The organism is Micromonospora sp. NPDC049201 (assembly GCF_055586805.1).
Genome location: NZ_JBVJHM010000009.1, coordinates 112,251 through 166,764 on the forward strand (window position 1 = coordinate 112,251; position 54,514 = coordinate 166,764).

Genomic DNA, 54,514 nt, shown 5'->3' on the forward strand with positions numbered 1-54,514 from the left:
GCTCGCCGGGTTCCGGGCCGCGCCGGCCTGGCCGACCGCGCCGTGCCCGGTCGCCGCCGGCGAACTGCTGCCCGAGCGGGCGCTGGCCGGCGACACCGAGGCGCGCCGCCGGCTGCGCCACGACGTGTACGCGGCGCTGGCCCGCGCCGGCGGCGGCGAACTGCTGGAGACGCTCGACGCCTTCTTCGCCGCCGGCGGCACGCTGGAGAGCGCGGCGCGGGCGCTGTTCGTGCACCCGAACACGGTGCGTTACCGACTGAAGCGGATCGCCGAGGTGACCGGCTTCTCGCCGCTCGCCCCGCGGGACGCCTTCGCGCTCCAGGTCGCGTTGACAGTCGGTCGGCTCGACCCGGTGGTCCCGGCCGTCACGCCGGTCCCGAACCAGACAGCGAGCCCAGCCGGTCGGAAAGTGGCCCAGAGCGGCGACGACCGGCGCCGATCTTTGTAGGTTTCCTCTAAAGCTTCTAGTGCGGTTTGGTGCCGTGCGTTACAGCGCGACCCGCGAGTATCCGTCAGAGTCGTACACGTGCTCGCCGTACTCTCCCCCGGACAGGGTTCACAGAAGCCCGGTTTCCTGAACCCATGGCTCGACCTCGCCGGCGCCGAGGCGCGCCTGCGCTGGTGGTCGGCGCTGGCCGGGGTCGACCTGATCCACCTCGGCACCGAGGCGGACGCGGACGAGATCAGGGACACCGCCCGCACCCAGCCGCTGCTGGTGGCCGCCGCGCTGCTCGCCGCCGAGCACCTGCCGATGCACGACGTCCGGGTGGTCGCCGGGCACAGCGTCGGCGAGCTGGGCGCCGCCGCGCTGGCCGGCGTGCTGCCCGCCGAGGCGGCCGTGACGCTCGCCGGCTTACGCGGCCGGGAGATGGCCGCCGCCTGCGCGCTGGAGCCGACCGGGATGGCCGCCGTGCTCGGCGGCGACCCGGACGAGGTGCTCGCCGCACTGGAGACGCACGGCCTGCACCCGGCCAACCGCAACGGCGCCGGCCAGATCGTCGCCGCCGGCGCGATCGCCGGGCTGGAGAAGCTCGCCGTCGAACCGCCGACCCGGGCGCGGGTGATCCGGCTCAAGGTGGCCGGCGCGTTCCACACCCCGTACATGGCCCCGGCCGAGACCGCGCTGGCCGGCGTGGCCGGCGGCGTTACCGTGGCCGACCCGGCCCGCGTTCTGCTGTCCAACCTCGACGGCGCCCCGGTCGGGTACGGCCGGGAGGCGGTGCAGCGGCTGGTCCGGCAGGTGACCGCCCCGGTCCGCTGGGACCTGTGCATGCGCACCCTGGTCGACCTCGGCGTCACCGGCGTGGTCGAACTGCCGCCGGCCGGCACGCTGGCCGGTCTGGTCAAGCGGGAGCTCAAGGGGGACGGGGCACCGGAGATCGTCACCCTGAACACGCCCGACGACCTGCCCGCCGCGCGGAGCCTGATCGCCCGGCACGGCGGTGGCGACGTCGCCCGCCCGTCGGCGTCCGGTTTCCGGGTGGTGGTCTCCCCCGCCGCCGGTGTCTTCACGCCGGTGACCGAGCTGACCGAGGGCGCCGGTGTGCACGCCGGCCAGGTCGTCGGCCACGTCGCCGCCCGGCAGGGGCGGGTCGAGGTGACCGCGCACGACAGCGGGCTGCTCACCGAGTGGCTCGCGCACCACGACGACCCGGTCGCCCCGGGCCAGCCCCTCGTCCGCATCGGAGGATCGCACTAAATGGCCGGCAGCCGGATCGCCGCGATGGGGCACTACCAGCCCTCCCGCGTGGTCACCAACGACGAGCTCGCACAGTTCGTCGACACCAACGACGAGTGGATCCGGGACCGGGTCGGCATCGCCACCCGGCGGATCGCCGGCGAGGAGACCGTGGCCGACATGGCCACCGCCGCCGCCGGCAAGGCGCTGGCCAGCTCCGGCCTCACCGCCGCCGACATCGACCTCGTCGTGGTGGCGACCTGCACGTCGGTGGACCGCAGCCCGAACGTGGCCTGCCGGGTCGCGGCGAAGCTGGGCATCAACGCGCCGGCGGCGTACGACCTCAACACCGCCTGCTCCGGTTTCGCGTACGCGCTCGGCACGGTGGACCACGCGATCCGGGCCGGCGCGGCGCGCAACGCGCTGGTGATCGGCGCGGAGAAGCTCTCCGACGTGACCGACTGGACCGACCGGTCGACCTGCATCATCTTCGGCGACGGGGCCGGCGCGGCGGTGGTCACCGCGACCGCCGACGACGAGCCGACCGGGATCGGGCCGGTGGTGTGGGGCTCCGCGCCGGAGAAGAGCGACGCGGTGCGGATCGAGGGCTGGCGTCCGTACATCGCGCAGGAGGGGCAGTCGGTGTTCCGCTGGGCCACCACCGCGCTGGCCCCGCTGGCGCTCCAGGCCTGCGAGCGGGCCGGGGTGGCCCCGTCGGAGCTGGCCGCGTTCGTGCCGCACCAGGCCAACGCGCGGATCATCGACGGCATCGCCAAGCGGCTGAACATCCCGGACGCGATCATCGCCAAGGACATCGTCGAGTCCGGCAACACGTCGGCGGCGAGCATTCCGCTGGCCCTGTCGAAGATGGTCGAGCGACGCGAGGTGCCCGCGGGCGCCCCGGTGCTGCTGTTCGGCTTCGGCGGCGGCCTGACCTACGCCGGTCAGGTCGTGCGCTGCCCCTGATGACCCCCTCGGGCGCGAACGCGCTCCAGGTGCGGTGACCGGCGTCGCCGGCCGCCGAGAAACCCCGATGAGAGGAACCAACCGCAATGACCCGTGACGAGATCACCGCCGGCCTCGCCGAGATCCTCGAAGAGGTTGCCGGGGTGAGCCCGGACGACGTGGCCGAGGGGAAGTCCTTCACCGACGACCTCGACGTCGACTCGCTCTCCATGGTGGAGGTCGTGGTGGCGGCCGAGGAGAAGTTCGGCGTCAAGATCCCGGACAACGAGGTGCAGAACCTGAAGACCGTCGGGGACGCGGTCAGCTACATCGAGGCGCAGTCCTGATCATGAGTCGCCCCGACGTCGTCGTCACCGGGCTCGGCGCGACGACCCCGCTCGGCGGGGACGTCGCGTCGACCTGGGACGCCATGCTGACCGGCCGCTCCGGGGTGAGTGCGCTCACCCAGGAGTGGGCCGGGCAACTGCCCGTCCGGATCGCCGCCCAACTGGCGGTGGACCCGGCCGAGGTGCTGGACCGCGTGAAGCTGCGCCGGCTGGACCGCTCCCAGGCGATCGCCCTCATCGCCGCCCGGGAGGCCTGGGCGGACGCCGGGCTGGCCGATGCCGGGCCGGACCCGGAACGGCTGGCCGTCAGCGTCGGCTCGGGCATCGGCGGCGCCACCACCCTGCTCGCCCAGGACGACATCCTGGAGGCGTCCGGACCGCGACGGGTCTCCCCGCACACGGTGCCGATGCTGATGCCGAACGGCCCGGCCGCCTGGGTCGGGTTGGAACTGGGCGCCAAGGCCGGGGTGCACTCGGTGGCCAGCGCCTGCGCGACCGGCGCGGAGGCGATCTCGCTGGGGCTGGACATCATCCGCGCCGGCCGCGCCGACGTGGTGGTGGTCGGCGGCACCGAGGCGGTCATCCATCCGCTGCCGATCGCCGGCTTCGCCTCGATGCGGGCCATGTCGACCCGCAACGACGAGCCGGAGAAGGCGTCCCGACCGTGGGACAAGGCCCGGGACGGCTTCGTGCTCGGCGAGGGCGCGGGCGTGCTGGTGCTGGAGCGCGCCGACCACGCCGCCGCCCGCGGCGCCCGCGTCTACGCGCGCCTGGCCGGCGCCGGGGTCACCTCCGACGCGTACGACATGGTGCAGCCGCACCCGGAGGGCGAGGGCGCGATCCGGGCCATCACCCGGGCGCTCGCCGACGCGGACATGGCCGGACGGGACATCGTGCACGTCAACGCGCACGCCACCTCCACGCCGGTCGGCGACATGCTGGAGATCGGCGCGCTGCGCGAGGCGATCGGCGACCACCCGCTGCTCACCGCCACCAAGTCGATGACCGGGCACCTGCTCGGCGCGGCCGGCGCGTTGGAGTCGATCGCCACCATCCTGGCCATCCGGGACGGGGTCGTGCCGCCCACGGTCAACCTGGACGACCCGGACGACGGCCTCAGCCTCGAGGTGGCCGCGCACAAGGCCCGGCACCTGGAGATCCCGGCCGCGCTGAACAACGCGTTCGGCTTCGGCGGGCACAACGTGGCGCTGGTCTTCACCCGCCCCTGAACCATGGTGTGCAAGGAAGGGCCCCTTCTTAACACGTGAGTGTTAAGAAGGGGCCCTTCCTATACCGGAAGCGTTAAGCGGGGGCCCCTCCTTACGAGCAGGTGGTGGCGGGCAGGCCGGGGACCGGGACGGGGGCGCGGCCGGTGGGGCGGGCCTTGCCGGCGAGCACCGCGGCCAACGCGGTCATCGAGGCCCGGGTGGACGAGTAGGTCGCCAGCACCGTCGGCGACTTCGCCCCGGCCAGCACGTACGGGGTGTCCATCGCCACCGTCACCGCCGCGTCGGCGTTCAGGTCCTTCGTGCCGTCGCCGTACCCGACGAGGTGCACGACGGTGCCGCCGGAGGACACCACCTTGACACCGGCGGCGGTGAGCGCCTCGGTCAGCAGGGCCCGGGTGCGGTCCCGCCCACCGGAGGAGGTGACCCGGACCGGTCCGGTCACCGCACCGCCGCACGTGCCGCGCAGCACGGTCACCGCGGCGGCGGCCAGGTCGGCGGCGGCCTTGCGGTGCTCGGGGCCGTCCAGCGTCGACAGCGCCGGCTGCGGGTGCCCGGCCAGCCGGAACTTCATGGTGAGCACCCGGGTGACCGCCTCGACCAGGCGGGTGCGGGGCAGCGAGCCGTCGGTCAGCGCGGCGCGCAGCCCGTCGTACGCCTGGCCCACGTTCGGCGTCATCAGGATGAGGTCGTTGCCGGCGTTGAGCGCGCGGACCGCCGCCTCGCCGGGCGACCACTTCTTCGCCGGCGCCATGTTCATCCCGTCGGTGATCACCACCCCCTGGAAGCCGAGCTGACCGCGGAGCACGTCGGTGAGCAGCTTGCGGGAGAACGTGGCCGGGGTGCCCGGGTCGACCGCCGTGACGTTCAGGTGGGCGGACATCACCGCCATGGCGCCGGCGTCGATCCCGGCGCGGAACGGCGGGAACGCGGTGCGCTCCAGCACGGCCCGGGACTGCCCGACCACCGGAAGTTCGGTGTGTGAGTCGGCGGCGCTCAGGCCGTGCCCGGGGAAGTGCTTGACCGCCGCGCCGACGCCCTCGGCCTGGAGGCCGCGGACCGCGCCGGCCACCTGGGGTGACGCGGTGGCCGGGGTGGCGCCGAAGGACCGGGAGCCGATCACCGTGCTGCGGGTGGCCAGCACGTCGGCGACCGGCGCGAAGTCCAGGTTGATCCCCATCGCGGCCAGTTCGGCGCCGGCGGCCCGCCAGGCGGCCTCGGTCAGCGCCGGGTTGCCGGCCGCGCCGGCGGCGAGCGGGCTGGGCAGTTGGGTCACCCCGTCGGTGATCCGGGTGACCACGCCGTACTCCTGGTCGGTGCCGACCAGGAAGGGCGCGGCGCCGGCGGGCAGCTTGCCGGCGGCGTCGCGCAGCCCGTCGGTCAGCGCGCGGACCTGCTTGGGGTTGTCGACGTTGGTGGTCTCCTGGTTGCCCGAGGTCGGGTCGTCGGCGCTGAAGCCGACCAGGATCACGCCGCCGAGGCGGTACTTCGCCACCATCTCGGCGGGGGTGTCGACACCGGCCAGCGCCCGGTTGCCGGCGGCCGAGCCGGCGGAGACCTGGGTGGCCGAGCTGCCGTACGCGTACGGCATCAGCACCTGGCCGACCAGGTCCTCGTCGGAGAGCGTGGCGACGAGCGCGGCGGCCCGGGCGGCGGGATCGGCGGCGGTCGGGTCGGTGGACCCCGACGCGCTCGCGCCCGCCGACGGCGTCGCTGTCGACGGCGTCGGCCGGGGCCGGTCCGGCCCGTCCGAGCAGCCGGTGAGGACCAGCGCGGTCAGTGCGGCGAGCGCGACGGCGGAGCGTCGCGAAGGAATCGACACGGGCCCCACCGTATCGGGGCAACTCGCCCGGCGTCACCCCACCCGGGTGAGCAGCGTCACCGGCGCGCCGTCGCCGGCGTACCGGTAGGGCTCCAGCTCGGCGTCCCAGGCGGTGCCGAGCGCCTTGTCGAGGGCGTGCGCGAGCGCCTCCGGGGCGCGGGCGGCGGCCATCAGGGTACGCAGCCTGTCCTCGCCGAGCTGGATGTCGCCGGCCGCGCCGACGGTGGCCCGGAACAGGCCCCGGCCGGGGACGTACATGAAGCGCTCGCCGTCGGCGCCGGGACTGGGCTCCTCGGTCACCTCGAAACGGATCATGGGCCACTGCCGGAGGGCAGCGGCCAGCTCGGCGCCCGTCCCCGGGCTGCCGGTCCAGCCGCACTCGGCGCGCCGCGCGCCGGGGTCGACGGGCTGCCCCGTCCAGTGCAGGTTGACCGGCGCGGCGAGGACGCGCGCGATCGCCCACTCGACGTGCGAGCACACGGCGAGCGGGGTCGAGTGGACGTATACGACGCCACGCGTTGGCACGGTGACCTCCCGGTGAGCCGAGGTGCGTCTTCCCCTACGACCTCGTCACGCGAGTGGCCTCTGGCACACATGATGACCGCTGTGACAGGTGGTGCGCCAGCGAATCGGAAAATTCGCCGCGGTCGGTCGGCCGGAAATACCCGGGTGGGCGACCCGGTTGTGTCCCGGTGACGGCGCGACCACCAGCCAGGCGTCGCGTTCGTGTACAGTTCTCTGGGCGGTTCTGTGCCGCCGCACGACTTCGCGGGCCGGCGCTCAAACCCGGGCGTCACTCGCACAGCCCCCGGACGGTTCCCGTCCCCACCGTACGTCTGCAAGGAGTACCTCCGTGGCGAGCAACACCTCTAAGACCGCGCGCGCGTCAGTCCGGGCCGGCCAGGCTGGCCAGGGTGGCGCCCTCAGCGTGCTGGGCGAGTTCAAGTACCTGATCCCGCTCAACGGCGGCAAGCACGCCTACGTGCGCAACCTGACCAACGGCAAGACCGCGCACCTGCGCACCGACTCCGACGCCTTCGTCGAGGAGATCCGGACGCTGGCCGCCGCCGGCCACGCCGCCAAGATCCGCGCCGAGATCAACGGCCTGGCCGCGTCCTACCCGAACCACGGCTGGGACGCGACCGAGAAGCGTCTCGTCGAGGCCGGTGTCTTCGAGGGCTGAGCCGCCCTCACCCGCACCACCGCGACCGCCCGCCGGGATCACCCCGGCGGGCGGTTCCGTGTCTCCTTTTCCGCCGGCAGCAGCGTGACCTCACCGGTGGCCAGGTCGTAGAGCGCGCCCACCACGGCCAGTTCGCCGGTGGCGACCCGGTCGGCGAGCAGGTCGTCGGCGCGCAGCGCGGCCACCGTGCGCCGCACGTGCCGGCGGATCGCCAGCGGGTGGACGGCCGGGTCCGCCACGCCGACCTCCCGCACCGCCGGGGTGATCCGGTCCACCACGTACCCCAGCGCGCCGCCGGGCCGCCGCCCGGTGCGCACCGCGTCGACGGTCGAGCCCACCGCGCCGCAGCGCTCGTGGCCGAGCACCATCACCAGGCGTACGCCGAGCTGGCCCACCACGTACTCGATCGAGCCGCAGACCGCGCGGTCGAGCACGTGCGCGCCGGTGCGGATCACGCAGATCGAACCGAACGTCTGGTCGAAGATCGCTTCCAGCGGCACCCGCGAGTCGATGCAGCCCAGCACCACCGCGTAGGGCTGCTGGTCGCCGGAGGCCACCGCCGCGGCGGCGGTCACGTCGTGCCCGTGCAGCGGTTGGCCGCTGACGAAGCGGCGGTTGCCGGTGAGCAACTCGGCCAGGGCGGCCCGGGGGGTCCGGGCGGCGGGCGGGGACGGCATGCCTCCAGCCTGCTCACCGATCGGACCGCACGGGAGCGGACGGCGAATCTTCTCACCGGCCCGGTTGCCGTGGTGTCATGACGGGTAACGCCGGTGTCACCACCGGGTAACGCCCCGGTGGCCGGACACCGGGCGGCCCGGGGGAGGTGGACCATGTCGGAGCACCAGGAGCTGCGGCTTTCCGACGACGTACGGCTGCACGTCACGGTGACGGGGCCGGCCGACGCCGACGTCACCGTGATCATGCTGCACGGCTGGACGCTGGACGGGCGGAGCTGGCACCGGCAGCTCGCCGACCTGCGGGACCGCTTCGGCGAGCGGGTCCGGGTGGTCGCCTACGACGCGCGCGGTCACGGCCGGTCGAGCTGCCTGACGCTGCGCGACGCGACGCTGGCCCAGCTCGGGGACGACCTGGCCGCGGTGGTCGACGAGTTCGCCGCGTCCGGCCCGGTGGTGCTGGTCGGGCACTCGATGGGCGGCATGACGGTGATGGAGTACGCGCACCGCCACCCCGACCGGTTCGCCGCGCGCACCGCCGGCCTGGTCTTCGTCTCGACCACCGCCGAGGGACACACGCACACCGTCTACGGGCTCTCGCCCCGGATCGCCCGGCTGATCCGGCTGGCCGAGACCACCGGCGCCGGGGTGCTGGCCCGCTGCGGCGGCTGGCGTCCGCCGTACGCGTTGCTGCGCGCGCTGCGGCCGAGCATCCGCTGGATGCTGTTCGGCGACCGCTGCGACCCGGCGGACATCCGGCTGGTCACCTCCGCGGTGGCGCGCGCCACGCTGCGCTCGATCGGTGGGTTCCGCGCCTCGATCGGCGCCCAGCACCGGCTGGAGACGTTGGCCGCGTTGGGCGGGTTGCCGGCCGCCGCGCTGGTCGGTGACCGGGACCGGCTCACGCCGCCGCCCTGCGCCGAGTCGATCGCGGCGGCGCTGCCCACCACGGAGCTGACCGTCTGCCCCGGCGCGGGTCACATGCTGATGATGGAACGGCCCGACGTGGTGAACGCCGCCGTGGCCGGGGTGCTGCGCCGGGTGCTGGCCGGCATCGCGGTCCCGGGCCCGGCCGCGGCCTGACGGACGGTCCCGGCACCGGTCCGGGCCGGCGCGGAGGCAGGCCCCGACGTGCGGCTTGCCGGCGGCCCGTACCCTCATTCAGCCCGTCGTGCCGTCCGACCACAGGAGCACCGCGTTGACCGACCAGACCACGCTGGACCGGGAGATCGCCGCCGAGCAGCGGCATCTCGACCGGGTGTACGCCCGGCTGGCCGAACTGCGCCGGTCGGCGGCCGACGCCGAGCGGGAGGGCTACCGGCTGGCCCGGGTCGGCACGTTCGGCGCGCTGGTCGAGCGGGACGCGATGGTCTTCCACGCCGCGCAGCGCCGGCACGTGCTGGACGCCGAGCACGAAGGGCTGGTCTTCGGGCGGCTGGACCTGCGCACCGGGCAGGTGCTGCACGTGGGCCGGCTCGGGGTGCGCGCCGACGACGCGGAGACGCTGGTGGTGGACTGGCGGGCGCCCGCCGCCGCCGCGTTCTACCAGGCCACGCCCGCTGAGCCGCGCGGCGTGGTGCGCCGGCGCACGATCCAGTCCGCCGCCGAGCGGGTCACCCGGATCGAGGACGACCTGCTGGACCCGGAGGCCGCGCCGGCGGACATGGCGGTGGTCGGGGACGGCGCGCTGCTGGCCACGTTGTCCCGGGCCACCGGTCGCGGGATGCGCGACATCGTCGCCACCATCCAGCGGGAGCAGGACGAGGCGATCCGGTCCCCCGGCAGCGGCGTCACGATCGTCTCCGGCGGCCCGGGCACCGGCAAGACGGCGGTGGCGCTGCACCGGGCCGCGTACCTGCTCTACTCCGACCGGGCCCGGTACGCCGGCGGCGGCATCCTGGTGGTCGGCCCGTCCGGCGTGTTCGTCGAGTACATCGCCTCGGTGCTGCCCTCGCTCGGCGAGGAGACCGCCACGCTGCACTCGCTCGGGTCGTTGTTCCCGGGCCTGTCGGCGACCCGGACCGACCCGCCGGAGGTGGCGGCCGTGAAGGGTTCGCTGCGGATGCGCCGGGTGCTGGAGCGCGCCGCGCGGGACGCGGTGCCGGACTCCCCGGCCGAGCTGCGCCTGCTCTACCGCGGTGAGCTGCTGCGGCTCGACCGGCCGGCGCTGGACGCGGTTCGGGACCGCACGCTGACCCGGGGCGCGCGTCGCAACGAGGTGCGTCGGGCCGCGTTCGACGCCGTGCTCGCCGCGCTCTACGCGCAGGCCCGGACGCTGCGGGTGGGCCGGCTGCCGGAGCAGCCCGCGTTCGAGGACGAGATCATCGAGCGGCCCGAGTTCCGCGAGTTCCTCAAGGCCTGGTGGCCCCGGCTGCACCCGCGTCACGTGCTGGGCTGGCTGGCCCGGCCCGAGCGGCTGCGCCGGTACGCCGGCGGGGTCCTCTCCGCGACCGAGATCCGGCTGCTCACCGACGCGTACCGGACGCTGGACACCGACGGGTTGACCGTCGCCGACATCGCGCTGCTGGACGAGCTGGACGCGCTGCTCGGCAAGCCGGTGCGGCGGGCGAAGCCGAAGCGGGACCCGTACCAGTTGGCCGGCGGCGTGCGCGAGCTGAGCACGTACGCCGATCGGCAGCGCGCGGCCCGGGCCGCCGCCCGGGAGCGCCCGGTGGACTACCGCGACTTCGCCCACGTGGTGGTGGACGAGTCGCAGGACGTCTCGCCGATGCAGTGGCGGATGGTCGGGCGGCGCGGCCGGCTGGCGTCCTGGACGGTGGTCGGCGATCCGGCGCAGACCGCCTGGACCGGCGATCCGCAGGAGCTGGACCGGGCCCGTGACCAGGCGCTGGGGCGGCGGCCCCGGCGTCGCTTCGAGCTGACCACCAACTACCGCAACTCGGCGGAGATCTTCGCCGTGGCGGCGGCGGAGATCCGTCGGCGGTATCCGGATCTGGCGCTGCCCGTCGCGGTGCGTTCCACAGGCGTGCCGCCAGTGGAGCGGACGGTGGCCGCGGCCGAGCTGCCGGCGGCCACGGTCGAGGCGGTCCGGGCGCTGCTGGCCGAGGTGGAGGGCACGGTCGGCGTGATCACGCCGGTGCCGCGCCGGGACGAGGTGGCCGGTTGGCTGGGCGACCTCGACGCGGGCCGGCTCCAGGTGGTCACCAGCCTCCAGGCCAAGGGCATGGAGTACGACGGAGTGGTGTTGGTCGCGCCGAGCGAGATCCGGGCCGACCCGGGTTCGGGTGTCCGCACGCTCTACGTCGCGCTGTCCCGGGCCACCCAGCGCCTGACCACGCTCGATCCGGTGGGCTGACGCCACAGTCACTTGCACACATAGCGATGTGAGCATAGATTGGGCCCGTCCGGGATTCGGGGCGGGAGGGTGGGTGCGTGGGCGCAGGTCATGACCACAGCGCTGCGGTGGCCAACGCGGCGCACCGGCACTCCGGTCGGCTCTGGGCGGCGTTCGCGCTGCTCGCCGTGCTGATGGTGGTCGAGGCGGTGGCCGCTGTCACGACCGGCTCGCTCGCGCTGCTCTCCGACGCCGGCCACATGTTCACCGACGTGCTCGGCATCGGCATGGCGCTCGCGGCGATCACCGCCACCCGACGCGCCCGGACCGACCCGCAACGCACGTTCGGGCTCTACCGGCTGGAGGTGCTCGCCGCGCTGGCCAACGCGGTGCTGCTCGGCGCCGTCGCGGTCTACGTCCTGATCGAGGCGGTACGCCGGTTCGGTGAGCCGCCGGAGGTGCTCGCCGGACCGATGCTGGTGGTGGCCGTGCTCGGCCTGCTCGCCAACATCGCCGCGTTCGCGCTGCTGCGCTCCGGCGCCCAGGAGAGCATCAACCTGCGCGGCGCGTACCTGGAGGTGCTGGGCGACCTGCTCGGCTCGCTCGGGGTGATCGGCGCCGCGCTGGTCATCGCGGTCACCGACTGGTGGTGGGCCGACCCGCTGGTCGCGGTGGCGATCGGCCTGTTCATCCTGCCGCGCACCTGGCGGCTCGGCCGGGCCGCGGTGCGCATCCTGGTGCAGGCCGCGCCGGAACACCTCCAAGTGACCGCCGTGCACGACCGGCTGACCGCCGTGCCCGGCGTGGCGGAGGTGCACGACCTGCACGTCTGGACGCTCACCTCCGGCATGGACGTGGCCTCGGCACACCTGACCACCGATCCGGGCGCGGAGGTCGCCACCGTGCTGGCCGCCGCCCGGGCCGCGCTGCACGAGGACTTCTCGATCGATCACGCCACGTTGCAGATCGAACCCGGAGCGTCCGCCGGCGCCTGCGGCCCAACCGGCTGGTAGTTAGGACAGACTTAAATTCGAGTGGCTATTGTTGACTTATGCCGGTTTTGCCCGGTATTCGGCTCCGGGTGGCGGAGCCGGCTCCGGGCAACGCCGGTAGGCTCGGTCGCGGCCGACCCGCAGGCGTCATCCGGCGCCGACGGAGCGGCCGTCGCCTAATCGCCCGCGGGGCGAGCCGGGGAACCACGTACGTGGGGTGCATCCGCGTCAGCGGTAGGGATCTTCCGTCCCGAACCCGTCAGCTAACCCGGTCGGCGGTTGACGGAAGGACACGTGAATGCCCCCAGTGGCACCTGTACGACGAACGGCCGCCCGGATGGCGGCCCTGCTCGTCGCGATGCTGACCCTCGGCCTCGTGACGGCACCGGTCTCCCCCGCCTCGGCGGCACCCCCGACCGGCCGGCTCGCCGCCGCGCCCGGGGACGACGACGAGGGCGGCACGCCGGCGCTGCGCGCCAAGCTCGACGCCGCCAGCAAGGGCTGGCTGGAGGCCAGGGCCGCGCTGAACCGGTCGGTGACCCGGCAGAAGCAGCTCAACGAACGACTCGTGACGATCGACGCGGAACTGACCGAGCGCAACGCCAAGGTCGGTGAGATCGCCGAGGTGGCGTACCGCACCGGCCGGATGGGCACCGCCGCGGCGCTGCTCGGCAGCACCAGCCCGGAAGGCTTCATGGACCGGGCCGCCGCCCTGGAGACGGTCGCCGCGCACGAGGACCGGACGCTGCGCGAGCTGATCACCACCCGCGACGAGGCGATCCGCACCCGTACCGCGCTCGACGGCGAGGTCCGCGAGCAACGCAAGCAGGTCACGGTGATGGCCAAGCGCAAGGAGCAGGCCGAGCAGGCGCTGGAGGAGGCCAACAACCGGCCGTCCGCCAGCAGCGGCGGCGGCAGCGGCGGGATCCGGGGCACCTCCACCGCGAACGCGAAGCCGGCCAAGCGCAACTCCGACGGCTCCTGGCCGGCCGAGTCGTGCAGCGTCAACGACCCGACGCCGGCCAGCGGCTGCATCACCCCGCGTACGCTGCACGCGCTGCAACAGGCCCAGGCCGCCGGCTTCACCCGGTACGTCTCCTGCCACCGGCCCAGCGGCTCCGGCGAGCACCCGAAGGGTCGGGCCTGCGACTTCGCGGCCCAGAAGAGCGGCTTCGGCGGCGTGGCCAGCGGCGGCGACCGGACGTACGGCAACAACCTGGCCGCGTACTTCGTGCGCAACGCCGACCCGCTCGCCGTGCTCTACGTGATCTGGTTCAAGCAGATCTGGCTGCCCAGCAGCGGCTGGAAGTCGTACAGCGGGGGCAACGGCGACCCGTCCAGCGACCACACCAACCACGTGCACCTGTCGGTCTACTGAGCACTACGCCCCACGACGTACACCGGGTGTCGTCGCGCGGCCCACGACGTGGGCCGCGCGACGGGGCGACGATCGGGACATGAGACGACTCTCCCCCGCCGGCCGCAAGGCGCTGCTCACCGCGCACCTGGCCACCTCGCTGGGCTGGCTCGGCACCGACCTGACGCTGCTCGCGCTCGGCGTCGCCGGGCTGCGGGGCGCCGACCCCGACGTGGTCTACCCGGCGGCGGCGCTGCTGGTCACCTGGCTGTTCGCACCGCTGAGCGTGGCGGTCTGGCTGATCGGGACCGCCAGTGCCCTGCTCACTCCGTGGGGCCTGCTGCGCTGGCGATGGGTGCTGGTGAAGTTCGCGCTCACCACCGTCATGCTCGGCCTGGTGCTGCTCCTGCTGACCCCCCGGATCCGGCACCTCGGCGCGCTCGCCGGGGCAGCCGACGCGCACCTGCGGGTCGACCTGGTGGTGCCGCCGGCCGTCTCCACCACGCTGCTGCTGATCGCCACCGTGCTGTCCGTCTGGAAGCCGTGGGGGCGGATCAGGCGGGCCGGCCCTCCAGCGTCGCGCCGAGGCGGGCGGCGAGGCCCAGGTGAGCGGCCCGTGCCTGGCGGAACGCGTAACCGAACAGCGGCGCCGGCGCGGTGAGCGTGATCTCCACGTCGATCCGCACCACGCCGTCGGGCTCGTCGCGCAGCCGGGTGTGGTTACGCACCGTCGTCGCCGGCTGCTGCCGGGCGACGGTGACCACCTCGTCCTCGGTGGCGACCAGCACGTCCGCCTGGTAGGTGACCGGGAAGTGCAGGGGACCGAGCTCCAGCCGGTCGGTGATCGCGAAGCTGGCCAGCGCGCCCGGCCGGGGCGGCAACTGCCGGACCCGCACGATCAGCGGATGCAGCTCGCCCTGCCGGCTCAGGTCGCCGAGCAGGGCCACCGCGTCCGCCCGGCTGCACCGGGCCTGCACGGTGTAGCTGAAGCTGTCGCTGCTCTGCAACCGGTCCCCCTCGCCGTCGTGGGTCCGGACGATCGTCCCGTACCGGGGCCGGCCTGGCAACGGGTCGAAGGTCCCCCGGCCGGCGAGGGGCCGGACGCAGGATCGGTGCGCGGGCGGGTGGCGCTCAGGCGCCGGGGAGCACCTCGGGAGCCTCGTCGGCGAACCAGGGCTCCGGCGCGCCGAAGAGACCGAGCAGGCCGGTCACCCAGAGCTGCCGGTGCACGAACCGGCTCGGCTCGGTGACCACGAGCTTGACGCCGCTGACCTCGCAGGTCTGGAAGCCGGCGACCATGGCGCTGATGCCGACCGAGTCGATGAACGTGACGAGCCGCATGTTCAGCTCGATCCGGACGGGACGCGCCTTGGCCAGCACCTCGGCGATCGCTTCCCGCACCTCGTACGCGGTGTCGACGTCGATCTCCCCACGGGGCGCGATCTGGACGACACCACCCGGACGCACCGATTTCACGATCGACAGGCTCACGCGAGCACCTCCACTCGCCCCAACGGGCGCCTCATCAGTACGCGGGCCGCGACCGAGAGTATTCCTCCAACGGCCCCGGTCGCCACCCCCCGGGATGAGCAATTCGCGGACTGGGCACACCTGGGTGAGCCCAAACCGCACCTCCGGGTTCCGATTTCCCCTTCGACGCGGACCAGTGACCGGCCGAACGACCGGACCGGGTCGGCCGATCCGCCGACCCAGGGTAGCGGGCCCGCGCATCCCACCGGGACACCCGGTCCCCGGCGCGTACGGGTGATTCCGCCCACCCCGTCCGTTTCCCCGCCGCTCGACTGACCGAGCGGGCGGGGTTTGGCGCGGGAGCGGGCGGGGCACTGCCCGGGGAAGTGAACCGTGACGCGCCGGATGACCACCGGAGTCCGACGTGGCCGCCGGGCTTCGGCACCCGAGGAGGTAGAACGATGTTCGGATCCAACCTGTTGGACCGCCGTAGCAAGCCCGAGCGGGTCGCGGACCAGGCCTGGCAGCACCTGCTCGACGCGGTCGGCACCGCCGGTGACAGCGTGCGGGACGCCACCCGCGTCGCGCGCCGCAGCTCCTCCGGCCTGGCCGACGAGGCCACCGACCTGGTCGGCTCCGCCGCCGACGAGGCGCGCCGCCGGGCCGGCCTCGCCTTCGAGGCGCTCGCCGGCCGGCGGCCCGCGCTGCCGTGGACGCTGCTGATCGCGGCGGCCCTGGCCGGCGCGGCGATCGGCTGGGCCGCCGGCACCGCCGCCCGCGCCGCCGGCAGCCGGGAGCGTGCCGCCGACGAGATCGAGTTCGTCGACGTCGACCGCCCCAACTCCCCCGCCGGCCTGGACGGCTGACCGCACCCGCACACGACGACGGTGGCCGTCCCCGACGAGGGGGACGGCCACCGTCGCGTCAGCGGGCTCCGGTGATCATGAGGGTGACGGGCGGAGGAGCGCTGCCCAGTTCGTCAACCTCATGGTCATCTCGTGGTGCCGCCCGCGGAACCCGTCAGCGCGCGGCGCAGGAGACGGTCGGTGTCCGGTTGCCGTTGGGGGCGGTGCCGGTGAAGCCGACGGTGGTCGACGCGCCGACGCCGAGGTTGCCGTTCCAGCCGGCGTCGGTCACCGTGACCGCCGAGCCGGTCTGGGTGTACGTCCCGCTCCAGAGCTGGGCGATCCGCTGACCGTCCGGATAGGTCCAGGTCAGCGTCCAGCCGGCGGTCGGCGTGGTGCCGGAGTTGCGTACCGTCACCTCGCCCTGGAAGCCGCCGGGCCAGGAGTTCGTCACCGCGTAGGTGGCGGCGCAGCCGCGTCCGGTCGGCGTCGGGGTCGGTGACGTCGGCGTCGGAGACGGGCCCGTCGGCGTCGGGGTCGGACTGGTCGGCGACGGCGACGGGCTCGTCGGGGTGGGCGACGGCCCGGTCGGGGTGGGGCTCGCCGACGTCGGCGTGGGCGTGGGCGTGCCGCCGAGACGGTCCGCGACCAGGATGCCCCGGCCGTTGGTGCCCAGGTAGACCCGGCCCCAGACGCGCGGGTCGCCGGTGAGCGCCTCGCCCGCGTTGCCGTACTGGTGCTGGTCGTCGTTGATCCGGACCCAGGTCGCGCCCGCGTCGTCGGAACGGTGGACCCCGTGCGTGCCGTCCACCGTGCCGACGGTGAACAACGCCGGGTACGTCTTCCCGGGCGCCGCCTTGCCGAAGCCGACGTTCACCGCCGTGGACACGCCGGTGACCTTGGTGAAGCTCGCGCCGGAGTTGGTGGAGTGCCAGAGGCCACCCTCGCCGGCCAGCCAGACGTCGCCCTCGACGCCGGGTAGCGCCTTGAACTTGACACCGGTGGTGGGCAGGCCGGTCGCCGCGGTGGCGGTGAACGCCGCCCCGCCGTTGGTGCTGACGTAGAACTTCCCGGCGCTGACACCGTAGAACTTGTTCGGGTTGACCCGGTCGGACTCGACGACGGCGTTGGCCGGGATGCCGGTGGCGGCGGTCCACGAGTTGCCGAAGCCGACCGAACGGACCACCTGCTGGCCGGCGTCGCCGGGCGACCAGACGAACTGGCTGCCGTCGGCGGACGCGGCCACCGTGCCACCGTTGTTGATCCCGCCGGGCTCGGTGCCCTGGAACCAGTTCGCACCGCCGTCGGTGGAGAACGCCACGTGGCTGTCGTTGGGGCGGTCGGCGTCGGTGAAGTTACCGGCCCGGACCATGACCGCCGGCTTGGTCTCCGCGTAGTCGAGGCTGGTGGTGCTGGTGAAGCCCGGCTGGGTGAACATCATCGGCGGCACCGCCGCGAGGTCGGTGTGACGGAAACCGCCGATGTCGCCGAGGCCGCTGATCAGCGGCGCGCCCGACGGCGGGCTGACCAGGTCGAGCACGGCGGTCTCCTCCAGCCCCTTCACCATCGGCGTGATGGTGAACGTGCCGCCGGTGTCCCACTTCGTCAGGCCGGTGGTGCCGTAGATCGTCGCGCCGGTGCCGTACATCATCCGGTCGCTGTCGAACGGGTCGATCTCCAGCGACTCGTTCATCCAGCCCAGTTTCGGGGTCTCCTCCGGCGGCGCCGGATTGGTGCCGAACGTCAGCCACGGCACCGAGCTGACGTCCATCGTGTACTTCTTGCTCCGGTTGGGATAGCTGGTGAACTCCCAGATCCGGGTCCACGTCGCGCCGCCGTCGGTGCTGCGCCAGAAGATCGCGTCCGGCCACCAGGAGACCTGGGTGGCGACCATCAGCGTGTTCGGGTGCTGACGGTCGATGGTCAGCCCGGAGTAGCCGAAGTACGCGTCGCCGCTCGACGACGGCACCGGGCTGATCTGCGTCCACGCGCCGGTGGCCCGGTTGAACTTCCACACGTCGCCCTTGCCGCCGTCGTACGGGCCGCCGGTGTCGCTGGTGGCGAGGTAGAGGAAGCCGCCGACCGGGTCGACCACGCCCTTGTGCGCGAGGTAGCCGGTGGGCTGGCCGGGGATCCGCTCCCAGGTCGCGCCGGCGTCGGTGCTGCGGTAGACCGGGTTCTGCTTGTCCGCCACCCCGACGTAGATGGTCTTCGTGGCGGTGCCGGCCGTGCCGGTGCCCTTGTCGAAGCTGACCCAGGTGAGGCCCTGGTTCTGGCTCTGGTAGCCGCTGCTGTCGTTCGGGTCGGCCCGGTAGTTGCCCACGTTCGGGAAGTTGGCGACCTTGGCCCAGGTCGCGCCGTAGTCGGTGCTGCGCCACAGGCCGTTGCCACCCTCGGCGCCGTAGTAGAGCACGCTGTTGCGGTTCGGGTCGACCGCCAGCCGCTCCCCCATGCCCCGGCCGGGCATGTTGCCGCCGTTCTTGAACGGCAGCTCGGTGGCCTGCCAGGTGGCGCCCTTGTCGGTCGAGCGCAGGATCGCCCCGTGGTTCGGGTCCCAGTCGTTGGTGTACATGCCGACCGCCGCGTACACCCGGTTGGTCTGCACCGGGTCGGTGGCGAGGCTGACCACCCCGTTCCAGCCCCACCGGTCCGCGCCGACCCAGTCCAGCAGCGGCGTCCACGACCGGGTGGCCTGCTCCCAGCGGTACGCGCCGCCGATGTCGGTCCGCGCGTAGATCAGGTTCTTCTCGGTCGGGTTGAAGACGATGCCGGGGACGAAGCCGCCGCCGTCGATCCGGACGTTCTTCCAGGTGTACGGCTCGGTGGCCGCGGCGGCGGCCGGGGGTACGCCGGTGGCGACGAGCGGCACGACGACGGTCGCCACGGTGGCGGCCAGCGCGACGGCCGCCAGGCCGGCGAGTTTTCTGCGCATGGGGCGGATCCTCTCGGTAGCCCTTGGGGGCGGGGGAACGGGAGCAGGGGGTGGCGCTTCGAGGAGGGGAGCTGCCCGGGCTCCCCGTCGGCGTACTGGCTCCCGCAGCCGAGGGACCCTCAGCGTACGCCGATCAACCGCGCCATGGAAGCGCTCCCATGTCACCCGTTCCGGGTGGGGGCGGATCACCCGGTCGCGCGCAGGATCGCAGGGTGCGGGGACCGACCCGCGCGTCGACCACCCACCGGAAGGAGAACCGGATGACCACCGGGACGATGACGCGTACCGACCGGGAGATCCGGTCCGCGGTACGCGACGAACTGGCCCGGGCGGGCCTCGACGGCATCGGGGTGACCGTCGACGGCGGCGTGGTGACGCTGACCGGCCCGGTGGCCGACCCCGCCGCGCGGTGGGCCGCCGAACGGGCCACGCACCGGGTCGCCCGGGTCCGCGCGGTCGCCGACGACCTCGCCGTCCCGACCGTCCCCGCCGGCGCCGGCCGGGACGACGCGGGGCTCGCGCTCGCGGCCGTCCGGGCGTTGGAGTGGGACGCGTTCCTGCCGGTCGGGGCGCTGCGGGTGACCGTCGCCGACGGCTGGGTCACGCTGCACGGCGAGGTCGGGTGGGAGTACCAGCGGCGGGCCGCCGAGCGGTCGGTCGCCCGGCTCACCGGCGTACGCGGACTGAGCAACGGGATCACGGTGCGGCCGTGAACCGAACCACCCGGCCCGGGTGAGCCCGGCTCACCCGGACGCCCGGCAGGGTGGACGGTATGAGTGATCCGAACGGGCTGATCACGCCCGGGCAGACCGCGCCCGGGTTCACGCTGCCGGCGTCGCCCGACGCGCGGGAGGTGGGCCCCGGGCAGTTCCGTGGCCGGCCGGTCGTGCTGGCCTTCTACCCGGCCGACTGGACGCCGGTGTGCGGCGACCAGATGGCGCTCTACCAGGCGGCGCTGCCCGAGCTGGAACGGTACGACGCGGTGCTGCTGGGCATCTCGGTGGACAGCGTCGACTCGCACCGGGCGTTCGCGCAGAGCCGGGGTATCCGGTTCCCGCTGCTCGCCGACTTCGAACCGAAGGGCGAGGTGTCCCGCCGCTACGGCGCGTACGCCCCGCGCGGGCAGTCGGACCGGGCGCTCGTGGTGATCGGTTCGGACGGCCGGGTGGCCTGGAGCCAGCTCTCCCCGCCCGAGGTGAACCCGGGCGTGGACGGGATCCTCGACGCTCTGGAGCAGCTCGGCACCGATCGGCGGGTGAGCACACGATGACCACCCCGTTGCAGGTCACCACCGCCCGGCTGCGGGTCCCGGTCACCGACCGGGACCACGTCCGTGGTCCGGCCGACGCCCCGGTCACCGTCGTCGAGTACGGCGACTTCCAGTGCCGGTTCTGCGGCGCCGCCTACCCGAACCTGGCCGAGGTGCTGCGCCAACGGGCCGACGTGGTGCGGTTGGTGTACCGCCACTTCCCCATCACCAACGTCCACCCGTACGCGGAGAACGCGGCGGAGACCGCCGAGGCGGCCGGCGCGCGGGGCCGGTTCTGGGAGATGCACGACTGGCTCTACGAGCACCAGGACCAGCTCGACCCGGTGCACCTGTCGCTCGGCGTCGAGCAGATCGGGCTGCCGCCGGACGAACTCGGCGCGGAGGTGGCGCGGCAGACCCACGCCGACCGGGTCCGGCAGGACTTCGTGGGCGGCATCCGCAGCGGCGTCAACGGCACGCCGACGCTCTTCGTCAACGACATCCGCCACGACGGCGGCTACGACCTGGCCGAGCTGCTGGCCGTGGTGGACGCCGTCGCGCCGACCTGACCGGGCCGGGCCCGCCCGCGACCGGTCAGATCAGCCGCAGCTCGCGCGCCCGCCGGACCGCCTCCCGCCGGCGGGTCGCGTCGAGCTTGCGGTAGACGTTGCGCACGTGCGTCTTCACCGTGTTGACCGAGAGCGACAGCTCGGCGGCGATCTCCACATTGGTCAGGATGCTCTGGAGATACCGCAGGATGGTCAGCTCCCGTTCGGTGAGCGGCTCGTCCAACGCCCGTGCCGGCCCGTCCGGTGCCCCGTCGGCCCCGGACGCGTCGACGCCCCGGACCAGGTCGCTGACGGTCGCCCAGTACGCGGTGCCGGAGTCCAGGTGGGCGGCGAGCAGGTCGCGTACCCCCGGCTCGGCCCGGGTGAACACGCGCCGGCAGCCGTCCGGCTCGGCCAACGCCAGCGTCTCCTCCAGCAGCCGCCCGGCCCGCCGACCGTCGCCGGCCGCCCCGGCCAGCGCCGCGTCCAGCAGTCCCGCGCCCAGCCGGACCGGCAGCGGCCAGCCCTCCGCGCCCGGCCCGGTCCAGTCCGGCAGCGCCCGCTCGGCCGCCCGGGCGTCGCCGGCCCGCAGCCACAGCCGGGCCGAGACCAGGGCGAGCGCCGGATCGGTGAAGTTGTCGCCGACCGCGTCCAGCAGCGCGCGGGCCCCGCCCGGGTCGCCCACCGCGGCGCGGAGCTGGGCCTCGCCGGCGGTCAGCCACGCGCCCAGCTCGGGCCCCGGCGCGACCGGCCGGGCCGCGGCGAGCGTGTGCAGCCCGGCGGCCGGTTCCCCGCCGTCGGCCAGCAGCCCGGCCCGGCAGAGGGCCGCCAGCGCCGCCCCGCCCGGCTCCGCGCCGGCCGGACCGGCGAGCGCGAGCTGCGCCGCCGCCTCCGCCGGCCGGTCCCGGTGCCAGGCCACCAACGCCAACGCCAGGTACGCGTAGCCGCAGTCCAGCCGCGACGACCAGCCCTGGCAGGGTGGCATCGACAGGGCCGCCCGGGCGCGCTCCTCGGCGGTACGCAGCGCGCCCCGGGCCGCCTCCAGCAGCGCCGACCGGCTGGCGCAGAGCAGCTCGACGCGGGGCCGGCCGGCCCGACGCGCCGCGACGAGCGCCGCGGAGAACCGCCCGCCCGCCTCCCGCAGGTCCCCCTCGGCGAGCGCGACCAGCCCGTGCGCGGCCCCGGCCACCGCCCGCACGTCGTCGACATCGACGTCGACGGCCCGGGCGTCGGCGTCGGCGTCGGCGTCGGCTCCACCGAGGATGACGACCCCCGCCCCACCGTGGACCGGCTCACCGGGGTGCTGGCGCGCGGGCTGGGCGACGTCCGGGCCGGCGGGGTCGTCGTGCGGGGCGGGGGCGAGCAGGCGGTCGGCGGCGCGGCGTACCGCCGCGTGGTCCCCGGCGAGCCGGGCCAGGCTCAGCTCGACCGCGGTGGCCAGCCGGCGGAACCGGTCGCGGCGCGGCGCCGGCAGGTCCGTCGCGTGCCCGACCGCACGCCGCAGCAGCGCCTCGGCGGCGGCCGGATCCCCGGCGTACGCCCGTTCGGCCGCCGCGGCCAACGCCAGCTCCGGGTCCCGGCGTACCGCCTCGGCCGGGGGCTCGGGCGGCGCCGGCGGGACGGGCCGGGCCGGCTCGTCCGGGGCCAGTTCCGGCCAGCGGGTGACCAGCAGCTCGGTGGCGTCCGCCCACTCGCCGGCCGCCAGCGCGTGCCGCAGCGCCTCGGCCGGCCGGTCGTGCGCGGCGAACCAGCCGGCCGCCCGCCGGTGCAGTTCGCCCAGCTCGCCGACGGGCAGCCGGGCCAACTCGTCGCGGAGCAGGTCGGCCAGCAGCGGGTGCGGCCGGTACCAGGGCGGGCTGCCCCCGTCCTGCTGGACGAAGCCGCCCTCCCGGGCCGCCTCGGCCAGCAGGCGTCCGGCGTCGGCCCGCCCGGTCACCGCGGCGGCCAGGTCGGCGCGGACCGCGACCGCCACCGCGCTCCGGCGCAGGACGTCACACACCGCCGGGTCCAGCGTCGCGAGCACCTCGTCCCGCAGGTACGCGGCGATGTCCGGCTGGTCGCCGGCGACGTGCGCCACGGCCCGCGCCGGGTCGGCGCCCAACGCCAGGGTGGCCAGGCGCAGCCCGGCCGGCCAGCCGGCGGTCCGCTCGGCGAGCCGGGGCACCGCCTCGGCCGGCACCGGCACGCCGTACGCGACCAGCAGGTCGGCCACCTCGTCGGCGGTGAACGCCAGCTCGTCCGGGCCGAGCACGGTCAGCTCACCGGCCAACCGCCACCGGTGCAGGGCCAGCGGCGGTTCCCGGCGCGCGCCGGCCATCAGCCGGAGCCGCCCGTCGCCGTGCCGGAGCAGGAACTCCAGCCCGGCCAACGCCTGCGCGTCGGTCACCCGGTGCAGGTCGTCCAGCACCAGCAGCACCGGGTGCTCACGGGCGGCCAGCGCGGCGGCGAGCGCCTCCAACTGCGCCGGCCGGGGCGGGTCCACCGGGACCGGCGGGTCCGCCCCCGGGTCACCGGCGACGGCGGAGCGCAACGCCGCGGCCAGGTACGCCCACAGCCGCCCGGTGGTGTCGTCCTCCGCCACCGAGACCCAGACCGGCGCCGGACCCGCCCGTTCCGCCCGCGCCCAACCGGACAGCAGCGTCGTCTTGCCCCACCCGGCCGGGGCGAGAAGCAAGGTGACCGGTCCCGCCGCACCCCGCTCCAGCCGGTCCAGCAGCCGGGGACGCCGCAGCAGCGGCTCGGGCGGCGCGGGCGGCACCAGCCGGGACGCCAGCAACGGCGGCCCCGGCCGCCGCGGCGGACCGGCGTCGGCGGTGAGCGGTTCCGGCGTCCCGACGGCCGGCGGCGCGTCCGCGTCGGTCGGCGCGGCGAACCGGACCCGGTCGACCTGCTCCGGCATGCGTTCCTCCCCCGTCGGTGCGGGGGGCGGTTACCCGGACCGCGCGGGTTCACCCCTTCCGGGCGAACCCGCGTCACCCGGACCGCCGCCACGCTGGGGACACGCGGGCGGCCGGCCGCGCACCGCCGGCCGCCCGGGTGACCCGCGACCTCGGGGAGGGCCTGTGACCCGGACCGGACGGCTGGCCGACGGCGTACGCGCCCTGGCGGCCGGCGCACTGGCACTCGTCCACCGACGGCGGGCCGCGACCGGGGCCCGGCCCGCGCGCTGGCAGGTGGTGACCGTGACCGGTCGGCCCGAACAGGTGCTCCCGGGCGGGCGGTGGCCCGAGCCGCTGCGCCGGCTCGACGGCGCGGTGGAGGTCTGGGCCCGCCCGGCACCCGGCGGGCGCGGCACCGAGCTGGCGGTCCGCCCGCTGGGCGGGACACCGGCGCTGGCCGGGTTCGCCGCGCACCTGGTCGGCGACGACCCCGGCCGGTACCTGCGGCAGGTGCTCCGGCAGACCCGGCAGCTCCTGGAGACCGGGGAGGTGCTGCGGGCGGACCGCTCGCCGCTGGACCGCCCGGCGATGCGGCGGCCCCGCCGATCCGGATCGGAGGCGACCGGGTGAGGGCCCTGTGTTGGGAGGGCACGGATGAACTCGCGGTGCGCCAGGTCCCCGACCCGGAGCTGCGCAACGCCCAGGACATGATCGTCCGGGTGCGACGCAGCGCCACCTGCGGCGGAGACCTGCCGCTGCTGGCCGGCCGGGTGCCCGAGGCGGCCACCGGCGAGGTGCTCGGGCACGAGTTCGTCGGCGAGGTGGTCGAGGTCGGTCCGGAGGTACGCCGGCACCGGGTCGCGGACCGGGTGGTGGTCGGCGCGGCGATCGCCTGCGGGGCCTGTTGGTTCTGCCGGCAAGGGCTGCTGGCCTGCTGCGACAACGGGACCAGCGACGCGGCGACCGAGCCGGAGTGGGGGGTGCCCGCCGCCGGGTGCTACGGCCGGCCGGCCCGCCTCGGTGGTTTCGCCGGCGGCCACGCCGAGTTCGTCCGGGTGCCCTACGCCGACGTGGGCGCGTTCGCCGTACCGGACGGGGTCGACGACGACCGGGCGGTCTTCGCCGCGGACGCCGCGCCGGCCGGCTGGCACGGCGTCGAGCTGGCCGGTGTCGCCCCCGGGGACGTGGTGGCGGTCTGGGGCGCGGGCGCGGTGGGACAGCTCACCGCGGCGGCGGCCGTGGCCCGCGGCGCGGCCCGGGTGATCGTGGTGGACGAGCACGCCGACCGGCTGCGGATGGCGGCCCGGCACGCCGGCGCCGAGCCACTCGACCACCGCTCCGTCGACGTCCTCGCCGAGCTGCGGGAACGCAGCGGCGGCCGGGGGCCGGACGTGTGCGTGGACGCGGCCGGCCCGCCGACCGGTCCGACCCGCTGGCCGGCCGGCGGACCGGACGCCGGGGTGGCGCTGCGCGAGGCGGTGCACGCCTGCCGCAAGGGCGGCACGGTGGTGGTGCTCGCCGGCGGGTCGACGTTCGTGGACCGGTTCCCGCTCGGTGCCGTCACCGAGAAGGGGCTGGCGGTACGCGGCGGCGCCCGGGTCGGCCCGGACGCCATCCCGGCGCTGCTGGACCGGATGGCCCGGGACGAGCTGGTCACCGAACACCTCGCCACCCACCGGCTGCCGCTGGACCGGGCCGCCGAGGGGTACGCGTTGTTCCGGGACCGGGCGGACGGCTGCGTCCGGGCGGTCTTCACGCCGTGAGTCCGGCCGGCGGGTGGCACACTCGGCGGATGCCCGAAGACCGCGCGTACGACCTCGTCCTGTTCGGCGCCACCGGCTTCACCGGCGGCCTCACCGCCGAGTACCTGGCCCGGCACGCGCCGGACCGGCTGCGCTGGGCGCTCGCCGGCCGCAACCCGGCCAAGCTGGCGGCCGTCCGCGACCGGCTGGCCGCCATCGACAGCGGCCTGGCCGAGCTGCCCCTGCTCACCGCCGACGTCACCGACGCGGCGTCGCTGCGGGCCGTCGCGGAGAGCGCCCGGGTGGTCGCCTCCACCGTCGGCCCGTACGTGCACCACGGCGAGCCGCTGGTGGCCGCGTGCGCCGCCGCCGGCACCGACTACCTGGACATCACCGGCGAGCCGGAGTTCGTCGACCTGATGTACGTGCGGCACCACGCCGAGGCGGTGCGCACCGGGGCACGCCTGGTGCACGCGTGCGGCTTCGACTCGATCCCGCACGACCTCGGCGTCTGGTACACCGTCAAGCAGCTCCCCACGGACGGGCCGGTCACGGTGGACGGCTACGTGCGGGCCGGCGGCCGGTTCTCCGCCGGGACCTACCACTCGGCGCTGACCGCGTTCTCCCGCACCGGTGAGACGAGCCGGGCGGCGAAGGCCCGGCGGGCGGTCGAACCCCGGCCGGACGGGCGGCGGGTGCGGGCGGTGCCCGGCCGGGTCGGGCGGGTCCGCGAGTTCGGCCAGTGGGCGGTGCCGCTGCCCACCATCGACCCGCAGATCGTCCGCCGGTCGGCGGCGGCCCGCCCCGAGTACGGCCCGGACTTCCGGTACCGGCACTTCGCCGCGTTGAAGCGGCTGCCCACCGTGCTGGTCGCCGGCGTGGGCCTGGCCGGCGTGGTCGGGCTGGTGAAGGTGCCGCCGACCCGGCGCTGGCTGCTCGGCCGGCTCGCCTCCGGTCAGGGGCCGAGCGCCGCGCAGCGGGCGAAGTCCTGGTTCCGGGTGCGGTTCGTGGGCGCCGGTGGCGGCCGGCGGGTGGTGACCGAGGTGGCCGGCGGCGACCCCGGCTACGACGAGACCGCCAAGATGCTCGCCGAGTCGGCGCTCTGCCTGGCCTTCGACGAACTGCCCGACACCGCCGGCCAGCTCACCCCCGTCGCCGCGATGGGCGACGCGCTGCTGGACCGCCTAGTGCGCGCCGGCATCACCTTCCGCACGCTGAAGGCGTAAGGCCGGGCCCCTTCTTAACGTTTTCGGTAGAGGCGGGGCCCCCTCTTAACAACCCGGGGCGTTGACCCTCGACCTGGTGCAGGGCACAGGATGGCGGCCGTGGAGAGCGAGCTTCGCAGCATCGGTGAGCTGGCCCGGGCCAGCGGGTTGACGGTCAGCGCGTTGCGGTTCTACGACCGCACCGGCGTGCTGACGCCGGCCCGGGTGGACCCGGTGACCGGCTACCGCTGGTACGCCGACGACCAGGTCGGCCCGGCCCGCCTGGTCGCCGGCCTGCGCCGGGTGGGCATGCCGCTGGCCGGCATCGCCGAGGCGCTGCGGCACCGGCGTCAGCCGGCCGAGGTGCACCGCCTGCTGGACGCGCACCTGCGCCGGCTGGAGGACGGCCTCGCCGACGCGCGCCGCGAACTCTCCCGGATCCGTAGCCTGATCGACCCGGAGGAGACCACCGTGACCACCCGACTCGTGCTGTCCCGCACCGACCTCGCCGCCGCCGTGGACGCCGTACGCTTCGCCGTCGGCGCCGACCCGGACCTGCCGGTCCTGTCCGGCGTGCTGCTGGAGGTCGAGGCGGCCGGCGTACACCTGGTCGCCACCGACCGGCACCGGCTGGCGGTGGCCCGGGTCGACGCCACCGTCGACGGCCCGCCGGTGCGCGCGCTGGTGCCGGTGGCGGCGGTCGACGAGCTGCGCGCGCTGCTCGACGGCGACGGGGCGGGCGCGGAGGTGGTCGTCGCCGCGGACCGGGTCACGGTCACGGTGGCCGGGCGCACGCTGACCACCGCCCCGCTGCCGTACGACTTCCCGGACCACCGCCGGCTGCTGGGCGCGCGGCTCGGGGCCGCGCCCGCGTACCGGATCCCGGTGGACGGCGCGGCGCTGCGCGCGGCGCTCACCGCCGACGACGTGCGGGTGTGCCACCAGACACACGAGGGCGTCGCGCACCCGGTGGTCGCGCTCGGCCTGGACCAGGGTGGCGAGCTGCGGCTGGTCGACCCGGCTGCCGTCGGGGACCCGGACGGTGGGCTGCGGGTCGGGTTGAACCGGGAGTACCTGCTCGACGCGCTGGACGCCGGCGGCAGCCAGCTCGTGCTGGAGCTGGACGGCCCGATCACCCCGCTGGCGGTGCGCCGGGCGGACGACGCGGACGCGTTCTCGGTCCTCATGCCGGTGCGCCTCTGACCGCTTCGTCGCGCACGCCGGGTCGGTCCGGGCGGGAGAGCCCGGGCCGGGCCGGCGGGGCCGCGACGGTAGCATCTGTGGGTTCCACCTGACGGCCCGGACGAAAGGCGTACGAGCAGCATGCTCGACATGGAGTTGATCCGGAAGGATCGCGAGGCGGTGGCGACCGCGCTGGCGAAGCGTCTGGATCCCGCCGAGGTCACCCGGGCGCTGGACGACATCCAGCGACTCGACCAGGAGCGGCGCGCCCTGATCACGGAGATCGATGCCGAGCGGCAGCGCCGCAAGGCCGAGGCGCGCGCGTACGCGGAGGCGAAGCGCTCCGGCGCCACGCCGCAGCCCGCCGCGCCGGAGGCCGAGCGCAAGCAGCTCGCGGAGCTGGAGTCCCAGCTCGACGACGTGCAGTCCCGGCTGCGCTCGGCGATGAGCGAGCTGCCCAACCTGCCCGCCGACGACGTGGTCGCCGGTGGCAAGGAGGCCAACCGGGTGGTGCGGACGTTCGGCGAGGCGCCGGCCATCGAGCAGGTGCGCGACCACGTGGAGCTGAGCCGCGCGCTGGGTCTGGTCGACCACGAGCGGGGCGTGAAGCTGGGCGGCTCCGGCTTCTGGATGTACACCGGCGTGGGCGCCCGGTTGGAGTGGGCGCTCGTCAACTGGCTGATCGAGCGCAACATCGAGGCCGGCTACGAGTTCCTGCTGCCGCCGCACCTGCTGCTGGACACCGCCGGCTTCGCGTCCGGGCAGTTCCCGAAGTTCTACGACGACGTCTACCGCATGGACAAGCAGTCCGCCCCGCGCGGCCAGTTCCTGCTGCCCACCGCGGAGACGGCGATCCTCGGCGCCTACCAGGACGAGATCCTGGAGACGCCGAAGCTGCCGCTGAGGGCGTTCGCCTACACGCCGTGCTACCGGCGCGAGGCGGCCGGCTCGCACTCCGACGAGCGCGGCACGGTGCGCGGCCACCAGTTCAACAAGGTGGAGATCTTCCAGTTCACGCTGCCGGAGCAGGCCGACGCCGCGCTCCAGGCGATGGTGGGTCACGTCGAGGGGCTGGTCGAGCAGCTCGGCCTGCACTTCCAGACCAGCCTGCTCGCCGCCGGCGACGCCAGCGCCTCGATGAAGAAGACGCTCGACATCGAGGTGTGGATGCCGAGCACCGGGAAGTACAAGGAGGTGTCGTCGGTCTCCTGGGCCGGCGACTACCAGGCCCGCCGCGCGGCCATCCGCTACCGGGAGCCGGGCGGCAAGCAGACCCGCTTCGTGCACACGCTCAACGGGTCGGCGCTTGCCACCAGCCGGCTGTTCCCGGCCATCCTGGAGCAGTGCCAGCAGCCCGACGGCTCGGTGGTGGTCCCCGAGGTGCTGCGCGACAAGCTCGGCACCGACCGCCTCACCCCGACCCGCTGACCGCCTCCCGCGCTGCGGCGTCGCCGCTCGCTGCGGCCACGCCGCTCGCGGGGGCCACGCCGCTCGCGCTGCTCGCGGGGGTCTCGCTGTTAAGCGGGGCCCCCGCCTCTACCGGAGGCGTTAACAGGGGGCCCCGCCTTACCAGCAAACCTGCGGCGAGCAGGGTGAGGGAGAGGGCGGCCAGGGGGGCGGGGCCGGCGGTGTTCAGTGTGCTCACCAGGGTCTGCTGCACGCGGGCGGCGGCTGTCACCACCGGGTCGCCGAACGCGTCGTGGCGGCCCAGGGCCAGCCGCACCTCGTACCAGCCGTACCAGGCGACGTAGCCGCCGGCGACCAGCAGCACCAGGCCGCTCAGCCGGGACACCCACGCGCCGGCGCCGCGCAGCCCGGCCACCACCCGCCCGCGCAGCAGCGCCACGGCGAGCGCGGCCACGCCGACCACCAACGCCATGCCGAGCGCGTACGCGCCGAAGAGCGCCAGCCCGCGCAGCGGCGAGCCGGCCCGCAGGCTGGTCACCACGATCGCCAGGAACGGCGCGATCGCGCAGGTCAACGACGTGAGCGCGTACGCCGCGCCGAACAGCGCCATGGACGGCCAGGTGCGGATGAGCCGGGGCGCGGTGCGCCACGGGCCGGGCGTGGGCAGCCGCCGGCCGGCGAGCAGCCACAGGCCGGCCAGCGCCAGCAGCACGCCGAGCGTCACGGTCAGCCAGGGCAGCCGGGGGCGCAGCCAGTCCGCCGCCGGTGCCACGGCCAGCCCGAACGCGCCGAAGACGGCCGCGTACCCGAGCGTCAGCCCGGCCGTCGCGGTGAGCGCGCGGCCGACCGCGCCGCGCCCGTCGCCGGGGCCGGCCACCAGCACCGAGAGGTACGCGGGCAGCATCGCGAAGCCACACGGGTTGACCGCGCCGAGCATGCCGGCGGTCAGCGCGAGCAGTAGCGCGCCGGTCATCCCCGGGCCAGCGTCTCGACCTGCCGGGTCAGCGCCTCGCCGTCGAGGAAGCCCTGGTGGACCACCGTGCCGTCCCGGTCGACGATGACGAACGTGCTCTGCTCGGTCACCTTGAACCGGCGCCACAGCGTGCCGGCGCGGTCGTCGAGCTGCGGCGTGCCGGCCAGGTCGAACTCGGTGACGAAGTCCGTCATGGCCCGTTGCTGGCCGAGGCCGGCGACGCCGACGATCGGCACGGTGTCCCGGTAGGTCGGGGCGATCTCGGCGACCGTCCACGCCTGGCTGGCGCAGGTGGCGCACCAGGGCGCCCAGAACCACAGCACGACCGGCCGCCCGGCGAGGGCGGCGGCGGAGAACGTCGTACCGTCGAGCGTCTTCGCGGTGAACGCCAGCGTCTCCGGCACCCGGGCCGGCGGCGTCGACGGCGCACCGGCGGACGTGGTCGGGGCGGACGCGGCTGGGGCGGTGGTCGACCCGGCGGTCGCCGCGCCGGCCGGCGTGGCCCGCTCGGGCCCGACCGCGCAGGCGGTCGGGCCGGCGAGCGTGGCGGCCAGTACGGCGGCGACGCCGAGACGGCGGGCGGTACGGGGTGGCATCGGCGCCTCCTGGGCGGGCCGGCTACTCGGCCTTGACCAGCCGGAGCGCGAGTTCGGGGCAGACCTTGACCGCCTTGAGCGCGCCCTCGCGCAGCCAGGTCGGCACCGGGGTGGGTGGGAAGGCCGGGTAGCCGTTGCCGTCGAGCCGGATGAAGTCCGGCACCACGTGCGCGCAGAGCCCGTGCCCGTCGCAGCGGGACCAGTCCAGGGTGAGTTTCTGCGGGTTGCCGTCGGGCGCGCCGGGCAGGCCCATGGTGCCCTTGACGCGTTTGCCGCAGCCCTCCCCGGTGGCGTGCAGCCGCAGGTCGTCGGCGAACACCTCCATGGCGGACAGCGCGAACCGGGCGGTGCCGTCCGGGTGGCTGCACGCGCCGCGTCCCTTCACGTCGCCGGCCGCGGCCCGGACCAGCTCGATCGGCGCGCTGCCGGAGACCGCGAGGTCGACGGAGCGGGCCAGGTCGGGCAGGCCCATCTTGCACGGGCCGCACTGGCCGGCGGACTCGCCGGCCAGGTAGCGGACCACCTGGGCGGCCTCGCCGAGCGGGCAGGTGTCGGTGCCGAGCGGCACGATGATGCCGGCGCCGAGTGTGCCGCCGACCGCGGCCAACCCCTTGCGGGAGACCTCGGCCCGCTCCGCCGCCTCGGCGCTGATCCACTTGCCGTGGTAGCCGCCCATCAGGATGCCCGGCCCGGGGGGCACCTCGCACAGGTCGAGGATCTCGCGCAGCGGGGTGCCGGCGGCACACTCCACCACGGCTGGTCGCTTCGCCGACCCGGTGACGGTGAGCAGCACGGTGCCCGGCTCGTCGTCGGTGCCGAGCGCCGCGTACTCGTACGGGCCGATCCGGGCGGCGACCGCGAGCTGGGCGTACGTCTCGGCGTTGGAGAGCAGGGTGGGCAGCCCGTTGACGCCGGAGTCGCTTGACCGTTTCTTGGTGCCGGGTGGGATGTGCGGCAGCCCGTTGATGCCGTTGACGAGCGCGCCGCCCTCGCCGGAGATGAACCGGTGCGGCACGGTCACGATGGTGGTCGGCACCGGCATCCGCCGTTCCTGCAACGCCTCGGTCAGTGAGGGCCGGCCCACGTCGTCGTCGGCCACCCCGATCACGATCTCCTCGGCGTCCAGCGCGAACGCGGCGAGCGCGGCCCCGTCCAGGACGAGGTGCGGGGCCCGGGTGAGCAGCACCTTGTCCTTCCAGCTCGCCGGCTCGCCCTCGGTGGCGTTGACCACCACCACGGTGGCGAGGTCCTGCCGTTCGGCGGACTCCAGCACGGCGCGCATCTTGCGGGCGAACGGGAAGCCCGCCCCGCCCTTCCCCTTGAGGTCGATCGCCTCGGCGAGCCGGAGCAGCGCGGCCGGCTCCATCGGGCCGATCGGGCCGTGCACCTCCTCGTGGGCGAGCAGGTCGAGCCGGCCGAACTCGGCGAACCCGGCGGTGAGCCGGGGCTCCCCGACGCAGGCGACCGGGGGGACGACCGTCCGCTTCACCGGGCCTCACCCCGCAGCCCGGCCCAGTACGCCCCGTCGACCGCGTCCGCGTCGGCCTTGCGCCGGCGGCTGGGGCGGCTGTCCTTGGTGGCCCGCATCGCCCGGCGGGAGGCGAGGTCGACAAGCGTGGGGGTGTCGTCGACGAACGCGTCGTCGTCGGCGGTGTATCGGGCCGGCGGACGCCAGTAGTCGGGCTCCTCCGGCACGTCCTCGTCGTCCCGGTAGCGTCGCCCGGTCCCGCTGCGCGGCTCCGCCGAGAGCGGGGTGCCGGAGATCGGGCCGGCCGAGACCGGGCCGGCCGAGATCGGCTCGCTCGCCCAGCGGCGCGGGCTGTCCCACGGCTCCTCGGCCTCGTCGCTCGGGCGGGGCGGGGCCGAGTAGCGGGCCACCTCGGCGGGGGTGGCGTACCGGCTGCTGTCCGGCGGGGCGGAGTGTCGACCCCCGGTGTCCGGCGGCGCGGAGTGCCGGCCGCCGTTCTCCGGCGGCGCGGAGTACTGGGCGGCGGCCTCCTCGTCGACCCGGGACCGGCGGCTGACCCGCTCCTCGGTGTCCCGGCGGCGCCGACGGGACCGTTCCCCGTCGCGCCGGCCGGCGACCGGCTCCAGCTCCTCGTCCCGACTCCGGCGCACCGTGTCGCGTTCGGTGTCGCGGAACCGGGTGGAGGTGGTCACCCGCTCGGTGTCCCGGCTCCGGGTGGACCGCCGGGCGGCCGGGACCTCCTGCGTGCGGGCGCGCCGCGCCGGCTCGGCCGGCTCCTCGGCGCGTCGCCGGGCGGCGGCGGCACGGACCGGCTCCCGCAGCGATCCGGGCTCCGGCACCACCGGTACGGCGAACCGCTCGGGGTCCCGCTGCCGGGCGGTGCCGGCGGGCGCGGTCCAGGTGGCGGTGGCCTCGGCCCAGCGCCCGCCCCGACCCCGGCCGGCGGCACTCTCGTCCTTGTCCGCGGTCTTCCTGCGGGCCAGCGCCGCGAACACGCCGGTACGTTCCTCGCTCTTGCCGGCCATCGCCTTGTTCAGGGCGGCGGCCTGGTGCTGTTCGCGGCTGCGCTTGCCGAGGTGGACGGAGAGGCGCACCAGCAGCGCCATCACCACGAGCAGCACGCAGGCGAGATAGCTGAACACCACCCAGCCCTTCGCGGCCCGGCCGGCGTTGAGGCCGTGGAACAGCGCGAACGGCCAGGACACGTACGCCATCGAGTGCAGCGCGCGCCAGAACCACTTGGGACCGACGCCGGCGAACCGGACCCGGATCAGCCCGGTCCAGAGCACGCCCACCATGAGCAGCGCGGCGACGGTGCCCAGCCCGACGTAGAGGCCGCTGCCGCCGAGGAACGGCACCACCGCGTCGGTCGGCCCGGCCCGGCCGATCGCGATCTTGGTGATGACGTGGAAGACCAGCCCGACCACGCCGAGCACGCCGGTGGCGCGGTGCGCGGACTGGAGCAGCACCCGGTGCCGGATGAGCAGCACCAGCCGGTCGGTGGCGAGCAGCCCCAGCATCACGGTGAGGCTGAGCGAGACCAGGGTGACCACCCCGGCGAAGAACTCGGTGAAGAAGAATCCGTACGCGTACATGGCGCCGCCGGCGCCGGCCAGCTCCACACCCGCCCACGCGAGGCCGAGTGCGGAGGCGGTGAGTGCCACCATCGCGGACTTCGACACGGTCCGGACACCACGGCTGCTGGTGGTGGTCCGGACGGTCGTCGCCTTCTCGTTCTGCTGTGCCCGGGCCATCTGCTCCTCGATCGTCTCGCGGCGGCGCCCCCACCGGCCGACCCTGCTCCCACCTCAGGTACGGAGCGACGGCCCGGACGGATCACCTCCGGTGGCGAATTTCTCGACCGGTTCCTCGAACCGTCCCGGTCGGACGCGCGTGTAGCGGTGCACGCAACGACGGATGCCCATGCGTTGACATTTCTTGCAACATGCTCGTAACCTTGCGGAAAATTTCAGCACCGGCTGCAAGAAGCCGGCACTTAAGCCTCCCCAGGCTCCACTCCCCCACATCCCCCGTCCCGTAGGAGTCCTGATGCAACGACGTCGACGCCGCGCCGCGGCGCTCGCCCTCGGCCTCGCCGCCGGCCTGCTCGTCCCGACCACGGTGGCGGCACCCCCGGCCGCCGCCGCCACGCCCGGCAGCAAGAAGGTCATCGTCCAGCTCTTCGAGTGGAACTGGACGTCGGTGGCGAGCGAGTGCACCGGCACGCTCGGCCCGAAGGGCTACGGCTACGTCCAGGTGTCCCCGCCGCAGGAGCACGTCAACAGCAGCCCCTGGTGGGTGTCCTACCAGCCGGTCAGCTACCGGATCGAGTCCCGCAAGGGCACCCGCGCCCAGTTCCAGTCCATGGTGAACACCTGCCACAACGCCGGCGTCAAGGTGATCGTCGACGCGGTGGTCAACCACATGTCCGGCCAGGAGAACGGCGGCACCGGCTGGGCCGGCACGTCGTACGGCCACTACAACTACCCGGGCACCTACTCCTCGGCGGACTTCCACTACTGCGGTCGCAACGGCAACAACGACATCGCCAACTACAACGACCGGTACGAGGTGCAGAACTGCGAGCTGGTCAACCTGGCCGACCTCAAGACCGAGTCGGACTACGTCCGCACCCGGCTGGCGACGTACCTCAACGACCTGCTCTCGCTCGGCGTGGACGGGTTCCGGCTGGACGGCAGCAAGCACATGCCGGCCGCCGACATCGCCGCGATCAAGGCCAAGCTGTCCCGGCCGGCGTACCTCGTGCAGGAGGTCATCTACGGCGCGGGTGAGCCGGTCCAGCCGACCGAGTACACCGGCAACGGCGACGTGCACGAGTTCCGGTACGGCAAGGACCTGGCCCGGATGTTCAACAACGAGCGGCTGGCGTACCTGAAGAACTTCGGCGAGTCCTGGGGCTACCTGCCGGGCGGCTCGGCGGTGGTCTTCACCGACAACCACGACACCCAGCGCGACGGCGGCGTACTCACCTACCGCGACCGCGGCGAGTACGCGCTCGCCAACGCGTTCATGCTGGCCTGGCCGTACGGCACCCCGGCGGTGATGTCGAGCTTCACGTTCAGCAACAAGGACCAGGCCCCGCCCTCGGACGGCAGCAACAAGATCACCAACACCACCTGCTACTCGGGCTGGGAGTGCGAGCACCGCTGGGCGGTCATCGCCAACATGGTCGGCTTCCGCAACGCCACCGAGGGCGCCGCGGTCGCCAACTGGTACGACAACGGCTACCAGCACATCGCGTTCAGCCGGGCCGGCAAGGGCTACCTGACGATCAACGACGAGGACTCCGCGGTGAGCGGGCGGTCCTACTACACCGGGCTGCCGGCCGGCCGTTACTGCGACGTCATCCACGGCACGTTCAGCAACGGGTCGTGCAGCGGTCCGGTGATCACCGTGGACTCGTCGGGTTGGTTCGCCGCGACAGTCAACGCGCACGACGCCATCGCCATCCACGTCGGAGCGAAGGTGAGCTGACCTCGCCCGTACCCCGAGTGAAGCCCCCGTGCCGGCAGTTTCCGGCGCGGGGGCTTCGTCTCGGTTAGAGTCACTTTCGTGCATTATGCCCATGTCACCGGGCGGCGGGTCCCCGGCTGGCTGTTCGCCGCGCTCGGCGTACCGCTGCTGTTGGCCACCGCGCTGCTGGTCGGTCACGCGCTCACCGGCACGCCGGCGCCCACACCGGTCGGCGCCGAACCGGTCCCGGCCGAACCGGCCCCGGCCGGGCCGGCGTCACCGCGGCCGTCGCCTGTGGAGTCCGTGCCGCCCGCCGCGCCCGCGCCCGCCGACCTGCCGGTGGTCACCTACGACCCGGCGCCGCGCGGCTTCCCCGCCGACCCGACGCCGACCGACACCCGGCAGCTCCGCGAGGGGGCACGGCCGGACCGGAAGATCCCCGCGTACGACGCGCCCGGCGGCCGTCCCCGGGCCTTCCTCGCGCCGACGATCAACGACGTCCCGCTGACCGTGCCGATCGTGGAGCGCCGCGCCGGGTGGACCGCGGTGCTGCTCCCCTCCGCGAACCGCACCGTCGCCTGGCTGCCGGAAGGCGGCTGGACCACGGTCGCGCTGCGCGACCAGATCGTGGTGGAACGCCGCACGCACCGGCTCACCTGGCTGCGCGACGGGCGCGCGGTGCACACCTGGCCGGTCAGCCTCGGCATGCCCGGACAGCTCACCCCGCTCGGCCGCACGTTCATCCTGGGCCGTACCCCGCCGCCGCAGGACGTCTACGGCGGCGTCGACATCTTCGCGCTCGGCGCGATCCCCGACGACCCGGACGCGGTGCCGACCGGCCTGCGGGGCGCGCACATCGGGCTGCACACCTGGTACAACGACGACACGCTCGGCAAGAACGTCACCAACGGCTGCATCCGGCTGACCCGCGCCGCCCAACGCCAACTCCTCGCCGAACTGTCCCCCGGCACCGCCCTCGTCATCGTCGACCGCCGTTAAGGAGGGGCCCCCTGTTAACGCCTCCGGTAGAGAAGGGTCCCCCTCTCACACCCGCGCGTTAACAGGGGCCCCTCCTTCAACCCAGCAACCAGCCGTTGGCCTCCGCGACCCGGACCGCGTCGGCGCGGTTGCGGGCGCCGGTCTTGCCGATGGCCGACGAGAGATGGTTGCGGACGGTGCCCTCGGACAGGTGCAGCGTCGCCGCCAACTCGGCCACCGTGCCGCCGCCCCGGGCCGTCCGCAGCACCTCGGTCTCCCGCTCGGTGAGCGGGCTCGCGCCGGTGGCCAGCGTCTCGGCGGCCAGCGTCGGGTCGACCACCCGCAGGCCGGCGTGCACCCGGCGGACCGCGTCGGCGAGCTGGCGGGCCGGGGTGTCCTTGACCACGAAGCCGTTCGCGCCCGCCTCCATCGCCCGGCGCAGGTAGCCGGGCCGGCCGAACGTGGTCACCACCAGCACCCGGCATCCGGGCAGCGCCGCCCGCAGCGCCGCCGTGGCGGTCACCCCGTCCAGGCCGGGCATCTCCACGTCGAGCAGCGCCACGTCCGGGTGGGTACGCAGCGCCTCCGGCACCACCTCGTCGCCGCGGCTCACCTCCGCCACCACGGTCAGGTCCGGTTCCAGCGACAGCAACGCGGCCAGCGCGCCCCGGACCAGCGCCTGGTCGTCGGCGAGCAGCAGTCTGATCGGCGTGGTCATCCGGGTGTCCCTCCGTCGGGGTCGGGCACCGTGACCCGGAGCAGGAACCCGCGCCCGCCGGGCTCCCGGGCCACCGTCACGGTGGCGTCCAACCGGGCCGCCCGCTCCCGCAGGCCGACCAGCCCGTGCCCGGCGCCCGCCGACTCGCCGGCCGGTCCCCGGCCGTCGTCGCGGACCTCCACCCCCGCCGGGTCCACCCGGATCACGCAGCGCCGCGCGCCGCTGTGTCGCACCACGTTCGTCACCCCCTCACGGACCGCCCAGCCGAACAGTTCGTCCCGGTCCGCCGGCAGCTCCGGCACCGTCCTCGGCAGCTCCGCGACGATGCCCGCGGCGGCCAGCGCCGACCGGGCGCCGGCCACCTCGGACGCCAGATCCACCCCGCGGTACGCCCCGACGGTGCCCCGCACGTCGGCCAGCGCCTCCCGGGCCAGCCGTTCCACGTCGGCGATCTCGACGGCCGCCCGCGCCGGGTCCAGCTCCAGCAGCCGGCCGGCAAGCTCGGCCTTCACCGCCACCACGGTCAGCGAGTGCCCGAGGATATCGTGCAGGTCGCGGGCGGTGCGGGCACGCTCCTCGGCCACCGCGAGCCGGCGGATCTCGGCCTGCGCGGCCTGGAGTTCGCCGTTGCGCTGGGCCAGCCGGCTCACCCCGAACATGGCGAACGAGGCGAGCAGCACCGCGAAGACGACAGTGCTCTCCGACTCCCAGCCGGGCACCAGGCGCGACGTGACCGGCGGGGTCGCCGCGGCCAGCACCACCACGACCAGCGCCTCCACCGGCGGCAGCAGGAACACCGCGGCGGCGGCCACGAAGACCAGTGTGGTCAGCCAGTCGCCGCCGGTGCCCGGGACGCCGGCCAGGCCGAGCGCGAGCAGCACCGCGATCAGCAGCCGGGCCCGGTCGGCCGGGATCGGGCGGTGCTGCTGCCGGCGGGCCCGACCCCACTCGAAGATCAGCACGTACGCCACGGCGAACGTGATCACCGAGGCGATTCCGAGCAGTCGCCGCCACAGCTCCGGCTGGTGCAGGGCGGTGCCGAACGGGATGTTGAGGAAGAACAGCCAGACCGCCGCCAGCAGCCAGCCGGTGAACCGCCAGTGGCGGCGGCTCACCGGCCGGGCCGGGGCGGTCGGCGACGTCACGCCCACCACGCTAGTGCTCGCCGCCCCGGTCAGACCCGGGTGGTGTCGCGGCGGAACAGGCGGGCCGCGCCGAGACCGAAGAACGCGGTCCAGGCGGCCACGTTGCCGACCGCCGCCCAGTCCACCCCGGTGCCGGTCAGCGGCGCGCGAGCGAGCTGACCGACCCCGTACACCGGGGTGAACTTGGCGATCTGCCGCATCACGTCGGGCAGCAGATCGAGCGGAACGAACAGACCGCCCAGCATGGCCAGGATGGCCAGCGCCGGGCCCATGAACTGCATGACGTTCTCGGCCGGGGCGAGGTAGCCGACGAACAGGCCGAACGCGGCGAAGACCAGCGAGCCGATCCACGCGGTCAGGCCGGACTCCAGCCACACGTGGGCCGGCAACCGCACCCCGGAGGCGGCGCCGACGCCGAACTCGACGAGCACGCCGAGCAGCCCGAGCACCATCGCGGTGGCCACCTTCGTCGCCACGTACGCGGCCGGGCGCAGCGGGGTCAGCCGCAACTGCCGGCTCCAGCCCAGCGCACGCTCGGTGGCGACGGCCGCGCCGGCGCTGGTGGTGGCCACCATGGCCGCGTACACGGCCAGGCTGATCATGATCCAGCCGGTGACCGGCAGGCCGTTGTCGAGCTTCTCGCCGCGCGACGGCAGTCCGAACAGGAGGAAGAAGACCGCCGGCATGACCAGGATGAACATCAGCGTGCGACGGTTGCGCAGGACCCGGCGGATCTCGATGGCGAGCACGGCGGCGGAGAAGCCACCCAGGGCGGGCGGCCGGCGGTCGGCCGGGCGCGGGCCGGTGGTGGTGTCGGGTGAGGTGGTGGCGGTCATGCGAGGCTCCCGGGCAGGTCAGGCGGCGGTCAGGGCGAGGAACGCGTCCTCGAGGTTGCGTGAGGTGATCTCCAGGTCCCGGGCGTCGGTGCGGGTCAGCAGGTGCCGGGCGACGACGTCGGAGTCCTCGCTGTGCACGAGGATCGCGTCGCCGCGTACCTCGACGGAGCGGACGCCGGGCAGCGCGGCGAGCGCGGCCTGGTCGGCGCCGGGCAGCGTGGCCCGGACCACCCGGCCGGCGGCCAGGTTCTTGATCTCGGCGGTGGTGCCGTCGGCGACCACCCGACCGGCCCGGACCAGCACGATCCGGTCCGCGTACGCGTCGGCCTCGTCCAGGTAGTGGGTGGCGAACAGGACGGTCCGGCCGGAGCGGGCGTCGGCCCGGATCGCCTGCCAGAAGTCGCGCCGCCCCTCGACGTCCATGCCGGTGGTCGGCTCGTCCAGCACCATCAGGTCCGGGTCGGGCAGCAACGCCAGGGCGAACCGCAGCCGCTGCTGCTGGCCGCCGGAGCACTTGCCCACCTGCCGGTCGGCGATCTCGGCGATGCCGGCGCGCTCCAGCACCTCGGCCACCGGCCGGGTGTGGCCGTAGAAGTGCGCGGTCATCCGTACCGTCTCGGCGACGGTGAGGTCCTTGAGCAGCCCGCCGGTCTGCATCACGGCGGCGACCCGGCCGTGCCGGACGGCGTCGGTCGGGCTGCCGCCGAAGAGCCGGGCCGTGCCCGCGTCCGGTCGGGCCAGCCCGAGCAGCATGTCCACGGTGGTGGTCTTGCCGGCGCCGTTGGGGCCGAGGAAGGCCACCACCTCACCGGCTGTGATCCGCAGGCTGAGCCCGTCCACGGCGGTCACCGGGCCGTAGGTCTTGGTGAGTCCGGCCAGTTCCACGGCCGGTGCGGTGTCGGTCATGCCCATGATGCTCCGGCCCGCGACCCTCGGGTCCCCGCAGCGCCCGTCACCTCTCACCCGTGACATTTGTCAGGTGTAAGCAGGGGCCCCCTGTTAACGCCTCCGGTATAGAAGGGGCCCCCTTTTAACGAGCCGCGTCGGGAGTGGGGGCGGCCGGGCCGGGTAAGCCGCGGCATGGGCGTACCGACCGGACGCGTCGACACGATCGTGCTCGTCCACGGGCTCTGGATGACGTCGCGAAGCTGGGAGCGCTGGGCCGACCGGTACACGGCGCGCGGTTTTCGGGTGCTCACCCCGGCCTGGCCCGGCATGGACCGCGAGGTCGAAGACCTGCGGGCCGACCCCACGCCGATCGCCGGCCAGCGGATCGCCACCATCGTCGACCACTACGCGACGATCATCCGGGAGCTGCCCCGACCGCCGATCATCATGGGGCACTCGTTCGGCGGTCTGATCGCCCAACTGCTGCTGGACCGCCGGCTCGGCGCCGCCGTCGTCGGCGTACACCCCGCGCCGGTCAAGGGGGTGCTCAAGCTGCCGCTGAGCACGTTGCGCTCCGGGTTCTCCATCCTGCACAACCCGGCCAACCGGCACCGCGCGGTCCCGTTCACCGCCGAGGACTTCCGGTACGCCTTCGGCAACACGCTCACCCGCGCGGAGTCCGACGCCGCCTGGCAGCGGTACGCCGTACCCGGTGCCGGGCACGTGCTGTTCGAGGGCTCGTTCGCCAACCTGGACCCGGACTCGGCCACCGAGATCGACAAGAGGCGCGGCGACCGGGCACCGCTGCTGATCACCGCCGGTGGCGAGGACCACGTGATCCCGCCGTCGCTGGCCAGCAGTCTCGCCAACCTCTACCGCGGTTCCACCGCGATCACCGGGTACCGGGAGTTCCCCGGCCGGTCACACTTCGTCGGCGGCGAGCCGGGCTGGGAGGAGGAGGCCGACCACGCGCTGGAGTGGGCGGTCGAGGCGGCCAACGAGTTCTCCCCGACAGTGGTCAGTGAGGCGCCCCGACGCAACCGGGCCGGGTAGCGTCACCGGCTGGCCGCTACCCCGAACCAGCCGACGGCCACGACCGGCTTCGGACTGGCCGGGGCGAAGCCGCACTTCTGGCTGATCGACGGCGGCACGGCATCAACCTGGAGGCGGTCTGCCACCGCGGCTGGCGGTTCGCCGACGCGGACCCCTTCACTCCCAGGAGTCAGCGATGTCGAGAATCTCCAGGTCGGGTGGGGCCACCGCAGCCACCGTCGAGGCATCCCGAGTCACCAGGTAACAGCGGTAGAGGACAGCGGCGGCGACGGCGTGGGCCACGTCGAGGGGCACCTTGCCGCTCGCGGCGATCCGCGCTACCCGCCGGCTGGTCGGGCCGTCGTACACCGCGACCCGGATGTCCCGGTCGGCGTCGAGGAGCAGGTCGAGCAGGTCGGTGGCCGGCGTTCCGGCCAGTTGGAGCTGTGCCTGGCCCAGGCAGAGCGCCGGGATCCAGACCTCCTGCTCGGGGTCCTCCTGGGCGAGGGTCAGCAGCGCACCGGGCTCGACGCTGTCCCCCGAGGCGTACGCGAGCAGGGCGGAGGTGTCCAGGACGAGCCCGTTCACGCCGCTGCCGAGCCCTCGTCGTCGCCGAACTGGCGGAGCCACCGCATGTTCCGGTCGTGTTGCTCGTCGGTGATCGGCGGTCGCTCCGCCAACCGGCGGCGTGCGCGTTCGACGTCTTCGTCGGTGACCACGTATCCGTGCTCAGCCCAGCGTGCCCGTAGCCCGTCCGCCCGCATCTTTCGCCGCAGGACGTCCGCGATGAAGCCGGACGTCGTGCCGTGTGAGCGCTCGACGTACTCGGCGACGTCGTCGGGAAGGCTGATGGTGATGCGCCGCGTCATACTCTCAGCATAGTCGGCGCATACTCCGTTACCGGAGCGACGCGCTGGGTATGACGGAACGATGAGGGCGAGTTTCCGGCTCGGTCGGATCGCGGGCGTACCCGTCGGCGTCAACTGGAGTGTCCTGGTCATCTTCGTGCTGATCGCCTGGACGCTGTCGGCCAGCCTGTTCCCGCGCTCGTACCCCGGCCATTCCACGATCGCCTACGTCGCGGCCGGCCTGGCCGCCGCGGTGGTCTTCTTCCTCGGGCTGCTCGCCCACGAGGTGTCGCACGCGGTGGTGGCCAAGCGCAACGGCATCGAGGTCGAGGGCATCACGCTCTGGCTCTTCGGCGGTGTCGCCGAGCTGAAGGGCGAGGCGAAGGACCCCGGCGCCGAGCTGCGGATCGCCGGCGTCGGGCCGCTGGTCAGCCTGATCATCGGTGTGGTGTTCGGCGCGATCGCGGTGGCCGTCGCGGTGGCCGGCGGGCACGGTCTGCTGCTCGGCGCGCTCTCCTGGCTGGCCGGCATCAACGTGCTGCTGGCGCTCTTCAACGTGCTGCCGGCCGCGCCGCTGGACGGTGGCCGGCTGCTGCGGGCGGCGGTGTGGAAGGCCACCGGTGACCGGACCCGGGCCTCGGTGGTGGCCGCCGGCGCCGGCCGGGTGCTTGGGATCGTGCTGATCGGGCTCGGGCTGTGGCGGTTCCTCAGCGGCGCCGGGTTCGGTGGGCTCTGGCTGGCGCTGATCGGTTGGTTCCTGATCGGCGCGGCCGGGCAGGAGGAGCGGCAGGCGCGCGTCGGTGACGCGCTGCGCGGCGTCCGGGTCGGCGACGTCATGACGCCGCAGCCGCAGACCGCGTCCGGTGACCTGACCGTGGCCGACTTCGTCGACCACTACCTGTTCGCGTACCGGCACTCGGCGCTGCCGCTGACCACCGACGGCCGGCCGGTCGGTCTGGTCACCCTCGACCGGGTACGCGGCACCGCCCCGGACCGCCGCGCGTCCACCACGCTGGCCGAGGTGTCCTGCCGGGCCGACGAGCTGGTGCTCGCCCGCCCGGAGGAACAGCTCACCGACCTGCTCCCCCGGCTCAACGAGTGCACCGACGGCCGCGCGCTGGTGGTGATCGACGACCAGTTGGTCGGGATCGTCTCGCCCAGCGACATCAGCCGCGCGGTGCAGCGCGGCAGCCTGCGCCAGCAGACGTCCGCCGGTCGCTGAGCCGCATGGGCGACCGCACCGGGCGAAGCGAGGGCCGGGAGCGCATGCCCGGCCCCTCAGTCGCGGGGGAAGTAGCGGTCCAGCTCCGCGGTGCGGAACTTCCCGGCCGGGTCGAACTCGCGCAGCAGCGCGACGAAGTCGGCGTGCCGGGGGTACGCGGCGGCCGGGTCCCGGTCGAACAGCTTGCCCCAGTGCGGGCGCGGCGCGAACGGGGCGAGCCGCTGCTCCACCTCGGCCAGCACCGGCGCGACCGCCGCCGGGTCGCCGATCCAGGTGAAGTGCAGCGCCAGCGTGTCCCGGCGGAAGTTCGGGCTCAGCCACAGCTCGTCGGCGGCCACCGTACGCAGCTCGCAGATCTGGAGCACGGCGGCGATCCGCTCGGCGACCGGGTCGAGCGCGGCGAGCGCCGCCGCCGCGTCGGCGCGGGCCACGTGCCACTCGGACTGCAACTCGTCGCCGCTGCTCGGGGTGAAGCCGAGCCGGAAGTGCGGCAGCCGCTCGTGCCACGGCCCGGGCTCGCCGAACTGCGCGGTGCAGTGCTCGGGTGACATGCCGGGCACCGGGTGCTGCGGCGTCTCGGCCGCCGCCGTGTCCAGCCAGTCGGCCGGCGGCGGCGCCTGGTCGGCAAGCTGCTTGATCCACACCTGGTCGAAGCGCGCCGACCGCCAGCCGGTGAAGACGCTGACGCTGTACGCGGCTTCCAGCGCCTCGTCGAGCGCGGCGCGGGGCAGGCCGAGCCGGACGTACTGCCGCACCGTGAACGTGGGGACCACGTCGAGCGTGAGCCGGGTGACCACGCCCAGCGCGCCGAGGTTGACCACCAGGCCGGCGAACCGGCTGTCGGTCCGGTCGACCGTGAGCAGGTCGCCGTCGGCGGTGACCAGTTCCAGTCCGGCGACGGCGGCGGCCAGGTTGCGGTTGGCGACGCCGGAGCCGTGGGTGGCGGTGGCGACCGAGCCGGCCACCGAGATGTGCGGCAGCGAGGCGAGGTTCGCCAGCGCGTACCCCTGGGCGTGCAGTGTGGTGGCCAGGTCGCCGTGGCGCAGGCCGGCGGCGACCGTGACGGTGCCGCGGTCGGGGTCGAGCGCGACGGTGGGTGGCAACCCGTCCAGCGCGACCTGGACGCCCGTGGTGTCGCCGAGCCGGTTGAACGAGTGGCCGGTGCCGACGGCCCGGATCCGGTCCGCCCCGGCGACCAGCCGGCGCAGTTCGTCGAGGGAGGTCGGCCGGTGCCGGGCCCGGGCCGACCAACGGACGTTGCCGGCCCAGTTGGTGTCGGTCATGCGCTGCATCATCCGCCATCCGGCGCGGGCAGGGTTGCTTCGGGGTCGCAGCGGGAATCCTGGACGGATGAGCAGCTACCGCGACCCGAGCCTCCGCGGCGACGTGTACCCGTCGGAGGAGGAGATCGACCCGACCGGCGTCGGCCCCGACCTGACCGAGGCCGGTCCGGACCTGACCGCGCCGGTGCCGACGCCGGAACCCGAGCCGGACCCGGTGCCCCACCCGGGGCCGCCGCCACGCGAGGGGCCGGGCCGGTCGATCGTGACCCGGCATCTGGACGGCTCCGTCGAGGTGGTCACCGACCTCGACGGCGACGGCGTGGCCGACGTGGTGCAGGTCGACCTGGACGGCGACGGCGTCCCGGACCTGACGTACCTGGACAGCGACCGCGACGGCCGGCTCGACACGATCCGGCGGGCGACGGCGGGCTGAGAGCCCCGGCCCTGGTCGCGGTCCGCGCTCAGAGCTGCGGCATCACCTCGGCGGCGACCAGTTCCAGGTGGTCCAGGTCGGCCAGGTCGAGCACCTGGAGGTAGATCCGGCTGCTGCCCGCCTCGGCGTACCGGCCGAGCGTGTCGACCACCTCGGCGGGCGTGCCCGCGGCGCCGTTCGCACGCAGTTCGGCGGGCTCCCGGCCGATCGCCTCGGCGCGCCGGGCCACCTCGGCGTCGTTCCGGCCGCAGCAGAGCACCAGCGCGTTGGACCAGGTCATCGTGGCCGGGTCCCGGTCGATCTCGACACAGGCGTCCCGCACCCGTCGGAACTGGGCCGTCGTGTCGTCGACCGAGGCGAACGGCATGTTGAACTCGTCGGCGTACCGGGCGGCCAGGCCGGGCGTGCGCTTCGGGCCGCGACCGCCGAGCAGGACCGGCGGGCGGGGCCGCTGCACCGGCTTGGGCAGCGCCGGCGAGTCGGTGACCGGGTAGTACGTGCCGGGGAAGTCGAACGTGGCACCGGCCGGGGTGGACCAGAGTCCGGTGATGACCGCGAGTTGCTCCTCCAGTCGGTCGAACCGCTCGCCCACCGGCGGGAACGGGATGCCGTACGCGGCGTGCTCCTCGGCGTACCAGCCGGCGCCGATGCCCAGCTCGACCCGGCCGCCGCTCATCTGGTCGACCTGCGCCACGGTGATGGCGAGCGGGCCGGGGAGCCGGAACGTGACGGCGCTCATCAGCGTGCCGAGCCGGATCCGGGTGGTGTCCCGGGCCAGGCCAGCGAGTGTGGTCCAGGCGTCGGTCGGTCCGGGATCGCCGCTCACCGAGCCCATTTTCAGGTAGTGGTCGGAGCGGAAGAACGCGGCGAAGCCGGTCTCCTCCGCGCGGCGGGCCACGGCGAGCAACTGGTCGTAGCTGGCACCCTGCTGGGGTTCGGTGAAGATCCGCAGTTCCATGCCCCGAGCATAGGGACACCCTCTATGCCTCCACAGACATATAACCGGTGTGGCATATTGAACGGGTGCCCGTGGACGCCTTCGCCGTACTGGCCGAGCCCGCCCGCCGCCGCATCCTCGACCGGCTGCGCCGGGCGGAGAGCAGCGTCGGCGACCTGGTGGACGCGCTGGGCATGAGCCAGCCGACCGTCTCCAAACACCTCCGGGTGCTGCGCGAGGCGGGCCTGGTCACCTGCCGCAGCGCGGCCCAACGGCGGATCTACCGGGTCGACACCGGGCCGCTGCGGGCGGTGGACGACTGGCTCGGGCCGTACCGGCTGATGTGGACCGAACACCTCGACGCCCTGGAGCGCCATCTCGACCGTCAGGAGTGACGATGCAGCGTGACAGCTTCCGCCCCGGCCCGCTCGCCGACGTCGACCGGGTTCCGGTCGACGACCGGTGGGACCTGGTCCTCGTCCGCGGCCTGCGGCACCCGCCCGAGCGGGTCTGGACCGCGCTGACCGACCCGGCGCAGCTCGCCGAGTGGGCCCCGTTCCTGGCCGACCGCGACCTGGGCAGCCCCGGCGAGACCACACTCCGCACGGTCGACGGCGACCGGGCGCACCCGGCGCCGGCCACGATCCTGCGCGCGGACCGCCCGCGCGTGCTGGAGTACACCTGGGGCACCGCCCTGCTCCGCTGGGAGCTGACCCCGACCGACGCCGGCACCACACTCACGTTGCGGCACCGCGTCGACCGGCCCGACCTGGCCCCGATGGTGGCCGCCGGCTGGCACCTCTGCCTGGACGTCGCCGGGCACCTGCTCGACGGCGACCCGGTCGGCCCGATCCGCGGCGCGGAGGCGAAGGAATTCGACTGGGCGGCGCTGCGCGACGCGTACGCCGAGCGCCTGGACCGCCCCTGAGGCTCAGGCCGCGCGAGCGGCGTCGCCCACGACGTCGAAGGTCCGCCGGGCCGCCTCGGCGGCGTCCCGCAGCTCCGCTGCCGCCCACTCCCGCCCGGCCAGCGCGCGCCGGAAGTCCCGCCAGTCGCGCCCCGGCGAGCCCCCGCTGCGGCGGAAGAACCGGGTCGCCTCCCCCTCGGCCAGCCCCAGCCGGCGCTCCACCTCCGGCGCGATGACGCTGCCGCCCAGGGCGCTGCCGAGCAGGACGTACCGGCCGCCGACCGCCCGGGCGAGGGTGTCGAAGCGGAGGCCCGACGAACCGGCGACCGGCCCGTCCGGCGCGACGCCGAGGGCGGCCAGGTCGGCGCGGAGCAACGCGGTGGCCCCGCCCAGCCGGGGGTCGAGCGGGAGCCCGGACCAGTCGGCGGCGGCGAGATCCCGCTCCAGCGGCGACCAGGCGGCGAGCAGCCCGGCCAGCGCGGCGGCCAGATCGCCTCGGGAGCGGATCCGGTCGGGCAGGCCGAGCCGCCGTTCCACGGCGGCGTGGTGGTCGCCTGTGCCGGCGCGCAGCGCGGCCAGCATCGGCGACGCCGCCGGGCGCCGGGACTGATCGGACATCCGGCGAGTATGCCCAGTCGGGCCGGACGGCGCACCTCGCCACCGCCATCCGGGCCGGACGGCGCACCTCGCCACCGCCATCCGGGCCGGCCGTTCACCGGTCCAGGTGGTCGGCGGGCGCGGCGGGCGAGCACCTCCCGCCGGTCGGCGGCGCGGTGTGCGTACCGGTGTCAGCGTCGTGTGCGCGCGCTGCCAGCGGCACCCGCCATGGTCGGTGCCATGAGTTACGCATTCGAGGCGGAGGGCCTGGTCAAGCGGTTCGGATCGACGACCGCGCTGGCCGGGATCGACCTCGCCGCACGACGGGGGACCGTGCTGGGGGTGCTGGGGCCGAACGGCGCCGGCAAGACCACCGCGGTACGCATCCTCGCCACCCTGCTGCGCCCGGACGGGGGGCGGGCCACCGTCGGCGGTCACGACGTGGTCGCCGACGCCGCCCGGGTCCGCCGGCTGATCGGCCTGACCGGGCAGTACGCGTCGGTCGACGAGGACCTGACCGGTACGCAGAACCTGGTGCTGATCGGCCGGCTGCTGGACCTGAGCCGGCGCGACGCCCGGGCGCGGGCGGCCGAACTGCTCGCCTGGTTCGACCTGACCGCCGCCGCCGGACGGCCGGCCAAGACGTACTCCGGTGGCATGCGCCGCCGGCTGGACCTGGCCGCGAGCCTGGTCGGCCGGCCGGAGGTGATCTACCTGGACGAGCCGACGACCGGCCTGGACCCGGCCAAGCGCGAGGAGATGTGGGGGGTGGTCCGCTCGCTCGTCGACGACGGCTCGACGGTGCTGCTCACCACGCAGTACCTGGACGAGGCGGACGCGCTGGCCGACGAGATCTCGGTGATCGACCACGGCCGGGTCATCGCCCACGGCACGCCGGCCGAGCTGAAGCGCATCGCCGGCAGCCAGACCATCGTGGTCCGGCCGACCGAGCCGGAGCGGATCGGCGAGGTCGCCGACATCCTGCGCGCCGCCACCGGCGCCGAACCCGAACTCCCCCGGCCCGGCCTGCTCACCGTGCCGGTGGAGGGCGACGCGGCGTTCACCGCGGTCGTCCGCCGGCTCGACGACGCCGGCATCGGGGTGGTCGAGCTGGCGCTACGGCTGCCCAGCCTGGACGAGGTGTTCTTCACGTTGACCGGCCACGGCGCCGAACAGCCCACGGAGGTGGCGGCATGACCACGACCACGCACCCGGCGGCGACGCCGCCCCGGACCCGGGCGCCCCGGCCCGGCGCCCGCCCGTTCGGGCTGGTCCGGCACAGCCTCGCGCTCGCCGGCCGCAGCCTGATCAAGACGCTCCGCACGCCGGAGCAGCTCCTCGACGTGACGCTCCAACCGATCGTCTTCGTGCTGATCTTCGTCTACCTGCTGGGCGGCGCGATCTCCGGCTCGCAGCACGAGTACCTGGAGTTCCTGCTCCCCGCGATCATGGTGCAGACCGTGCTGTTCGCGTCCGTCGCGACCGGCGTCAGCCTCAACACCGACATCGAGAAGGGCGTCTTCGACAGGTTCCGCAGCCTGCCGATCGCCCGGTCCGCGCCGCTTGTCGGCTCCGTGGTCGGCGACCTGGTGCGGTTCGTGGTCTCGATCGTGGTGCTGTTCACGTTCGGCTACGCCATCGGCTTCCGGATCGGCACCGATCCGCTGTCCACGCTGGCGGCGTGTTTGCTGACCATCGCGTTCGCGTTCGCGGTGAGCTGGGTCGGGGTGCTGCTCGGCGTGCTGATGCGTAGCCCGAGCGCGGTGCAGGGGACCGCGTTCCTGGTGATGTTCCCGCTGACGTTCGGCACCAACATGATGGCGCCCACCGACACGATGCCCGGCTGGTTGCAGTGGTGGGTCGGCGTGAACCCGGTGGCCGACGTGATGACCGCGGCTCGGGGCCTGATCCTCGGCGGGCCGGTCGCCGGGCCGGTGACCCGGTCACTGATCTGGACCGTGGCGATCATCGCGGTCTGCGCGCCGCTGGCCGTCCGGGCCTACCGGCGCCGCGCCTGACCGGCCGTACCGGGCCGGGCCGGGTCGCCGCTCGCCGGGGCGGTGGCCCGGCTCAGGCCGTCCGGGCCGGGTCGCCGCTCACCGACACCAGGGCGGCGGCCCGGCTCAGGCCGTGCCCCCGGGCGTACGCGGCGGCGTACCCGTCGTCGCCCAGCTCGGCGCGCAGCCGCTCGGCGAGCCGCTGCGCGTCCGGGTTGGACCGGTCCGGCCAGCCGCGCAGCGAGTCGGACGTGCCGAGCAGTTCGGCGGCCCGCTCGTACCGGCCCTCCGCCGCGGCGACCGCCACCCAGCCGACCGCGATGATCGCGATCACCGGCATGTCCCGGGCGGCGAGCCCTCGGGCGGCGGCCTCGGACAGGCAGCCACGCGCACCCGGCACGTCGCCCCGGGCGAGCGCGAGGTTCGCCATCGCGGCCAACAGCAGCCCGCGGAACTGCGGCGCGACGAGCGGCGCCTCGTCCTGGCGGCGCATCGCCTCCGCGAAACACTCCGCCGCCTCGTCGAGCGAACCCTCGATCCGGGCGATGTCGCCGAGCATCATCAGCGCGAACGCGGCGTCCCGGCCCTCCCGGTCGCCCACCCGCTCGGCCACGAACCGGCGCAGTTCCGCCTTGGCGCCGGCCACGTCCCCGGACCGGGCCCGGATGGCCGCCAGCCAGATCAACTGGAAGCCCGGCTCGGCGCTCGGGTTCAGCTCGCGGACCAGCCGCGCCGACTCCTCCAGCGCGGCCGTGGCCGCCGGGAAGTCACCGCGCTTGGTGAGCGCGTCGGCGTACTGGCTCAGCACCATCGATAGGCTCCACCGTTCGCCGACCACCCGCAGCTCCGCGACCGCCCCGGTCAGGTCGCGCAGCATCCCTTCGGCGTCGCCGTCGTTCTCCCGGATCTGGCCGCGCATGGTGAGCAGCGTGCCGTCGGTCCACGGGTCGGGGTGCCCGCGGGCGCGGTCCACCGCCGCGATCCCGGCGGCGGTGTCGTCGGAGAACATCGACAGGGCCGGTTCGAGCAGCGCCACCAGCGGGTGCCCGGTCCCCTGCGCCGCGCGGACCGCGTCGGTCAGCTCCGCGATCCGCTCCGGCGTGGGCTCGCGGGCGCTGTGGAACATCTCGGTGATCATGCGGATGGCGAGCACCACGGCCCGCTCCGCCGCCGGCGCCGGGCCGGGCAGCGCGAGCGCGCGGGCCAGCACGTCACCGCCGATCCCGCCGTCGTCGCCCCAGATGATCAGCGGCAGCGCCAGCCCGGCGCCGATCCGCAGCGCGGTGTCCGCGTCCCCGGCGTCGCAGGCGAAGTGCAGCGCGCCGACGATGTTCTCCCGTTCCGCGGCCAGCAGCCGCAGCCAGGGGAGCTGGCCGGCGGTGCGCAGGTGCGGCTCCGCGACCACCACCAGGTCCCGGAAGTACGCGGCGTGCCCGGCCCGCGCCTCGGCGGCGCCGCCGGCCGCGACGAGCCGTTCCAGCCCGTACTCCCGGATGGTCTCCAGCATCCGGAACCGCCCGTCGCCGACGACCTGGAGCAGCGACTTGTCGACGAGCGCGTCGAGCAGCGCGGCGGCGGCCGGGCCGGCCACGCCGGCCGCCGACTCGGCGGTGACCGAGGCCGGGAACACGGCGAGCCGTTCGGCGAGCCGGCGCTCGTCACCGGTGAGCAGACCCCAGCTCCAGTCCACCACCGCGCGCAGCGTCCGGTGCCGGGGCAGCGCGGTCCGGCTGCCGCCGGTCAGCAGCCGGAACCGGTCGTCCAGGCCGGCCGCGACCTGCCCCGGCGACAGCGTCCGCAGCCGTGCCGCGGCCAGTTCGATGGCGAGCGGCAGGCCGTCCAGGCGGCGGCAGATCTCCACCACGTCGGCGACGTTGTCGTCGGTCACCGCGAACCCGGCCCGCACGGCCCCGGCCCGGTCGCGCAGCAACTGCACCGAGGGGTACGCGACCGCGTCGGCCGGCGACACGTCCGCCGGCGGCAGGCGCAGCGGCGGTACGGGATCCAGCGCCTCGCCGACGATGCCGAGCGGCTCGCGGGACGTGGCCAGCACACGCAGCCCCGGGCAGCGGCCGAGCAGTTCCTCGGCGAGCCGGGCGGCGGCCTCGACGACGTGCTCGCAGTTGTCCAGCACGATCAACGTCTCGTCGGCGGCGAGCGCGTCGACCAGCCGGCCGAGCGTGTCGCGGATCGGCGTCCGGGCCGGTTCCAGCGCCCGCTCCCGGCGACCGAGCGTGTCGAGCACGGCGCGGGGCACGTCCGCCGGGTCGGTGATCGGGGCCAGCTCGACCAGCCAGGCCCCACCCGGTACGCCGTCCGCCAGCCGGCCGGCCGCCACGCTCGCCAGCCGGGTCTTGCCGGCGCCGCCGGGCCCGAGCAGCGTGACCAGCCGATTGCCGGCGAGCAGCCCGGTGAGCCGACGCAGGTCGTCGTCCCGCCCGACGAACGTGGTGAGCGCGGCGCGCAGGTTCCCCCGCCGCGCGGCGGGCGCTGGTGGTGGGGCCGTCTCGCCCCGCAACAACGCCAGGTGCGCGGCCCGCAGCTCGGGCGAGGGGTCCACCCCCAGCTCCTCGGCGAGCCGCTGCCGGATCCGCTCGTACGCGGCCAGCGCCTCGGCGGGCCGACCGGCGGCGGCCAACGCCCGCAGGCGCAGCGCGGCCAGCCGCTCCCGCAGCGGGTGCGCGGCGGTCAGCTCGTCCAGCTCGGCCACCAGCAGCTCCGGCCGGCCGATCCGCAGCTCCGCCTCGATCCGGTCCTCCTGGGCGGTGAGCCGCAGCTCCGTCAGGCGCGCCACGGCAGCGTCCGCGTACGAGGCGTCGGCGACCTCGGCCAGCGCGGGGCCGCGCCACAGCGCCAGCGCGTCCCGCAGTGACCCGAGCGCCCGCTGCGGGTCGCCGTCGCGCAGCGCCTCCCGCCCCTGGCGGGCCAGCCGCGCGAACCGCTCCGCGTCCACGTCGTCCGGCGCCAGGTCGAGCCGGTACCCGGTCGGGCCGCTGCGTACCCCGAGCCCGGGCACCGCGCGGCGCAGCCGGGACACCAGCGTCTGCACGGCGTTCGCGGTGTCGGCGGGCGGCGCGTCCGTCCAGAGCGCCTCGGCCAGCGCCGGCACGCTCACCGGACGGCCCGGGTCCAGGGCGAGACGGATCAGCAGCGCCCGCAGCCGGGCACCGGCGACGGCGACGGCCTGTTCGCCGTCGCGGACCTCCAGCGGCCCGAGGATCCCCACCCGCACGTCGTCACTCTCTCATTCGCGGCCACCGAGTCCCGCGCCTATGGAAGGCCAGTCACAGAGGTCAGTCCGCCGTGCCCGGCCAGACCGTCACCCGGATCTTCCAGCCGGCCTCGATCGGAGCGACGAACTCGACGAACGCGACGTGGGCGTCCTCCCGCGTGTGCACGCAGTACCGGCTGCCCTTGCGGTAGGTGGAGTCGATCGTCGCAAAGCCGTTGAGCAGGGAGACGCAGTCCTCTCGGGTCGGTGAGCCTGCGCGACTCCACCTGGCCAGGCCTGCCCAGATGGGAAAGCTCTGGATCGAGCCACCCCCGTCGTAAATGTCGATCTCGGGGTCCGACCGGGTGGCCACTCTGGGCGGGTCGGCGTCGAGATCGACGCCGTTGTTGTTGAAGAGCAGTTCGAAGGGGCCGGCCCCAGCACTCTCCGGGGTGGCGGCCTGCGGTGGGGACGTCTCCGCGCCTGCCGCCCGGGGCGAAGCCGACGGGGTGGGCGACCGCGTCGCCGGAGCGGCGGTGGAGCCGCCACCGGTGACCTGGTAGACGAATGCCGCAACGCCGACGAGCGCGGTGATCAGGCCGGCGACGGCGGTGAGCATCCCGGCCATCGACTGCCAGAACGACGTCCGTGGCGCGGTGCCGCGCTGTGACTCGGTCATCCGTCCTCCCACCGACGCCCCAGGTCGATCATCACATATGGCCGCTCTTACGGACTGCCCGCGCTGCCTCCGGACAGACGGCACGGCGGGACCATCCGAGGGACCGACTACGGCCCGCAAGGCGCGGCCGGCGCATGGACCCACCGCCTTCAACCCGGGCGGCGCTCGTGTGGAACGGGAACCAGAACCCGTGTAGTGACCGCGTTCGGACCACGGGGCGCACCACACCCGTATTCCTCCAGGAACTCGGCCACCAGACGCCACCGCAGGCTGTCGGCCCCCCGGCGAGCAGAGCAGCACCCGGTCAGTCGTCGCCGCGGACGCGGGCGTGCAGGTGCATGTCGTGCCGTCCGTCCGGGTGCACGGCGGCGTTGCGCCTGGTGCCCTCGGCCCGGAAGCCGGCCTTGACGGCGACCCGGCAGGACGCCTGGTTGCGGGTCGAGTGGTCGAGTTCGAGACGGTGGAAGCCGGTGCCGAGCGCCCAGTCACTCACCGCCCGCAACAACCGGGAGGCCACGCCCGCGCCGCGAGCGGCCGGCACCACCCAGTACGCGCACACCGCCACCCCGTCCCCGAGGTCCATGGCGCCCAGCACCATGCGCCCCAGCGGCTCACCGCCGCCGTACGTCATCGCCCAGCTCGCCGCCGTCTCCTGGCGCCACGCCTGGCGGTAGTACGCGAACCACTCGCGGACCTGGTCCTCGGAGTCGGGTCGGCGGGTGTGCCAGCGGCGGATCTCGGGATCCTGGTAGGCGGCGAGGAACGCCGACGCGTCGGACGCCTGCCACGGCCGCAGGACGAGGTCGTCGCCGACGGCGAGCGTCGGCTGCGGACCGGGCGCGAGGGTGCCGGCGGGAATGGCGGGCGGCGTCGAGAGGGGAAATCTCACCCGACCATCCTCCACTCGACCGGCTCCTAGGATCGAGTGGTGAGCAGGATCGATCGGGCGCGCAGGACGATCGCCGCGGCGCCGGCGGCGGTCTACGACGCGCTTCTGCGCCGGGACGCGCTGGAGGCGTGGTTGCCGCCGGACGGCATGCGCGGGCGGATCGAACGGTGGGATCCCCGCCCCGGTGGCGGCTTCCGGATGGCGCTCACCTACCTCGACCCCACCGGCAGCCCGGGCAAGACGTCGGACGCGACGGACGTCGTCGACGTCGGGTTCGCCGACCTGGTCCGGTCGGAGCGGGTGGTGCAGACCGCGGTGTTCGAGGCCGATGACCCGGCGTACGCGGGGATCATGACCCTGACCTGGCACCTGGCCGCGGTCGGCGACGCGACCGAGGTGACCGTCACCGCGACCGGCGTGCCACC

Annotated in this window: 52 protein-coding genes, 1 pseudogene and 1 riboswitch (2 of these 54 only partly in view); of the genes and pseudogenes, 30 read left to right on the forward strand and 23 right to left on the reverse strand. The window is 74.7% G+C overall.

Going from position 1 to position 54,514, the window contains the following annotated elements; genetic code table 11:
* The 5 genes from ACZ6O5_RS20670 to fabF all read left to right on the forward strand — a co-directional run.
* Positions 1-448, forward strand: the end of a protein-coding gene (locus ACZ6O5_RS20670; protein WP_465979267.1) for a PucR family transcriptional regulator. 857 nt of this gene lie to the left of the window's left edge; 448 of the gene's 1,305 nt are visible here — the last part of the coding sequence; its start codon lies off the left edge, out of view; it ends in the stop codon at positions 446-448.
* 78 nt (positions 449-526) lie between these two features.
* Positions 527-1,699, forward strand: coding sequence for an acyltransferase domain-containing protein (locus ACZ6O5_RS20675; protein WP_465979269.1), 1,173 nt, complete (start codon positions 527-529; stop codon positions 1,697-1,699).
* The gene (locus ACZ6O5_RS20680) at positions 1,700-2,644 is read left to right on the forward strand and encodes a beta-ketoacyl-ACP synthase III (protein WP_405090706.1); all 945 of its coding nucleotides are present in this window, start codon (positions 1,700-1,702) and stop codon (positions 2,642-2,644) included.
* A gap of 86 nt (positions 2,645-2,730) precedes the next feature.
* On the forward strand, positions 2,731-2,970 hold the full coding sequence (locus ACZ6O5_RS20685) for an acyl carrier protein (RefSeq protein WP_013735281.1): 240 nt from the start codon (positions 2,731-2,733) through the stop codon (positions 2,968-2,970).
* A 2-nt stretch (positions 2,971-2,972) separates the two neighbouring features.
* Complete coding sequence (fabF, locus tag ACZ6O5_RS20690) at positions 2,973-4,199, forward strand: beta-ketoacyl-ACP synthase II (protein WP_405090707.1); 1,227 nt, start codon at positions 2,973-2,975, stop codon at positions 4,197-4,199.
* A 91-nt stretch (positions 4,200-4,290) separates the two neighbouring features.
* Here the strand turns inward: fabF and ACZ6O5_RS20695 are convergent, their stop codons facing one another.
* Both ACZ6O5_RS20695 and ACZ6O5_RS20700 read right to left on the reverse strand, forming a co-directional pair.
* Positions 4,291-6,018, reverse strand: coding sequence for a glycoside hydrolase family 3 protein (locus ACZ6O5_RS20695; RefSeq protein WP_465979272.1), 1,728 nt, complete (start codon positions 6,016-6,018; stop codon positions 4,291-4,293).
* Positions 6,019-6,051: 33 nt separating this feature from the next.
* Positions 6,052-6,543, reverse strand: a complete 492-nt coding sequence (locus tag ACZ6O5_RS20700) for a DUF3145 domain-containing protein (protein ID WP_107155828.1) — start codon at positions 6,541-6,543, stop codon at positions 6,052-6,054.
* A 328-nt stretch (positions 6,544-6,871) separates the two neighbouring features.
* Between ACZ6O5_RS20700 and ACZ6O5_RS20705 the strand changes: the two genes are divergently transcribed.
* Entirely contained in the window at positions 6,872-7,201 is a 330-nt protein-coding gene (locus ACZ6O5_RS20705) for a hypothetical protein (RefSeq protein WP_343445732.1), read from the forward strand.
* A 38-nt stretch (positions 7,202-7,239) separates the two neighbouring features.
* Here the strand turns inward: ACZ6O5_RS20705 and ACZ6O5_RS20710 are convergent, their stop codons facing one another.
* On the reverse strand, positions 7,240-7,878 hold the full coding sequence (locus tag ACZ6O5_RS20710) for a carbonic anhydrase (RefSeq protein ID WP_465979275.1): 639 nt from the start codon (positions 7,876-7,878) through the stop codon (positions 7,240-7,242).
* A 153-nt stretch (positions 7,879-8,031) separates the two neighbouring features.
* On the opposite strand from ACZ6O5_RS20710, the gene ACZ6O5_RS20715 reads away from it, so the two are divergent.
* The 5 genes from ACZ6O5_RS20715 to ACZ6O5_RS20735 all read left to right on the forward strand — a co-directional run bounded on the left by ACZ6O5_RS20715 (position 8,032) and on the right by ACZ6O5_RS20735 (position 14,180).
* Positions 8,032-8,958: an alpha/beta fold hydrolase gene (locus ACZ6O5_RS20715; protein WP_465979277.1), complete on the forward strand. Its 927-nt coding sequence runs from the start codon at positions 8,032-8,034 to the stop codon at positions 8,956-8,958.
* A gap of 115 nt (positions 8,959-9,073) precedes the next feature.
* A complete protein-coding gene (locus ACZ6O5_RS20720) occupies positions 9,074-11,191 on the forward strand; it encodes a HelD family protein (RefSeq protein WP_465979572.1) in 2,118 nt (705 codons plus the stop codon).
* A 77-nt stretch (positions 11,192-11,268) separates the two neighbouring features.
* Positions 11,269-12,183, forward strand: a complete 915-nt coding sequence (locus ACZ6O5_RS20725; RefSeq protein ID WP_281936996.1) for a cation diffusion facilitator family transporter — start codon at positions 11,269-11,271, stop codon at positions 12,181-12,183.
* Between the two features lie 142 nt (positions 12,184-12,325).
* Positions 12,326-12,455, forward strand: a riboswitch (cyclic di-AMP (ydaO/yuaA leader).
* 5 nt (positions 12,456-12,460) lie between these two features.
* Positions 12,461-13,540 carry a coiled-coil domain-containing protein gene (locus ACZ6O5_RS20730; RefSeq protein ID WP_465979280.1) on the forward strand — a complete coding sequence of 360 codons (1,080 nt, stop codon included), beginning with the start codon at positions 12,461-12,463 and terminating at the stop codon, positions 13,538-13,540.
* Positions 13,541-13,619: 79 nt separating this feature from the next.
* Positions 13,620-14,180: a hypothetical protein gene (locus ACZ6O5_RS20735; protein ID WP_465979282.1), complete on the forward strand. Its 561-nt coding sequence runs from the start codon at positions 13,620-13,622 to the stop codon at positions 14,178-14,180.
* On the opposite strand, the gene ACZ6O5_RS20740 is transcribed toward ACZ6O5_RS20735, so the two are convergent.
* Both ACZ6O5_RS20740 and ACZ6O5_RS20745 read right to left on the reverse strand, forming a co-directional pair.
* A complete protein-coding gene (locus ACZ6O5_RS20740; RefSeq protein ID WP_281937002.1) occupies positions 14,074-14,586 on the reverse strand; it encodes an SRPBCC family protein in 513 nt (170 codons plus the stop codon). The genes ACZ6O5_RS20735 and ACZ6O5_RS20740 overlap by 107 nt on opposite strands.
* Before the next feature lie 64 nt (positions 14,587-14,650).
* Complete coding sequence (locus ACZ6O5_RS20745) at positions 14,651-15,010, reverse strand: STAS domain-containing protein (RefSeq protein WP_107155819.1); 360 nt, start codon at positions 15,008-15,010, stop codon at positions 14,651-14,653.
* A 440-nt stretch (positions 15,011-15,450) separates the two neighbouring features.
* On the opposite strand from ACZ6O5_RS20745, the gene ACZ6O5_RS20750 reads away from it, so the two are divergent.
* Positions 15,451-15,855: a hypothetical protein gene (locus tag ACZ6O5_RS20750; RefSeq protein WP_465979285.1), complete on the forward strand. Its 405-nt coding sequence runs from the start codon at positions 15,451-15,453 to the stop codon at positions 15,853-15,855.
* A gap of 154 nt (positions 15,856-16,009) precedes the next feature.
* Here the strand turns inward: ACZ6O5_RS20750 and ACZ6O5_RS20755 are convergent, their stop codons facing one another.
* On the reverse strand, positions 16,010-18,766 hold the full coding sequence (locus tag ACZ6O5_RS20755; RefSeq protein ID WP_465979287.1) for a cellulose binding domain-containing protein: 2,757 nt from the start codon (positions 18,764-18,766) through the stop codon (positions 16,010-16,012).
* A gap of 260 nt (positions 18,767-19,026) precedes the next feature.
* On the opposite strand from ACZ6O5_RS20755, the pseudogene ACZ6O5_RS20760 reads away from it, so the two are divergent.
* From ACZ6O5_RS20760 to ACZ6O5_RS20770, 3 genes and pseudogenes are all read left to right on the forward strand, one after another.
* Positions 19,027-19,476, forward strand: a pseudogene (locus ACZ6O5_RS20760) (BON domain-containing protein); the annotation flags it as partial.
* 62 nt (positions 19,477-19,538) lie between these two features.
* Positions 19,539-20,036: a redoxin domain-containing protein gene (locus ACZ6O5_RS20765; protein ID WP_465979289.1), complete on the forward strand. Its 498-nt coding sequence runs from the start codon at positions 19,539-19,541 to the stop codon at positions 20,034-20,036.
* Positions 20,033-20,584 (forward strand): DsbA family protein, encoded by a 552-nt coding sequence (locus ACZ6O5_RS20770; RefSeq protein WP_465979291.1) that lies wholly within the window; start codon positions 20,033-20,035, stop codon positions 20,582-20,584. The genes ACZ6O5_RS20765 and ACZ6O5_RS20770 overlap by 4 nt, the downstream gene beginning before the upstream one ends.
* A 25-nt stretch (positions 20,585-20,609) precedes the next feature.
* Here the strand turns inward: ACZ6O5_RS20770 and ACZ6O5_RS20775 are convergent, their stop codons facing one another.
* On the reverse strand, positions 20,610-23,462 hold the full coding sequence (locus ACZ6O5_RS20775; RefSeq protein ID WP_465979293.1) for a helix-turn-helix transcriptional regulator: 2,853 nt from the start codon (positions 23,460-23,462) through the stop codon (positions 20,610-20,612).
* A gap of 163 nt (positions 23,463-23,625) precedes the next feature.
* Between ACZ6O5_RS20775 and ACZ6O5_RS20780 the strand changes: the two genes are divergently transcribed.
* The 5 genes from ACZ6O5_RS20780 to serS all read left to right on the forward strand — a co-directional run bounded on the left by ACZ6O5_RS20780 (position 23,626) and on the right by serS (position 28,999).
* Positions 23,626-24,072, forward strand: a complete 447-nt coding sequence (locus ACZ6O5_RS20780) for a hypothetical protein (RefSeq protein ID WP_465979295.1) — start codon at positions 23,626-23,628, stop codon at positions 24,070-24,072.
* The gene (locus tag ACZ6O5_RS20785) at positions 24,069-25,205 is read left to right on the forward strand and encodes an alcohol dehydrogenase catalytic domain-containing protein (RefSeq protein WP_465979297.1); all 1,137 of its coding nucleotides are present in this window, start codon (positions 24,069-24,071) and stop codon (positions 25,203-25,205) included. The genes ACZ6O5_RS20780 and ACZ6O5_RS20785 overlap by 4 nt, the downstream gene beginning before the upstream one ends.
* Positions 25,206-25,234: 29 nt before the next feature.
* Positions 25,235-26,410, forward strand: coding sequence for a saccharopine dehydrogenase family protein (locus ACZ6O5_RS20790; protein ID WP_465979299.1), 1,176 nt, complete (start codon positions 25,235-25,237; stop codon positions 26,408-26,410).
* A 90-nt stretch (positions 26,411-26,500) separates the two neighbouring features.
* Entirely contained in the window at positions 26,501-27,592 is a 1,092-nt protein-coding gene (locus ACZ6O5_RS20795; protein WP_465979301.1) for a DNA polymerase III subunit beta family protein, read from the forward strand.
* A 120-nt stretch (positions 27,593-27,712) separates the two neighbouring features.
* Positions 27,713-28,999: a serine--tRNA ligase gene (serS, locus tag ACZ6O5_RS20800; RefSeq protein ID WP_465979303.1), complete on the forward strand. Its 1,287-nt coding sequence runs from the start codon at positions 27,713-27,715 to the stop codon at positions 28,997-28,999.
* On the opposite strand, the gene ACZ6O5_RS20805 is transcribed toward serS, so the two are convergent.
* From ACZ6O5_RS20805 to ACZ6O5_RS20820, 4 genes are read right to left on the reverse strand one after another with little or no spacing between them, the layout of a single operon-like run.
* Positions 28,983-29,951 (reverse strand): cytochrome c biogenesis CcdA family protein, encoded by a 969-nt coding sequence (locus ACZ6O5_RS20805; protein ID WP_465979305.1) that lies wholly within the window; start codon positions 29,949-29,951, stop codon positions 28,983-28,985. The genes serS and ACZ6O5_RS20805 overlap by 17 nt on opposite strands.
* A complete protein-coding gene (locus ACZ6O5_RS20810; RefSeq protein ID WP_465979307.1) occupies positions 29,948-30,547 on the reverse strand; it encodes a TlpA family protein disulfide reductase in 600 nt (199 codons plus the stop codon). Before ACZ6O5_RS20810 ends, ACZ6O5_RS20805 begins: the two co-directional genes overlap by 4 nt.
* A 22-nt stretch (positions 30,548-30,569) precedes the next feature.
* Positions 30,570-32,036, reverse strand: a complete 1,467-nt coding sequence (locus ACZ6O5_RS20815) for an NADH-ubiquinone oxidoreductase-F iron-sulfur binding region domain-containing protein (protein ID WP_465979308.1) — start codon at positions 32,034-32,036, stop codon at positions 30,570-30,572.
* Entirely contained in the window at positions 32,033-33,769 is a 1,737-nt protein-coding gene (locus ACZ6O5_RS20820) for a hypothetical protein (RefSeq protein WP_465979310.1), read from the reverse strand. Before ACZ6O5_RS20820 ends, ACZ6O5_RS20815 begins: the two co-directional genes overlap by 4 nt.
* A 295-nt stretch (positions 33,770-34,064) precedes the next feature.
* Here ACZ6O5_RS20820 and ACZ6O5_RS20825 point away from each other — a divergent pair, with 295 nt between their 5' ends.
* On the forward strand, positions 34,065-35,510 hold the full coding sequence (locus ACZ6O5_RS20825) for an alpha-amylase (protein WP_465979312.1): 1,446 nt from the start codon (positions 34,065-34,067) through the stop codon (positions 35,508-35,510).
* A gap of 78 nt (positions 35,511-35,588) precedes the next feature.
* Entirely contained in the window at positions 35,589-36,488 is a 900-nt protein-coding gene (locus tag ACZ6O5_RS20830; RefSeq protein WP_465979314.1) for a L,D-transpeptidase, read from the forward strand.
* A 76-nt stretch (positions 36,489-36,564) separates the two neighbouring features.
* On the opposite strand, the gene ACZ6O5_RS20835 is transcribed toward ACZ6O5_RS20830, so the two are convergent.
* The 4 genes from ACZ6O5_RS20835 to ACZ6O5_RS20850 are packed head-to-tail and all read right to left on the reverse strand — an operon-like array spanning position 36,565 to position 40,072.
* Positions 36,565-37,185, reverse strand: coding sequence for a response regulator transcription factor (locus ACZ6O5_RS20835; protein ID WP_465979316.1), 621 nt, complete (start codon positions 37,183-37,185; stop codon positions 36,565-36,567).
* Positions 37,182-38,330, reverse strand: coding sequence for a sensor histidine kinase (locus tag ACZ6O5_RS20840; RefSeq protein ID WP_465979318.1), 1,149 nt, complete (start codon positions 38,328-38,330; stop codon positions 37,182-37,184). The genes ACZ6O5_RS20835 and ACZ6O5_RS20840 overlap by 4 nt, the downstream gene beginning before the upstream one ends.
* A gap of 29 nt (positions 38,331-38,359) precedes the next feature.
* Positions 38,360-39,166, reverse strand: a complete 807-nt coding sequence (locus tag ACZ6O5_RS20845; protein WP_465979320.1) for an ABC transporter permease — start codon at positions 39,164-39,166, stop codon at positions 38,360-38,362.
* 18 nt (positions 39,167-39,184) lie between these two features.
* Positions 39,185-40,072: an ABC transporter ATP-binding protein gene (locus ACZ6O5_RS20850; RefSeq protein ID WP_465979322.1), complete on the reverse strand. Its 888-nt coding sequence runs from the start codon at positions 40,070-40,072 to the stop codon at positions 39,185-39,187.
* A 174-nt stretch (positions 40,073-40,246) separates the two neighbouring features.
* Between ACZ6O5_RS20850 and ACZ6O5_RS20855 the strand changes: the two genes are divergently transcribed.
* Positions 40,247-41,107 (forward strand): alpha/beta hydrolase, encoded by an 861-nt coding sequence (locus ACZ6O5_RS20855; protein WP_465979324.1) that lies wholly within the window; start codon positions 40,247-40,249, stop codon positions 41,105-41,107.
* 156 nt (positions 41,108-41,263) lie between these two features.
* Here the strand turns inward: ACZ6O5_RS20855 and ACZ6O5_RS20860 are convergent, their stop codons facing one another.
* Both ACZ6O5_RS20860 and ACZ6O5_RS20865 read right to left on the reverse strand, forming a co-directional pair.
* The gene (locus tag ACZ6O5_RS20860; RefSeq protein ID WP_465979326.1) at positions 41,264-41,674 is read right to left on the reverse strand and encodes a hypothetical protein; all 411 of its coding nucleotides are present in this window, start codon (positions 41,672-41,674) and stop codon (positions 41,264-41,266) included.
* Positions 41,671-41,955, reverse strand: coding sequence for a hypothetical protein (locus ACZ6O5_RS20865; RefSeq protein ID WP_396775662.1), 285 nt, complete (start codon positions 41,953-41,955; stop codon positions 41,671-41,673). The genes ACZ6O5_RS20860 and ACZ6O5_RS20865 overlap by 4 nt, the downstream gene beginning before the upstream one ends.
* A gap of 61 nt (positions 41,956-42,016) precedes the next feature.
* On the opposite strand from ACZ6O5_RS20865, the gene ACZ6O5_RS20870 reads away from it, so the two are divergent.
* Complete coding sequence (locus tag ACZ6O5_RS20870) at positions 42,017-43,156, forward strand: site-2 protease family protein (RefSeq protein WP_465979329.1); 1,140 nt, start codon at positions 42,017-42,019, stop codon at positions 43,154-43,156.
* A gap of 56 nt (positions 43,157-43,212) precedes the next feature.
* Here the strand turns inward: ACZ6O5_RS20870 and ACZ6O5_RS20875 are convergent, their stop codons facing one another.
* Complete coding sequence (locus tag ACZ6O5_RS20875; RefSeq protein ID WP_465979331.1) at positions 43,213-44,439, reverse strand: FAD-binding protein; 1,227 nt, start codon at positions 44,437-44,439, stop codon at positions 43,213-43,215.
* 67 nt (positions 44,440-44,506) lie between these two features.
* Between ACZ6O5_RS20875 and ACZ6O5_RS20880 the strand changes: the two genes are divergently transcribed.
* Positions 44,507-44,872, forward strand: coding sequence for a hypothetical protein (locus ACZ6O5_RS20880; RefSeq protein WP_405090738.1), 366 nt, complete (start codon positions 44,507-44,509; stop codon positions 44,870-44,872).
* A 28-nt stretch (positions 44,873-44,900) separates the two neighbouring features.
* Here ACZ6O5_RS20880 and ACZ6O5_RS20885 read toward each other — a convergent pair whose 3' ends face one another.
* On the reverse strand, positions 44,901-45,830 hold the full coding sequence (locus ACZ6O5_RS20885; RefSeq protein ID WP_465979333.1) for an LLM class F420-dependent oxidoreductase: 930 nt from the start codon (positions 45,828-45,830) through the stop codon (positions 44,901-44,903).
* Between the two features lie 65 nt (positions 45,831-45,895).
* Here ACZ6O5_RS20885 and ACZ6O5_RS20890 point away from each other — a divergent pair, with 65 nt between their 5' ends.
* A complete protein-coding gene (locus ACZ6O5_RS20890; RefSeq protein ID WP_405090740.1) occupies positions 45,896-46,204 on the forward strand; it encodes an ArsR/SmtB family transcription factor in 309 nt (102 codons plus the stop codon).
* Between the two features lie 2 nt (positions 46,205-46,206).
* The gene (locus tag ACZ6O5_RS20895) at positions 46,207-46,737 is read left to right on the forward strand and encodes an SRPBCC family protein (protein ID WP_465979335.1); all 531 of its coding nucleotides are present in this window, start codon (positions 46,207-46,209) and stop codon (positions 46,735-46,737) included.
* A gap of 3 nt (positions 46,738-46,740) precedes the next feature.
* On the opposite strand, the gene ACZ6O5_RS20900 is transcribed toward ACZ6O5_RS20895, so the two are convergent.
* Positions 46,741-47,334 (reverse strand): biliverdin-producing heme oxygenase, encoded by a 594-nt coding sequence (locus ACZ6O5_RS20900; protein ID WP_465979337.1) that lies wholly within the window; start codon positions 47,332-47,334, stop codon positions 46,741-46,743.
* 219 nt (positions 47,335-47,553) lie between these two features.
* Here ACZ6O5_RS20900 and ACZ6O5_RS20905 point away from each other — a divergent pair, with 219 nt between their 5' ends.
* Both ACZ6O5_RS20905 and ACZ6O5_RS20910 read left to right on the forward strand, forming a co-directional pair.
* On the forward strand, positions 47,554-48,510 hold the full coding sequence (locus ACZ6O5_RS20905; RefSeq protein ID WP_425787564.1) for an ATP-binding cassette domain-containing protein: 957 nt from the start codon (positions 47,554-47,556) through the stop codon (positions 48,508-48,510).
* Complete coding sequence (locus ACZ6O5_RS20910; RefSeq protein WP_343445698.1) at positions 48,507-49,331, forward strand: ABC transporter permease; 825 nt, start codon at positions 48,507-48,509, stop codon at positions 49,329-49,331. The genes ACZ6O5_RS20905 and ACZ6O5_RS20910 overlap by 4 nt, the downstream gene beginning before the upstream one ends.
* A 52-nt stretch (positions 49,332-49,383) precedes the next feature.
* On the opposite strand, the gene ACZ6O5_RS20915 is transcribed toward ACZ6O5_RS20910, so the two are convergent.
* From ACZ6O5_RS20915 to ACZ6O5_RS20925, 3 genes are all read right to left on the reverse strand, one after another.
* A complete protein-coding gene (locus tag ACZ6O5_RS20915) occupies positions 49,384-52,542 on the reverse strand; it encodes an AfsR/SARP family transcriptional regulator (protein WP_465979339.1) in 3,159 nt (1,052 codons plus the stop codon).
* A gap of 61 nt (positions 52,543-52,603) precedes the next feature.
* The gene (locus ACZ6O5_RS20920) at positions 52,604-53,200 is read right to left on the reverse strand and encodes a hypothetical protein (RefSeq protein WP_343445695.1); all 597 of its coding nucleotides are present in this window, start codon (positions 53,198-53,200) and stop codon (positions 52,604-52,606) included.
* 304 nt (positions 53,201-53,504) lie between these two features.
* A complete protein-coding gene (locus tag ACZ6O5_RS20925) occupies positions 53,505-54,089 on the reverse strand; it encodes a GNAT family N-acetyltransferase (RefSeq protein ID WP_465979341.1) in 585 nt (194 codons plus the stop codon).
* Positions 54,090-54,128: 39 nt separating this feature from the next.
* Between ACZ6O5_RS20925 and ACZ6O5_RS20930 the strand changes: the two genes are divergently transcribed.
* Positions 54,129-54,514, forward strand: partial view of an SRPBCC family protein gene (locus ACZ6O5_RS20930; RefSeq protein WP_465979343.1) — the 5' portion only. Its footprint extends 82 nt past the window's final position; the window shows 386 of its 468 coding nt (coding positions 1-386); its start codon is at positions 54,129-54,131; its stop codon lies beyond the right edge, outside the window.

Excerpts from the sequence above, each read along its gene's own strand:
- ACZ6O5_RS20680 (WP_405090706.1), top strand. The coding sequence starts at position 1,700 with ATGGCCGGCAGCCGGATCGCCGCGATGGGGCACTACCAGCCCTCCCGC.
- ACZ6O5_RS20685 (WP_013735281.1), top strand. The coding sequence starts at position 2,731 with ATGACCCGTGACGAGATCACCGCCGGCCTCGCCGAGATCCTCGAAGAG.
- fabF (WP_405090707.1), top strand. The coding sequence starts at position 2,973 with ATGAGTCGCCCCGACGTCGTCGTCACCGGGCTCGGCGCGACGACCCCG.
- ACZ6O5_RS20710 (WP_465979275.1), bottom strand. The coding sequence starts at position 7,878 with ATGCCGTCCCCGCCCGCCGCCCGGACCCCCCGGGCCGCCCTGGCCGAG.
- ACZ6O5_RS20715 (WP_465979277.1), top strand. The coding sequence starts at position 8,032 with ATGTCGGAGCACCAGGAGCTGCGGCTTTCCGACGACGTACGGCTGCAC.
- ACZ6O5_RS20730 (WP_465979280.1), top strand. The coding sequence starts at position 12,461 with ATGCCCCCAGTGGCACCTGTACGACGAACGGCCGCCCGGATGGCGGCC.
- ACZ6O5_RS20735 (WP_465979282.1), top strand. The coding sequence starts at position 13,620 with ATGAGACGACTCTCCCCCGCCGGCCGCAAGGCGCTGCTCACCGCGCAC.
- ACZ6O5_RS20750 (WP_465979285.1), top strand. The coding sequence starts at position 15,451 with ATGTTCGGATCCAACCTGTTGGACCGCCGTAGCAAGCCCGAGCGGGTC.
- ACZ6O5_RS20755 (WP_465979287.1), bottom strand. The coding sequence starts at position 18,766 with ATGCGCAGAAAACTCGCCGGCCTGGCGGCCGTCGCGCTGGCCGCCACC.
- ACZ6O5_RS20765 (WP_465979289.1), top strand. The coding sequence starts at position 19,539 with ATGAGTGATCCGAACGGGCTGATCACGCCCGGGCAGACCGCGCCCGGG.
- ACZ6O5_RS20770 (WP_465979291.1), top strand. The coding sequence starts at position 20,033 with ATGACCACCCCGTTGCAGGTCACCACCGCCCGGCTGCGGGTCCCGGTC.
- ACZ6O5_RS20775 (WP_465979293.1), bottom strand. The coding sequence starts at position 23,462 with ATGCCGGAGCAGGTCGACCGGGTCCGGTTCGCCGCGCCGACCGACGCG.
- ACZ6O5_RS20790 (WP_465979299.1), top strand. The coding sequence starts at position 25,235 with ATGCCCGAAGACCGCGCGTACGACCTCGTCCTGTTCGGCGCCACCGGC.
- ACZ6O5_RS20795 (WP_465979301.1), top strand. The coding sequence starts at position 26,501 with ATGGCGGCCGTGGAGAGCGAGCTTCGCAGCATCGGTGAGCTGGCCCGG.
- serS (WP_465979303.1), top strand. The coding sequence starts at position 27,713 with ATGCTCGACATGGAGTTGATCCGGAAGGATCGCGAGGCGGTGGCGACC.
- ACZ6O5_RS20805 (WP_465979305.1), bottom strand. The coding sequence starts at position 29,951 with ATGACCGGCGCGCTACTGCTCGCGCTGACCGCCGGCATGCTCGGCGCG.
- ACZ6O5_RS20810 (WP_465979307.1), bottom strand. The coding sequence starts at position 30,547 with ATGCCACCCCGTACCGCCCGCCGTCTCGGCGTCGCCGCCGTACTGGCC.
- ACZ6O5_RS20820 (WP_465979310.1), bottom strand. The coding sequence starts at position 33,769 with ATGGCCCGGGCACAGCAGAACGAGAAGGCGACGACCGTCCGGACCACC.
- ACZ6O5_RS20825 (WP_465979312.1), top strand. The coding sequence starts at position 34,065 with ATGCAACGACGTCGACGCCGCGCCGCGGCGCTCGCCCTCGGCCTCGCC.
- ACZ6O5_RS20835 (WP_465979316.1), bottom strand. The coding sequence starts at position 37,185 with ATGACCACGCCGATCAGACTGCTGCTCGCCGACGACCAGGCGCTGGTC.
- ACZ6O5_RS20845 (WP_465979320.1), bottom strand. The coding sequence starts at position 39,166 with ATGACCGCCACCACCTCACCCGACACCACCACCGGCCCGCGCCCGGCC.
- ACZ6O5_RS20850 (WP_465979322.1), bottom strand. The coding sequence starts at position 40,072 with ATGACCGACACCGCACCGGCCGTGGAACTGGCCGGACTCACCAAGACC.
- ACZ6O5_RS20855 (WP_465979324.1), top strand. The coding sequence starts at position 40,247 with ATGGGCGTACCGACCGGACGCGTCGACACGATCGTGCTCGTCCACGGG.
- ACZ6O5_RS20865 (WP_396775662.1), bottom strand. The coding sequence starts at position 41,955 with ATGACGCGGCGCATCACCATCAGCCTTCCCGACGACGTCGCCGAGTAC.
- ACZ6O5_RS20870 (WP_465979329.1), top strand. The coding sequence starts at position 42,017 with ATGAGGGCGAGTTTCCGGCTCGGTCGGATCGCGGGCGTACCCGTCGGC.
- ACZ6O5_RS20875 (WP_465979331.1), bottom strand. The coding sequence starts at position 44,439 with ATGACCGACACCAACTGGGCCGGCAACGTCCGTTGGTCGGCCCGGGCC.
- ACZ6O5_RS20880 (WP_405090738.1), top strand. The coding sequence starts at position 44,507 with ATGAGCAGCTACCGCGACCCGAGCCTCCGCGGCGACGTGTACCCGTCG.
- ACZ6O5_RS20885 (WP_465979333.1), bottom strand. The coding sequence starts at position 45,830 with ATGGAACTGCGGATCTTCACCGAACCCCAGCAGGGTGCCAGCTACGAC.
- ACZ6O5_RS20895 (WP_465979335.1), top strand. The coding sequence starts at position 46,207 with ATGCAGCGTGACAGCTTCCGCCCCGGCCCGCTCGCCGACGTCGACCGG.
- ACZ6O5_RS20900 (WP_465979337.1), bottom strand. The coding sequence starts at position 47,334 with ATGTCCGATCAGTCCCGGCGCCCGGCGGCGTCGCCGATGCTGGCCGCG.
- ACZ6O5_RS20905 (WP_425787564.1), top strand. The coding sequence starts at position 47,554 with ATGAGTTACGCATTCGAGGCGGAGGGCCTGGTCAAGCGGTTCGGATCG.
- ACZ6O5_RS20910 (WP_343445698.1), top strand. The coding sequence starts at position 48,507 with ATGACCACGACCACGCACCCGGCGGCGACGCCGCCCCGGACCCGGGCG.
- ACZ6O5_RS20920 (WP_343445695.1), bottom strand. The coding sequence starts at position 53,200 with ATGACCGAGTCACAGCGCGGCACCGCGCCACGGACGTCGTTCTGGCAG.